Raw genomic sequence first — 57,671 nt, 5'->3', positions numbered from 1 at the left:
CAGCATGGATACGCTGGAGAGCGGCAGCGTCACCGCCGTGATCGGCCCGAACGCCGCGGGAAAGTCGACGCTCTTCAAGCGCATCGCCGATCTGATCTCCGGCCCCGGCCTCGTCACCTTGTCGCAGACCGAGCATGGTTCGCGCACCATCTGCTACATGCCGCAGGACACCGGCGCAAACGCGGTGCTGACGGTCTATGAATCGGTCCTCCTCTCGGCCAAGCAGGGCGGCGGCTGGAAGGTCCATGACGGCGAACTGGCCGAGATCGACGATATCCTCAAAGCGCTGCGCATCGAGGATCTTGCCTTCCGCGGCCTCGGCGAACTTTCCGGCGGACAACGCCAGCTCGTCTCGCTGGCCCAGGCGCTCGTGCGAAAGCCGGAAGTGCTCCTGATGGACGAGCCGACCTCCGCGCTCGACCTGCACCGGCAGGTCGAGGTTCTCGATTTCGTGTCCAGCCTCGCGCGCCGAAGGGGCATGATCGTTCTGATCGCGCTTCACGATCTCAACCATGCGCTCCGCTATTGCGAGAACACCATCGTCATTGCCGAGGGCGCGATGGCCGCGAGCGGCCCGAGCGACGAGGTAATCACGCCCGAAATGCTGCGCGACATCTACAAGGTCACCGCCCGCATCGAGACCTGCTCGAAAGGGCAGCCCTTCATCCTCGTCGACGGAACTGCCTGATCCTCGGCTCCGCTTGATGAACGAAACCCGCCGGCGCTACCGGCGGGTTCTAGCTTGAACGCCGCACCGCTACTCCATTTCAGAAGAGGAACGGCGCCCGGGTCAGTTCGGAGAGAATTTCGGGCCCATCCTTGCGCAGGATGACGATCTCCTCGAGCCGCATGCCGAACTTGCCGGGAAGATAGATCCCTGGCTCGATGGAGAACACCATGCCTTCCTCCAACACCGTCTCTTCGGTGGCTGTGATGTAGGGTGGCTCGTGCGTATCGAGGCCGAGCCCATGGCCGGTGCGGTGGACGAAATGGTCGCCATAACCCGCAGCCGCGATCACGTCGCGAGCGGCTTTGTCGACCGCGCTGGCGGGAGCGCCGGGTCGGGCGGCCGCCAGCGCGGCATCGACCGCCGCCTCGACGATGCCATGGATCCTCTGGAACGCGGTGCCGGGCCCACCGCTATGAGCGACACGCGTCATGTCGCTCGAATAGTCCTGGAAGCGACCGCCGATGTCGAGCAGCACCGCCTCGCCGGCTTTCAGCGCCGTGCCGCCGGTGTGGTGATGCGGGAAGGCTCCATTGGCGCCGAAACAGACGCTGGTGAACAAAGGCGCGGCCCCTTGCGACTTGAAGGCGTCTCTGATCGCCTCCGCCACTTCGAGCTCGGTGACGCCTGGCCGCAGCGCCTCGAAACCGGCCTGCATGGCACGATCATTGATGATGGCGCCGGCCTTGAGCACGCGATACTCGTCCTGGTCCTTCCGGGCACGCAGGAAGGAAACGGTCTCTCCGGTGAAGCTGCGCCGCGCGCCCGGCAGCGCGTCGAGCAGGAGAAGCGCGAAGTCGGCGCGCATGGTCTCGTCGAGAACGACGCCGACATTGCTTCGGTCGATCGCGCAGGCCTTCAGCAGCTCGTCGAGCGCTGCCTGCGGCCCTTCCGCGTCGGACCACGCGAACATCGGCAGATCGGTGTGCTTGCGTGAGCTGTCGACGTTCAGCGCCGGCATCAGGAACCCGGCATAGCCCTGCGTGACCAGGAGCATGACGGGCCGCTCGTCTCCGTGCGGAGAAAGCCCGGCCAGCCAGACCATCTGGCTCGAAGGTCCGATGGCGACGAGGTCAGTGCCCGTCACTTTCATACGGGCACGCAGTCCTGCGATACGGTCGGAATAGGAAACAGGCATGGCAAACCTCGAAGGCAGGAATCAAAACGAAGGAGCCGCCCGTCGGGGCGGCTCCAAGGTGCTTTTTGACAATCAGTCCTTCGTCACCAGACGATAGTAGACAAAGTCGGACGTCGCGCCATTGACGTAGCCGTCGACATTCTCGGCCATCGCGACCTGATAGGTCGCCTGGAACATGATGACGATCGGCGAATTCTCCTGCACCTTTTTCTGGAGATCGAGATAGGTCTCGTTGCGCTTCTCCGGGTCTGCCTCGGCGAGCGCGGCCATCGTCTCCTTATTCATCTCGTCCGGCACCGCCCATGCATTGCGCCAGGTGGTGGTCGCGGCGTAGGAGCCGTCGCTGTTGTCGGAATTATAGGCGAAGGCCTTGGCGTTCGAATGCGGGTCCATGAAGTCGGGACCCCAGTAGAGCAGCATCGCCTGGTGGCTGCGCTCGCGGTACTTGGTGATCACCTGGGCGGCGGTGCCGGGCAGGATCTCGAAATTGATCCCGGCATCGGCGAAGGTCGCCTGCAGCGACTGGGCCATGTCCGTGAACGGAGTGGAATTGATCACGTCGAGCGTGACGGTGATCGGTGTCTCGACGCCCGCCTCGCTGAGGATTTCCTTGGCCTTTTCCGGATCGTAGGAGAAGGGCGTATCCGTCAGCGCACCCGGGAAGCCCTTCGGCCAAAAGGCCTGATGGATTTCCATCTGGCCCTTGAGGAAGGTGTCGGTCATGCCTTTGTAGTCGACGAGATAGCGCGAGGCCTCCCACAGCGCCTCGGGCTGCAGCGCCTCGACCTTCTGGTTGAAGGACAGGAAGTGGACGGCCGCCTGCGGGAAGGTCTCGATCTTTATAGCGTCCCGCTTGATGCCGCCGATCTGGTCGGGCGTCAGATTGCGCGCGAGATCGACGTCTCCGGTTTCGAGCAGCAATTGCTGGGTAGCGGCTTCGGCGACATGACGGATGATCACCGAGGTGATCTCGGGCGCGCCCTTGAAATACTCGGCATTGGCTTCCAACCGAATGATCTCCGCCGGCCGATAGGCGGAGAGGCGGAACGGACCCGAGCCGGCCGAATTGGCGTTGAGCCAGGCGTTGCCCATGTCGCCGTTGGTCTCGTTCTCCATGGCCGTAACCTCGTCGACGATCGAGGCCGGGCGCGAGGCGAGAACGTTGAGCACGAAGGCGGACGAGAAGGCGCCTTCGTAGCGCACCGTCACCTTGTCGCCATCGGCGGTGACCATCTCCTCGATGTTCTCCGGGGTCCAGCCAAGCTGGGCCAGGATGAACGCCGGCGTGAGGTTGAGCGCGATCACGCGCTTGAAGGAGAAGACCACGTCTTCGGCGCGCACCGGATTGCCGGAATGGAAGGTCGCGCGCTCGCGCATGGTGAAGGTGATCGTCTTGTTGGCGTCGTCCGCTTCCCAGGCGCTCGCAAGGCCGGGTGCGAGCACGGTGGTATCCTCGGCGTCATATTGAACGAGGCGGTCATAGACGTTGGTGACGAGCTCGCCCGACGTGAACTCATAGGCCTGGGCGGGATCGATCGCGACGATGTCGTCGATGTTCTGGGCGACGACGAGCACACCGGCCGGGGTCGCGGCAAAACTCGAGACGGTTGCCGACGGCAGCACGAGCGCCGTCGCGAGCAAGGCAGCTCTAAAGAGCTTCATGAGTGTTTCTCCTTTGGTTTTACGGATGGGTTCGAAACGGCCCGCTTTCGCGCGGGCTTCTTTTGAGAGTCAGGCAGGACCTTTGAGGTCGCCACCGAACGGAACAGCACGAGCGATCCCGTCCACAAAAGCTTGGCGGACTCGTTCGTGTGATTCGACCAGGAGTGTGGCTGATTGCCGCGAAAATGCAGGCTGTCTCCGGCCGTCATCACCATTTCATGCCCGTCGAGCACCTGCGTGATCGCGCCTTCGAGGACAAATAGAATTTCCTCGCCTTCATGGCTGACGGTTTCCGACCTGTATCCCGGCGGCACGGTCATGATGAAGGAGGAAAGCATGTTGCCGGGAAATTCGGCGCTGAGCCGTTCATAGACGATCGACGAGCCGTCGATCGAGAAGCGCTTGCGCTCGTCGGAACGCGTGTGGGCATCCTCCGCGCTGGGCGCGGCGATGAAATAATCGACGCCGACGCCAAGCGCCCGGGCGATCTGCGCGAGCGTACCGAGCGACGGCGTCGCCTGATCGCGCTCCACTTGGCTGAGATAGCCCACGGATACCTCCGCGGCGCCGCCGAGTTCCTGCAGGGTCAGCCGCTGTTGCTTGCGGCGCGCGCGAATGAGCGCACCCACCTTGGGATGGCCTTCCTGCTCGGATCTGGCCGATCCGCCAACCGCCACGATATACCTCCATCAAAATTTTTTTGATATAAGCAAACTTTCTTGTATGTTCCAACAAAAATGTGTCGCAAAATACGCGGCCAAGATGCATGAACTCACCGATCTATTTGATTGATTTGCAAGGAGAATTACGCAGGTGTCGCTCGATACCCGGATTGGGCCGGAACCAACTTTATCCCCGCCTTCCGGCAGCGGAAGCCGGCGACTGAAGCGCGCGGTGAGCGCGGTTTTCTGGTTCTGCCTGACCCTCGCGCTGACCTTTCTCGGCCTGCTTGCGATCACCTTCTTCATCGGCCGTATCATTCCGATCGATCCCGTCCTGGCGGTCGTCGGGGATCGCGCATCGGCCCAGACTTACGAGGCGGCGCGCGTCGCCATGGGACTCGACCGGCCGCTGCCGGTGCAATTCCTCTCTTATGTCGGCGACATCCTCACCGGAAATTTCGGAACGTCCGTTTCGACCGGCCGGCCCGTGCTCTCCGATCTCGGCCGCGTGTTTCCCGCCACACTGGAGATGGCCACGCTCGGCATCATCATCGGCGTCGCTCTCGGCGTGCCGATGGGCGTCATCGCCGCCTCGCGGCAGGGAAGCTTCGTCGACCAGGGCATCCGGGTGCTCGGACTGCTCGGATATTCGGTGCCGGCCTTCTGGCTGGGCCTTGTCGGCCTCGCGCTCTTCTACGCACATCTGCGCTGGGTCGGCGGCCCGGGCCGGCTCGACATATTCTATGACGGGCTGGTGCCTTACGTGACCGGCATCATGCTGATCGACAGCCTGCTCGCCGGCGACTTCGACGTCTTCCGCAACGCGATCTGGCACCTGGTCCTGCCGGCCTCCGTGCTGGGCTTTTTCTCGCTCGCCTACATCGCGCGCATGACGCGATCCTTCATGCTCGACCAGTTGAGCCAGGAATTCGTCACCACTGCGCGCGTGAAGGGCGTGCCGGAGCGCGTCGTCATCTGGCGTCACGCCTTCTATCCGATCCGCATCCAGCTCATCACGGTGATCGCGCTTTCCTATGCCGGCCTGCTCGAAGGCTCCGTGATGATCGAGACGGTTTTCTCCTGGCCCGGCATCGGCAACTATCTCACCAGTGCGTTGCTCAATGCCGACATGAACGCGGTGCTCGGCGCCACGCTGGTCATCGGTGCCGTCTTCATCCTCATCAACAAGATTTCGGACGTACTCTACCGCGTCCTCGACCCGAGGGCCCGCTGATGGCTTCCGCGCGCAACTGGCTTCTGGCGGATTCGCCCTCGTCACGGCTGCAGGCCAATCTCGGCCGAACCTACCGCATATCAGCGGCGCTGCTGCGCAATCCGCTTACCGTGATCGGCGCCATCATCATCCTCGTCCTTGTCGTCACGGCCTTGTTCGCGCCGTGGATCGCGCCCTATTCCGCGACCGGCCAGAACCTTTCCAACCGGCTGCTGCCACCCGGCGCCGAACACTGGATGGGCACCGACGAACTCGGCCGCGACATCTTCTCGCGCGTGATCTACGGATCGCAGATCACGCTCACCATCGTGCTCCTGGTCGCCGTCATCGCCGCCCCGCTCGGACTTCTGATCGGCGCCGTCTCCGGCTATTTCGGCGGCTGGGTCGACCGCCTGCTGATGGGCGTCACCGACATCTTCCTGTCGCTGCCAAAGCTGATCCTAGCGCTCGCCTTCGTCGCCGCGCTGGGGCCTGGCATCAACAACGCCATCATCGCCATCGCGATCACCACCTGGCCGGCCTATGCGCGTATCGCGCGGGCCGAGACGCTGACCTTCCGCAATTCCGAATTCATCTCGGCCTTACAGCTTCAGGGCGCCTCGGCGGCGCGCGTCATCGTCCGCCACATCCTGCCGCTCTGCACCTCCTCCATGATCATTCGCGTGACGCTCGACATGGCCGGCATCATCCTGACGGCGGCGGGCCTCGGCTTCCTCGGGCTCGGCGCACAGCCGCCCCTGCCCGAGTGGGGGGCGATGATCTCGCGCGGACGCGCCTTCATTCTCGACCAGTGGTGGGTGGCGACGATGCCGGGTATCGCCATCATCGTCGTGAGCCTCGGCTTCTGCTTCCTCGGCGACGGGCTGCGCGACGTGCTCGACCCCAAGCAGGGAGACAAGTATTGAGCGCGCCGCTGCTGGAACTTGAAAACCTGCGGGTGTCGTTCCCGACCGCCCACGGCCGGGTCGAGGTGGTCAAGGGCATCTCCTTCACGCTCGGACGCGAGCGACTGGGCATCGTCGGCGAAAGCGGCTCGGGCAAGTCGATGACCGGACGCTCGATCCTGAAGCTCATCCGTTCGCCCGGCAAGGTCACCGCCGACCGGATGACGTTCGACGGCGTCGACCTGCTCGGCCAAAGCGAGAGGCAGATGCGTGCCATACGCGGCGCGCGCATCTCCATGGTGATGCAGGATCCGAAGTTCTCGCTCAATCCGGTGATGACCGTTGGCGACCAGATCGCCGAGGCGCTCAGGTTTCACGCCCGGCTTTCGAAAGGCGAAAGGAAGGCGCGCGTTCTGTCGATGCTCGAGGCGGTGCGCATCGACGACCCTGAACGGGTTTCCCGTCTCTACCCGCATGAAGTCTCCGGCGGCATGGGCCAACGCATCATGATCGCAATGATGCTGATCCCCGAGCCGGACCTGCTGATCGCCGACGAACCGACTTCGGCGCTCGACGTGTCGGTGCAGTCGCAGGTACTCGACATCATCGACGATCTCATCAGGACGAAGGGCATGGGGCTGATCTTCATCAGCCACGACCTCAACCTCGTCTCGCGCTATTGCGACCGGATATTGGTAATGAATTCGGGTCGGGTGGTCGAGGAGTGCGCGGCCAGCGAGCTTGCCGATGCGTCCCATCCCTATACCCGAGGTCTGCTTGCCGCCATGCCGCGCCTAGACGAAACCCGCGAGGAACTGCCCGTTCTCGACCGCGCATCCTGGGGCGGCACATGAGCGCGATCAGACTCGAAAATCTCGACATCTCCTACGGCGAGACCCGGATCACCCACGGCATCTCGCTCGATATCGCCGAGGGCGAGAGCTTTGCACTGGTCGGAGAGAGCGGTTCGGGTAAATCGACCGTCCTTCGCGCCATCGCCGGGCTTGCCCCGGAATGGACCGGCAGGATCGAGCTGCTGGGGCGCCCGCGCGGCCACGGCATAGACAAGGCCAAAGTGCGCGACTGTCAGATGGTGTTCCAGGATCCCTACGGCTCCATCCATCCGCGCAAGACGATCGACGCGACTCTGTCGGAGCCGCTCGCCATCCACGGCTTCGGCAATCGCGACGAGCGCGTGGAGGAAATGCTGAAGGCGGTGGGCCTCGACAGGAGGTTCCGTTTCCGCTTTCCGCACCAGCTTTCCGGTGGCCAGCGCCAGCGCGTGGCGATCGCAAGGGCGCTGATGCTGGAGCCGCGCATACTGCTGCTCGACGAACCGACGTCGGCGCTCGACGTTTCGGTGCAGGCGGAGATCCTCAATCTCCTGAAGCGACTGCGGCGCGAGCAGAACCTGACCTTCCTGCTGGTGACGCATAACCTGCCAGTCGTCTCCTTCCTCTGCGAACGGCTCGCCGTCATGCGGCAGGGAAGGATCGTCGAGGTCGCCAATGTCGACCAGCTCAAGAAAGGCGCGTTCGCGGAGCCCTACTCGCGCGAGCTCTTCACCGCCAGCGGCGGCGTCTGAAATACCAACCCAAGGACCGTCCTCAATGCTTCCCATCGACATCGACGCGGCGAACGCCGCCTTCGACGACGCCGTAACCAAGGCGCAGTCCGCCGACGAGGCTTATCTTGCCTTGCAGACGCTTGCCCGCACCATCGTCGGAGCCAAGCTCTTCACGGTGATGACGGTGGACATGGAGGCCGGGCTTGCCCGTCGCGCCTATACGAGCGATCCGGAAAACTATCCCGCTTCCGGCACCAAGCCGATCAGGTACAATGACTGGTTTGATATCGTCCACCGCGAGCGGCGCTATTTCGTCGCCAACACGATCGCGGATATCGCCAAGGTGTTTCCCGATTACGAGCTGATCGACTCGCTCGGCTGCCAGTCCGTCGTCAACATTCCCGTCGTACTCCGCGGCGTGCTCGTCGCCACCGTCAACATCCTCGATGTCGAGGGCCATTACACGCCGGAGCGCGTGTCGCTGATCGAGAGGCACATCTCGATCCCAGCCAAGCTCGCCTGCGCATTGGCGCGGAGTTGAAGCGGCACCAGCGGGTTTACGCGCCGGTTCCCAGATAGCTTTCCACCACTGCGGGATCGGCCGCCATCGAAGCGGCCGGGCCCGAGCGGCGGATCTCGCCCAGCTCCATCAGATGCGCCTCGTCGGCGATCTCGAGCGCGGCGCGCGCGTTCTGCTCCACCAGCAGGATGGAAACACCCGCCATTCTGAGCTCAGAGACGATGCCGAGGATTTCTGCGACGATGCGCGGCGCGAGACCCAGGCTCGGCTCGTCGAGCAGCAGCAGTCGCGGTCGGCTCATCAGAGCGCGCGCGAGGGCGAGCATCTGGCGCTCGCCGCCCGAAAGCGTCCCGGCCAACTGCTTGCGCCGCTCGGCGAGCCGCGGAAAGCGCTGATAGAGGTCGGCCAGCGTCTCGGCCCGTTCCACGCCGCTGCGCAAAAATCCGCCGAGTTCCATATTGTCCTCGACGCTCATCGTGGCGAAGAGCTCGCGCTTCTCCGACACCAGGCACATGCCGGCGGCGACCCGCGCCTCGACCGTGGCCGGGACGGCAGCGCCCTCGTAGAGGATCGTTCCCGTCGACGGCACGATGCCCATCGCCGCGTTGAGCAGTGTCGTCTTGCCCGCACCGTTCGCGCCGATCACGGTCACGATCTTGCCTCGCTCCATGCCGAACGAGACGCCGTGCAGCACCTCGGCCTTGCCATAGGAGACGCGGATGTCGCGCAGTTCGAGAAGCAGGCTCATGACACGCCTCCGAGATAAGCGGCCAGCACGGCCGGGTGCTGCCTGACGTCGGCGGGCTTGCCCTCGGCGATCAGCGTGCCGAAATCGAGCACGACGAGATGATCGACGAGCCCCATGACGAAGCTCATGTCGTGTTCGACCAGCAGCACGCCGACACCTTCGGCCCGCAATCTCTTCAGGAGGTCGGAAAGTTCCTGCTTCTCGCCGTGGCGCAGGCCCGCCGCCGGTTCGTCGAGCAGCAGCAGCGCCGGATCGAGCGAGAGCGCCCGCGCGATCTCCAGGATGCGTATCTGGCCAAGCGCCAGATCGCCTGCCGGCCGATCGCGATACGCGGCAAGACCGACCCTTTCGAGCTGTCGCTCCGCCTCCGCGAGCAGCACCGCCTCTTCCGCCCGATCAAGTCTCAGGAAGCAACGCGCCACGCCCGATGAGCCGCGCAGATGCGCGCCGAGGGCGACGTTTTCGAGGACCGTCATGTCGGGCAGGATCTTGGCGTGCTGGAAAGTGCGCGCGATGCCCTGCCGGGCCACCTGGCCTGGGCTGAGCGTTTCGAGCTTCCTGCCGCCATAGGCGATGCCGCCGCCGCTCAAGGGCGAGATCGCAGTGATGAGATTGAAGGTGGTGCTTTTGCCCGCGCCGTTCGGGCCGATCAGCCCGACGATCTCCCCCGCCTTGACCTCGAAGCTCACATCGTTGACGGCGACGAGGCCGCCGAAGGTCTTGCGTGCATGGTCGAGCCGCACCAATGGCGTGCCCGCCGCGGGCATCTCGCGCTTCTCGAGCCGCCGGTCCGTCTCCGCAAGCTTGCGCCGCGGTGATTTCGGGACGAGCCGCAGCACCAGCGACCACAGGCCGTCGCGGGTGAACTGCAGGATTGCGACGAGCAGGATGCCGAACACGATCATCTCGTAGTTCGCGGTCGAACCTATGAGGCTCGGCAAAAGACGCTGCAGAAGGTCCTTCAGGATCAGGACGAGGCTCGCGCCGAAGATCGCCCCCCAGACATGGCCAGCCCCGCCGACGACCGCCATCAGCAGATATTCGATGCCCATGTTGAGGCCGAACGGCGTGGGGTTCACCGACCGTTGCATGTGGGCATAGAGCCAGCCTGAAAGCGCCGCCAGCACGCCGGCGAAGATGAACACCGTCAGCTTGGCCCTGACAATGTCCACGCCGAACGCCTCGGCCGCCTGCGAGCCGCCGCGCAGCGCGCGGATTGCCCGGCCGACGCGCGAATCCAGCAGGTTGCGGGTACCGATCGCGGTGGCGATGACGAAACCCCAGATGATATAGAAGATCGAGCCGCTGCTCAGGAAGCGGTAGCCGCCCAATTCCAGCGGCGGAATGCCGGAAATGCCGTCATAGCGCCCGATTAGCTCGATCTGACCGAAAAGATAGTAGAGCGCCAGTCCCCAGGCGATGGTGCCGAGCGGCAGGAAATGCCCGGAAAGCCGCACCGTGATCAAGCCAAGCGGCAGCGCGACCGCACCGCCGACCAGCAGCGACAGCGGCAAGGTAAGCCATGGCGAGAAGCCGTAGGCCGTCGTCAGAACAGCCGTCGTGTAAGCGCCGAACCCGCAGAACGCGGCCTGGCCGAACGAAGTCAGCCCGCCGACGCCGGTGAGGAGCACGAGACCGATCGCCACCAGCGAGGCGAGCCCGATATTGTTCAGCAGCGTGATCCAGAACGGCGGCAACGGCAGAAGCGGGATCGCCGCGACAATGACAATGCCGACGATTCCGAGGATTTTCCGGTCGAGGGCCATCGATCAGTCCTCCTCGTGGTGATCGGTGGTGAGCGAGCGCCAGATGAGGACTGGAATGATCAGGGTGAAGACAATGATCTCCTTGAAATTGCTGGCAAAGAAGGAGGCGAAAGCCTCGACCAACCCGACCCCGAGCGCGGCAAGGGCGGTCACGGGGAAGCTGGCGAGGCCGCCGATGATGGCGGCCACGAAACCCTTGAGACCTATGAGGAAGCCGGTGTCGTAGTAGATCGTGGTTATTGGCGCGATCAGCACGCCGGAAACCGCGCCGATCGTGGCGGCGAGGATGAAGGCGGTGCCGCCGGTGAGTTGCGTGCGCACGCCGACCAACCTGGCGCCGAGCCGGTTGACGGCCGTCGCCCGCAGGGCCTTGCCGAGCAGTGTCTTTTCGAAAAAGACATAGAGCCCGACCATCGCGGCGATCGTGCAGCCGTAGATCCACAGCGCCTGCGCGGGGATCGGCAGAAAACCGAGCATGAAGCTGCCGCCGGACAACGGGCGCGCCCGCAAGCCCTCGGCGCCGAAGAAGACGAGCCCGAGCCCCATCATCGCGAGATGCACGCCGACCGACGTGATGAGAAGCACGAGCACCGAGGCATCGGCGAGCGGCCGGTAGGCGATCCGGTAAACGTAGAGCCCCATAGGCGCGACGATCGCCATGGTGAGCAACGCCTTCACCGCCGCGTTCAACTGCATGGGCGCGAGTATCCAGGTCGCGCCATAGATGGCGACCGGCAGGACGAGGTTGACCAGCACCGAGCGCGAAAACTCGCCGATGCGCGGGCGATGGCGCATGCTCCAGAGATCGAGCAGAAACGCGGCCAGGCCGAAGCAGAGAAGCAAGAGCGCGGTTCCCGGCATTCGCCCTGTGTCAAGCAATGCGAGCGTCAGAGCCCCATAGGCAACGAATTCGCCCTGCGGGATGAAGATCACACGCGTCACCGCGAAGACCAGTACGAGCGCCAGGCCGAGCAGCGCATAGATCGCGCCATTGGTCAGGCCGTCCTGGACCAGGAAGGCCAAAATCGTCGAATCCAAGATTTTTCCTCCCGCATCGCCACGGCCGGGGCAACCGGACGATATCGCAACTTGTAATGATCTATAACAATTTCACGCTCAAGAACAATCCCAATTTTCGAGCCCGGATGCGGCAGCGCATCATGCCCACCCGTCCCGGCCGACGCGAGGCAAATCGCCGCTGGTGCGCCATGGCGACGCATTCGGGTGCCGCGTAGCGAACCGAAAAATGGCCGTTGATAAAGCGCTCAAGACAAATAATTTCAAGGTACATAAGCATTCGGTAAATCATTAGCCGGAAACCGGAAGCACGATCAGCCTCACCCGCAATAACACTTCGAAAATATAATTGAGCGTGCCGGCGGCTATTCGGAACATATATCACCATTATCCTCAAGCTACGGGTATCACATCCGTATGTACGCTCGCCGACCGATGTCAATAAATACGAAATATCAGGAAATATACTTATGTTCGCTCCTGCATTCAAGAAGCCGATTTTTACGGTCGAAAAGGAGAATCCGGCCTGATGAAACGCTTCGACATCATCGACGGGATGCGGGGTTATTTCCTCGTCTTCATGCTCATCAACCATCTGGTGTTCGTCGGCGGCTATTGGCTTGTCGAGGTCAACCATCGACAATTTGCATTCGTGGAAGACGCGCAGGGATTCGTATTTCTTTCCGGGCTCCTCGTCGGGATGGTCTATGCGCGCAAGATGGTGAAGAACGGTTACTCGGATGGCCGCAACAAGATCTGGTCGCGGGCACTCGAACTCTACCGCTATGCGATGGGAGTTATCATCGCGATACTTCTCGCCCGGCTCGTTCTTCCCGATGGTTACGCGCTCTGGTGGAACTGGCTGGGCGACACGAGCCTTGCCGATCCGACGCGGCTGCTGGCGGTCGCCACCTTCGTGTTCCAGCCGACCTTCATGGACATCCTGCCGCAATACATCATCTACATGATCGTCTCCCCGATACTGATCTGGCTGTGCCTGAACGGGAAGTGGATGCATATCATGCTCGGCTCCGTGATCCTCTGGATGGCGGGGCAGCTCGGCCTTCATCGCATCCTCACCGAACCCTTGAACACGCTTGCGATGGGGCCTGACGAACAGGGCGTGCGCGTGAGCTTCAACCTGCTCGGCTGGCAGATCGTGTTCTTCTCCGCCCTCGTCGCGGGCGCATTGACGGCCGATCGCAGGATCGACTGGCACAAGATCTTCTCACCCGACAGGAACTTCGTTCCCCTGGCCGCGCTTGCCGTCTGCCTGTTTTTCTTGCCGCTGAGGATCCTGACCGCTCACGGCCTGATGCCTGATTTCATGATCGGCAAGTTCGCCGCCATGGAGGTGCGCGCCGATTTCGGTCCGGTCTACCTGATGAACTTCGCCGCCGCCGCCGTCGGCCTCGCCTGGCTGCTGATCGCCGGCCCGCGCCATCGCAGCCCAACCGTCCAAAAGCTGGCGGCTGCCGTTACCTGGGTGTTCTCGCTGCGGTTCCTGCAGCTTCTCGGCCGGCACTCCCTGCATGTTTATGTCTGGCATGTCGCGATCGTATACGCAGTCTACTACATCGACGGGCGGACGCCGGAATTCTCGCAGGCCACGAAGACGCTCGTCGCGATCGTTTCCATAGCGCTGCTTGCCCTGCCGGCGCTCTGGCGTGAGCGTGACCGCTACCTACCCGTGGCGGCATGGATGGCGCCGCCCGGAAGGTGAACCGCGGCGGGGCGGCACTCACGCAGCCTCGCCTTCATCCCCTCCCCGGTCTTCGAAAGCGCCATAGAGGTGGCGCTCCACTTCCGACGCGGCCTTGCGCAGGTGTTCCACATAGCCCGTCATCACGTCCTCGGTCAGCCGACTCGACGGGCCGAAAATCGAAAGTCCGCAGACCATCCTTCCCGAGCGTGAGAAAACCGGCACGGCGACGCCGTGGATGTCGGGCTCGCGCTCGCCGCGGTTGAACGAAACGCGCTCTTCGCGAATGCGCGCCAGTTGCGGCTCGAGTTGCGCCCTCGACACGGCGGTGGCCGGCGTCAGCTTTCGATATTCGACCTTGTCGAAAAAACGCTCCAACTGCGGCTTGGGCAGATGCGCGAGCCAGAGCTTGCCATGGGCCGTACCGTACGCCTCCAACCGGCTTCCTTTCCGCACGTCGACGAAGAGCGGCCTGTCCGAGGCCGCCTTGGCGATGCAAACGACCATCTCGCCATCGAATATGGTCGCCATAGAGCCTTCCTGAACTCGCTGCGTCAGTGCCTCCAGCACCGGCTGGACCACGCTGGCGAGATGGACATGATCCGAGGCGCGCGCACCGAGATCGGCGAGCGTGAAACCCAGCCGATAGCTGCCCTTCGACACCGCCACCAACGCACCGACCGATTCCAGCGTGCGCAGAAAACGATGCGCGGTAACCGCGTTCATCCGCAGCTTTTCCGCCAGCAGCGCCGCCGTGATCTCCTCCCGGCCTGGCTGGAAAAGCGCGAGGATCTGAAAAGCTCGCACGATCGAATTGTTTATCTGACTGACCATTTCCGGGACCTGAAGCGCGGAAAAACCGCCTCACTGTTCGCAATCGAGAGGCAGCTTGACAAGCTCCCGAGTTGCGGTCAAGTTTTTAGATATTACGATTTCAAATATAGTAATAAGGTGCCATGCTCCCTCCTGCAAATCCACACGAAGACAGCTCCTCGTCCCGAGACGGGAAAACGACCGATGTCACGATGACGGCGGGAGGCGCGCTTCTGGCGCGGCTGAAATCCGTGGGCGTGGATTACATTTTCGCGAATTCGGGCACCGACTTCCCTCCCATCATCGAAGGCCTGGCGGAGGCGTCGGCAAAAGACATCGAGTTGCCGAAGGCGATCGTGATTCCGCACGAATCGGCGGCAATGGGAATGGCGCACGGCTACTACCTGGCCACCGGCAAGGCGCAGGCCGTTATGGCGCACACGAATGTCGGGCTTGCCAATTGTGCGATGGGCGCGCTCAACGCGGCGGCCGAACAGGTTCCCGTGCTGCTCTTTTCCGGCCGGACCCCTACCACGGAAGAGGGGCGTCTCGGTTCCAGAACCGTCCCGATCGGCTGGGGGCAGGAGATGCGCGACCAGCATTCGCTGATCCGCGAGGCGTCGAAATGGGACTATGAGCTGCGCTTTCCCGAGCAGGTGCCCGAAATCGTCGACCGTGCTTATGCGATCGCCAATTCGACTCCGTCCGGCCCGGTCTATGTCAGCCTGCCGCGCGAGACGTTGTGCGAGAGCGTGAGCTATGCAGACCTCGCCGCACCGCTTTCCGTAAAGCCCGCCCGGGCAACCGTCTATCCGGACGCGCTCGCCCAGGCGGCAGAGTTGCTGGCGTCCGCCGAGCGACCGCTGATCATCGCGCAACGCGGTTGCGGCAGTGCCGAGGCGTTCGAGGCACTGGCGGAAATCGCTCGCGACTGGGCAATTCCGGTGGTCCAGTACTGGGCTGTCCAACTGGCGATGGCTTCGGACCACCCGATGTCGGCGGGAATGAACCCCTCCCCCTATATCGAGGAAGCCGACGTCATCCTCGTCATCGATTGCCTGGCACCATGGTCCCCGGCGGTGCACAAGCCGCGACGGGACTGCAAGGTGATACACCTCGGCGGCGATCCCCTCTACAGCCGCTTTCCAGTCCGCCATTTCCCCTCGCATTTGTCGCTCGTCACCGACGTGGCCGCCGGCCTGCTCGGCCTACGCAGCCTCCTTGCGCCGCTGCGAACCAATGCCTCGCCTTCGATCGAGGCACGCCGGCCGCTGATGGAGGAACGTGTCCGCCAGACGCGGGCGCGAACCCTCGAAGGGGCGGCCTCCGACGGCGGTCCGATAACGAAGGATCATGTCAGCCTGTGCCTCTCCGAAGCCATCCAGGGGCACGATGCGGTCGTCCTTTCGGAACTCGGGTGCCCGCTTGCCCCGCTGACGCTGAACCAACCCAATTCCTGGTACCAGGAGCCGCATTCGGGTGGGCTCGGATGGTCGTTTCCGGCGGCCCTCGGCATGTCGCTCGCCAACCGCGAACGCCTCGTAGTCGCGACGATGGGCGACGGCTCCTACCTGTTCTCGAACGCCCCGGCCTGCCACCAGATCGCCGAAGCGCTGGAATTGCCGATCCTGATCCTCATTCTCAACAACAGCGAATGGGGAGCGGTTCGCCACTCTGTGCTCGGCATCTATCCGGACGGCTATGCCGCGAAGGCAAATTCGATGCCGCTGACCTCGCTGTCGCCGACGCCCGACTTCGTCCGGATCGCCGAGGCCAGCCGCGCCTGGGCGGCGAGCGTCACGGACGCGGCGGATCTTCCCGCCGTGCTGCAGCGGGCCATCGACCATATCGAAACGAAGCGTACGCACGCGCTCGTCGAGATCCGCGTGAAGCCATGAAACCGGCACGAGAGCCGGAGGCTGCCACGCGCTGAAAACAGTGCGAGGAGGACGGTCATTTGTCACAGAAAGGGAGAGAGATGAAAATTCTAGCGAAGTCCGCGGTTTTGCTGATGTTGGGAACATGTGCCGCCTCGGCGCAGGACACCCCCGTCGAATTGCGGTTCTCGAGCTGGCTGCCCCCCGTGCACGGCGTGCACGAGGCATTCGAGGCATGGAGTAGCTCCATCAAGGAAAAGAGCGGTGGTTCGATCACCATGACGCTCTATCCCGCCGAGCAGCTCGGCCGCGCGAACGACCATTTCGACATGGCACGCGACGGCATCGCCGATCTCGTCTTCATCAATGTCGGCTATCAGGCCGGACGGTTCCCGATGGCGGAAGCCGTGCAGATTCCCTTCACCGTGGCAAATGGCGTCGGAGGCTCGAAGGCTTTCGATGGGTGGTATCGCGGCTACGCGGAACAGGAGATGTCCGATGTGAAGTTCTGCCTAGGCTTCGTTCACGAACCGGGCACGCTGCACTCGAAGACCGAGATCCGCACGCCCGACCAGATCAAGGGAATGAAGATTCGCTCGGCCAACTCATCCATGGCTAATTTCGTCGCGCGGCTGGGCGGAACGAACATCCGGGTCTCGGCACCCGAGAGCCGTTCGGCGCTGGAATCGGGTGTCGCGGATGCGGTGACCTTCCCCTGGGAATCGGCGATGATCTTCGGCCTCGACAAGGTCGTGAGCTATTCGATGGACGCTCCGCTCTATGTTTCCGGCTTCGCCTGGCTGATGAACAAGGACACCTACGGGCGCATGTCGGATACGCAGAAGGCGGTCATGGACGAGCACTGTTCCAATGCCTGGGCGGGAGAGATCGCCGGCACCTGGAGCAAGCATGAGAAGGCGGGCCATGAGGAGCTGAAGTCCAAGGAAGGCCACTCCGTCTATCAATTGACGCCCGATGAAGTCGCCGCCTGGAAGGAAGCCGCGGCCACGCTCCAGCAGAACTGGGTCAGCACTGCCGGCGCCGACGCGCAGGCCGCGTTCGAAAGCTTCGAAAAAGCCCTCGAAGCCGAAGGCGCGGACGTCAATTAGCCGAGCGCACCGGCTCACGCGGGTCGACCGGATGAGCTGACCCGCGCGGAGCCGTCGCTCAACACTGGGGAGATATTTCCATGAACCGCATTCTCTCGGCGATCGAGGCGGTCGCGGGGCTGACGCTTGCCGCCGTCGCCGTGCTCATCTTTCTCACCGCCGTCCTGCGCTACGCCTTCTCGGTGAATCTTCCCGACGGTTTCGATTTCGCACGCTATCTCCAGGGCATCGCGATCCTCTGGGGCATGACGGTCGCCACCTATCGCGCCGGCCACATCTCCGTGGACGTCGTGTGGGAGGTTTCGCGACCAGCCGTCCGGCGCGCCATCGACATATTCGCCGCAGTCCTGACGGCGGGTTTCTTCTGCGTCTTCGCCTGGGCGCTCTTCAATCGCCTGCCTTCCGTCATTGCGTCGGGAGAGGTTACGGCGGATCTGCGCGTCGTCGTTTGGCCCTTCTTCCTCACTGCGATTTGCGGCGTGGCCGCCACCGCCTTCGTCTCACTCATCGTTCTCCTGCGTGCATTCCAGCCCACCGCCGAGGTCAATCATGGATAAGGAACTGGTCGCATTCGGCGGCTTCGTCGCGCTTTTCATCATGATGTTCCTGCGCGTGCCGGTGGGCATCGCGATGGCGATCGTCGGTGTCGGCGGGTTCGGGCTGCTGACAAGCTGGTCGGCGGCGTTTCGGCTGCTCTCCCAATCGCCCTTCTCGACGGTGACGGACTTCAACCTATCGGTCGTGCCGATGTTCATCCTGATGGGCGCCCTCGCCTCGGGTTCAGGCATGTCACGCGATATCTTCGAGGCAAGCCGCAAATGGCTCGGTCATTGGCGCGGTGGCCTGGGGCTGGCGACGATCGTCACCTGTGGCGGCTTTGCAGCCATCAATGGCTCGTCGGTCGCCACGGCCGCGACGATGACCCAGGTCGCGCTGCCGGAACTCAGGAAAGCCGGCTACGGCGACAAGCTCTCGACCGGAATGATCGCGGCGGGTGGAACGCTCGGCATCATGATCCCGCCCTCGGTGATCTTCGTCCTCTACGGCATCATCACCAACATAGACGTCACCCGGCTCTTCATCGCCGGAATATTGCCGGGGCTCCTCGGCATCTTGATGTACGCGATAACGCTTCGCATCCTCGTGCGGCTGAAGCCCGGCGAAGTACCGCAGTTCGAACCCGCACCGTGGAGCGAGCGGTTTGCCAGTCTCCGATCCATCTGGCCCGCCCTCTTGCTGTTCCTGTTCGTGATCGGCGGCCTCTATGGCGGTCTCTTCACCATCACCGAGGCCGCCGGCATGGGCGCCATGGGCGCGCTCATCATCGGCGTGCTTCAGGGACGCCTGGGGCCGAAGCAGATTCTGGAATGCTTCATCCTGTCGCTGCGGACCAGCGCGGCGATCTTCCTCATCGTCATCGGCGCGTTCCTGTTCGGCTATTTCCTGACGATCACCCAGACGACGCAGAACATGGTCGCCTTCCTGGTCGACCTCCCCGTGGGGCCATATGGCGTGCTCTTTCTCGTCGTCATCGTCTACATCATCCTCGGGGCGTTGATGGATGAGCTGGCAATCATCCTGGTCACCATTCCCGTCGTCTTTCCCGCCATGATGCAGCTCGGTTTCGACCCGGTCTGGTTCGGCGTCGTCATCGTCATGACCTGCACGCTCGGGATGATCACCCCGCCGATCGGCATGAACGTCTTCGTCATAAATTCGCTGGCGCGCGATGTATCGCTCGGCACGATCTATCGCGGCGTCGCGCCTTTCATCCTGTCGGACCTGATCAGGCTCTTCCTGATCTGCGCGTTCCCGATCATCGCGCTTCTGCTGCCAAACACGATGTAGGCCGCAGCACGATCAGCACGAGCGCCGGCAATCTGGGATTGCCTGCGCTGCAGCGAGAAGGCCGAATTGTGGCGCGGCTTCAAATCTTGTGACGCTGGCTGCGGAAAGTGATCCCGACGGCGGGACTATTCGCCCGCCGGTCCTTGCGCTTGTGCAATGCAGCATTCTACCCTTTTCGCGGGCGGGCCTATTTCACCCGAAAGGTCGTAGATTGGCTCGAATCGACGAACTTGAAGGTATCCGCGGTCTTCTGGCTGTGTGGGTGGTCTTCGTCCACCTGCTTCCTGCGGCAGGGATTGAAGCAGGCAATCTCGGCGTCTTCGAACCGCTCTTCGGAGAGCTGATACGCGTGCAGATTTTCTGCATCATGAGCGGCTTCGTCATATTCATCATGATGTCACGCAGGCGCGAGGCCTATCTTCCCTATCTTTCAAGACGCCTGCTGAGAATCTATCCGGTCTATATCTTCGCCTTCGCCCTTTCGGTGGCCATGTCCGGCATTGCCTTCGAGGCCCTGCAGGCCGCCCAATTTCCCGGTCCGAAGAACGACGGGCGGATTGCGATCTACGAAGAGAGCTTCGCCCAATGGCCGGCGCATGTGCTGAGCCATCTGAGCCTGACGCATGGCATCGTCCCGCACCAATGGCTCCCCTCGGGGGCCTATGCCTTTCTGGGCCAGGCATGGAACATCTCGACCGAGTTCCAATTCTACGTCATCGCGCCATTGCTGTTCTGGCTGCTTCACGACGTGAGGTTGGCATTGCGGATCATGGCAGTCGCGGGACTGGCGGTCGTCTGGTATCTCGCGGCGCGGTGGCCCAACGAGGCAGCGCTGAGCCATTTTGCAATCTACTTCCTGACCGGCATCGCCAGCTACTATGCCTGGCGCCGATCCTGGAAGGATCAGATGCTTCTCAACAAAGCAACGATCCTTGCCGCCGCACTCGCCGTCGGCGCGCTCAGCATCGCGATAGGCATGTGGATATTCATCTTTGGCTCCGCGCTCTATGTGCGGGACCGTGCTGGGCAGGAAGGCGTCATCACGCGCGGCTTCAAGACGAAGCCGATGCTCTTCCTCGGAAGCATCTCCTATTCGCTCTACCTGCTGCACATGATTCCGCTCTACGGAACCATGTACCTGCTCAATGGGCTCGACCTGCCACGGTCGACCTATGCACTACTGCTCGGCTTCGGCACGTTCGGGCTCGCAATTCCGCTGTCGATGCTGGCCACGCGCTATGTCGAGGGCGCTTTCTACCAGTCGCGACGGCGACAGCACGCGCCGGTTGAGAAGAGGCCGGATTATGCATGGCGGAACAGATGAACGAATTCGGGGCCGCAACCTTTCGAAGGTTGCGGCCCCGCTTTCCGGTTCAGGCCGGCTCTCGGCCGCTCATTCCGCCGGTGCCGGCACCGTGTCCTCGCGCCGGACGACCGTTTCCGTCTTGCCCCGACCGAACAGCTTCATCACGAAGACGAAGAAAACCGGGACGAAGAAAATCGCGAGCACGGTGGCCGAGATCATGCCGCCGAGAACGCCGGTGCCGATGGCGTTCTGGCTGGCCGCGCTGGCTCCGCTGGCGATCGCCAGCGGAACGACACCGAGGGTGAAAGCCAGCGACGTCATCAGGATCGGCCGGAAGCGAAGCTGGGCCGCCTCGATCGTGGCGTCCAGCAACGGTTTGCCTTGTGCCCGCAAATCCTTCGCGAACTCGATGATCAGGATCGCGTTCTTCGCCGAAAGGCCGATGATGGTGATCAGTCCGACCTTGAAGTAGACGTCGTTCGGCATTCCCACCCACATCACCGCGACGACCGAGCCGATCACGCCGAGCGGAACGACAAGCATCACGGAAATCGGGATCGACCAGCTTTCATAGAGCGCAGCCAGGAGCAGGAACACGAACAGGATCGTCAGGCCGACGAGGAACGGCGCCTGAGAGCCGGATTGGATTTCCTGCAGCGACTGGCCGGTCCACTCGTAGCCGAAGCCCTGGGGCAGTTCCGATGCGAGCCGCTCCATCTCCTGGATCGCGGCGCCGGAGGAGAAGCCCGGAGCAGCCATGCCGGCGATGCGGATGGCAGGATAGCCATTGTAGCCGACCACCTGGGCGGGACCCATGCGCCAGTCGATCCTGGCGAAGGACGATAGTGGAACCATCCCGCCCTCGGCGTTGCGCACGTTGAGGCTAAGCAGGTCCTCGGTCTTCATCCTGCGCTCGGCTTCGGCCTGCACCGTCACGCGCTGCATGCGACCCGAGTTCGGGAAGTCGTTCACATAGGCCGAGCCGAGATTGGCCGAGATGGTCGAGTTGATATCGGCAAAGGTTACGCCGAACGTGTTGGCCTTCTCGCGGTCGACGATGAGGTTGACCTGCGCCGCATCCGGCATGCCCTCCACGCGGAGGCCCGCCAGGACAGGGTTTTCGGAGGCGGCGGTCATCAACTGCTGTCCGGCGGCGGCGAGAGCTTCCTGGCCGAGACCGGCACGATCCTGCAGGCGGAAGGTGAAACCACTGGAGGTGCCGAGACCCTGGATAGGCGGAGGCGACAGCGCGAAGGAAATCGCGTCCTTCAGCTGGAACAGTGCTCCGTTCGCTCGGCCGGCGATCGCGTCCGCCGAGTTCTGAGCGTCGCGCTCGCTCCAGTCCTTCAGCGTGATGAAGGCGAGACCCGCATTGTCGCCCGCTCCCGAGAAGCTGAAGCCCTTGATGAAGGCCGTCTGGTTCACGGCTTCCTCCTGCTCGAAGATGCCCGCGACCTGGCCGATGATCTGCTCGGTGCGATTGCTGCTCGCCTCGGGCGGTGCCTGTATGTCGACGATCAGGAAGCCCTGATCTTCGTTCGGAAGGAAGGAGGACGGAAGCTGGAGGAACGCCCAGCCGAGGCCGGCGAGCAGGGCCAGGTAAATGACCATGAACCGGCCGGCACGATGCACGATCCAGCCGACGCTCGACGTATAGCTACGGGTGGTCTTGTCGAAGCCACGATTGAACCAGCCGAAGAAACCCTTCCTTTCATGATGGCCCGCGGGGATCGGCTTCAGGAAGGTCGCGCAAAGCGCCGGTGTGAGCGACAGGGCGAGGAAGCCTGAGAACAGGATCGAAACCACCATCGTCAGGCTGAACTGCTGATAGATCACGCCGACCGCGCCGGGGAAGAAGGCCATCGGCACGAACACCGCCGTGAGCACGAGGGTGATGCCGACGATGGCGCCGGAAATCTGCGTCATCGCCTTGCGTGTCGCCTCCTTCGGGGGAAGTCCCTCCTCGGCCATGATGCGCTCCACGTTCTCGACCACGACGATGGCGTCGTCGACGAGAATGCCGATGGCGAGCACCATTGCGAACATGGTCAAGACGTTGATCGAGAAGCCGGTCGCCAGCATCACGGCGGTGGTGCCGAGAAGCGCGACGGGCACCACCAGCGTGGGAATGACCGTGTAACGGAACTTCTGCAGGAAAAGGAACATCACCGCGAAGACGAGCAGGATCGCCTCGAGGAGCGTGTGAAGCACCTTCTCGATCGAAACGGCGACGAAGGGCGACGTGTCGTAGGGGATCACATATTCAAACCCTTCGGGAAAGAATTGCGCCAGTTCCTCCATCTTCGCGCGCACGGCTGTCGAGGTCGCCATTGCATTGCCCGCAGGAGAAAGCTGGATGCCTATGCCCGCGCCGGGCTTGCCGTTGATCATCGTGGAGAAATTATAGCTCTCCGCGCCCACCTCGATGCGGGCGACGTCGGAGAGACGCACAGTCGAACCATCGGGATTGGCACGCAGGATGATCGATCCGAATTCCTCCGGCGTCGACAATTGTCCACGCACGAGCACCGTCGCGGAAATCTGCTGCGTCAATGGATTCGGCTCGGCGCCAATGCGGCCGGCAGCCACCTGCGCGTTCTGCGAACCGATGGCATTGGTGATATCGGCGGTGGAAAGGTTGAGCCCCACCATCTTGTCGGGGTCGATCCAGATGCGCATGGCCCGCTGGGAGGCGAACACCTGCGCACGGCCGACGCCGTCGATGCGGCGAAGCTCTCCGGCGACGTTACGGTTGAGGTAGTCGCCGAGGCCGACCGGATCGACCGAACCGTCCTCCGACACGAGCCCCACGAACATGAGAAAGCTGCTGCCGGCCTCCTCGATCTGCAGGCCCTGCTGGGCAACCACTTGCGGCAGGCGCGCTTCGACGCGGCGGACGGCGTTCTGCACGTCGACCGAGGCCTCCGCGGGATCGGTGCCCGGCTGGAACGTCGCGGTGATCTGCACCATCCCAGACGAATCGGAGGTGGATTCGAAATAGATCAGCCCGTTGACGCTGTTCAGCTCCTCCTCGATTGGACGCGTCACGCTCTGGTAGATGTCCTCAGGCGCAGCGCCTGGATAGGTCGTGGAAACCGTGATCTGCGGAGGAGCCACGTTCGGGTACTGCGCAACGGGCAACATGGGGATGGCCAGGGCACCGGCCAGCATGATGAAGATGGCGACGACCCATGCGAAGATGGGTCGTCCGATGAAGAATTGAGCCATTGGAAATTCTCAGCCTGCTGAAGCCTTGGTGTCTGAATCGGAGGCGGTGTCGCCGTCGTTCCCCTGCCCCCAGATTTCGGCCGCCACCGGCATGCCGGAACGGATCTTCTGGAAGCCCTCGACGACGACGCGCTCGCCGGCCTTCAAGCCTTCCTCGATGACGATGCGCTCGCCGACCGCCCGGCCGACGCTGACCGTGCGGAGCTCGGTCGTGCTCTCGCCGTTGATCACGAATATCTGCGACCGACCGTCAGCGGCGCGCTGTATCGCCTGCTGCGGAACCGCGACCGCGGCGCGTTCGATGCCCTGCTCGATCAGGACGCGCATGTACATGCCGGGCAGAAGATCACCCGTCGGATTGGGGATTTCGGCGCGCATCGTTACCTGGCCCGTGGTCTGATCGACGGCGGATTCGGAAAAGAGCAGACGGCCGTGCTGCGCATATTCGCTGCCGTCGTCCATCTTGATCCGCACGCTTGCCTCGTCCGGGCCCGGGCTGTCGAGAAGCCCCTTCGCCAGAGCCTGACGCAAACGCATCAGCTCGGTGGACGACTGCGTGAAGTCGACATAGACCGGGTCGATCTGCTGGATGGTCGCAAGGCTTTCCGTGCTGCCCACCAAGGCGCCCTCGGTGATGAGCGCCCGCCCGATGCGGCCGCTGATCGGTGCCTTGACCTCGGTGTATTCGAGATTGAGCTGCGCCGAAGCAAGGCCCGCCTGAGCGACCGCGACGTCCGCGTCGGCCTGGGCGAGCGCCGCCACGGCGTCATCCTGCTGCTGCACGGAGGAGATGTTGCGGGCGCGGAGCTCCTTCTGCCGGTCCGCCTGCTGGCGGGCCTGCACCTGAGCGGCCTGAGCGCGCTGCAACGTCGCCTTGGCGCTGTCCACCTGCACCCGGAACACCGAGGGATCGATGCGATAGAGCACGTCGCCCTGGTTGACGATGCTGCCCTGCTCGAAAACGCGCTCGACAACGATGCCCGAGACACGCGGACGGACCTCGGCGATGCGGGTCGGCGCGATGCGCCCCGGAAGCTCGTTGGTGATCGGAAGCTTTTCGGCCGCGACCTCGACGATGCTCACCACCGGCGGCGGCATCTGCGGCGCGGCGGAGGCTGCGGACTGATCGGATTCACCACACGCCGAAACGAGCGACACGAGAGCCAGAACGGCGACGGTTTTAAGAGCGATATGTTTCATGGCGGACATCCAAAAGGTAAATTTGGGGGACAAAGTCTCGATCGCCGGCAGTGGCCGTCGGCAGAAAATGCGCTGTCGGCGTCGTTGATTTTAAGTGTCGGGGCCTTCGCGCGACGGAGGCTTCAACGGCATTTTGGCAAGCATCTCGATCTCCCGCAGGATCTCGTTGCGCTCATTCTCGGGCCACGAATGAACGCCGATGAACTCGAGCAGCTTCAGCCCCTCCACCGCGAGAAAAGCCAGGAGAGCGCTGCGCGGATTTTCGGAAGTCTCGAGGATGGTCTCAATGTCCTGACGGCAAAGCTCCTGGAATCCGCTCGTCAGTTCGGTGTCCTGCGACAGGGCGGAGCAGAGATTGACTCCGACGGATCTCGTCTCGTCGGAAATGACGCTAGCCGCCGCCTTGATATGCCCGAGAATACAAGCATTCTGCACGCAGCCGAGAGCTTCGATGATCAATTTGAGCCTGTCGCGCTCAGCCGAAGCGCGCCGCTCGATCACCGCTTTGATCAGGGCCTGCTTGGTCTTGTAATCGTAGATTACGCTCGCCTTGCTGATGCCGGCCTCGAGCGCCACGGCATCGAGCGTGAGCTTCGCGGCGCCGTCGCGAAGCACGACGGCTTCGGCGGCGTCAAGAATCTCGTCCTGATTTATCACCCGCGGGCGGGACATTTTTGCTCACGCTAATTAATTTCCGAACAGTTGGTTATTAATTTTGCAGCGCAGCAAAGTCAATGCTAAATACCGTCCGAAAGCGGATGACAAGTTCGTGAACTGTCACCTCCTGCCACGCCCTGTCAGCAGCGGGTCGCTCGCATAGGGGGAGCTGGCTCGGGCTAGACGATGCCACCACCGCCGGCGGAAACGGCAGGCCGCTCGCCGGCCATCCTGGCACGATAGCCACTGGCGCGATAAGCCGCCACGGGATCCACCGCACCACCTGCCATCATGCGCGCCATGGCCAGGATTGGCTCGACATCGGTACGAAACGCGGCTTTCAACGTCTGCGTCGCCATCAACGCATCGTTCGTTGCCTGAAAGCCCTCCAGCGCACCACGATCCACCAGGAGAGCCTGCGCATAGGCGCGCTGCACCTCCATCGCCGAGACCATCAGGCTCTCGATCGGATCGGTGACGTTATGGCTCTGGTCCAGCATATGCGCCGGCGAGAACCCTTTCGCCCCGTCGAGCCCGGCATCGACCAGTTCGTTGAAGACGAGGAACAGGCGATAGGGATCGATCGCGCCCGCGTCGAGATCGTCATCGCCATATTTGGAATCGTTGAAATGGAAACCGCCCAGCTTGCCGAACTGGATCAGCCGCGCGACGATCATCTCGATGTTCACATTGGGCGCGTGGTGGCCCAGATCGACGAGGCAAAATGCCTTCTGGCCCAACTCCTGCGCGATCAGATAATTGGTGCCCCAATCCTGCACGACGGTGGAATAGAAGGCCGGCTCGTACATCTTGTGCTCGGTAAAGAGCCGCCAGTCCGTCGGCAGCGCCGCATAGACATCCTTCATCGCCGATAGATAACGTTCGAACGCCCTGGTGAAATTTGACTGTCCGGGGAAGTTCGAGCCGTCGCCGATCCACACCGTCAGTGCCTTCGACCCGATCGCCTTGCCGATCTCGATGCATTCGAGATTGTGCTCGACCGCCTGGCGGCGCGTCGCCGGATCGGTGTGCGAGAGCGAGCCGAACTTGTAGGAAAGCGGCTGGCCGGGTGCGTCCGAGAATGTGTTGGAGTTCATGGCGTCGAAACCCAGCCCGAAGCGATACGCCGTCTCCTTCAGTCTGGCGGGGTCGGCCTTGTCCCACGGAATGTGCAACGAAACCGACGGCGTCGCCCGCGTCAGCTCGTTGATGACGGCGCAGTCCTGCAACTTGTCGAAGATATCGCGCGGCTCGCCCACACCGGGAAAGCGCGCGAAGCGTGTACCGCCCGTGCCGACACCCCAGGAGGGAACGGCAACGGTGAACGCGGCGACCTTCTGGAGAACGGCATCGATCGCGATACCGCGCCTGTAGAGCCGCTCGCCAAGCGCATCGTAGTCGCGGCGCAGGGACGCTTTCTCCGCTGCGTTGTGACGCTCGACGAGATTCGATGCAATCACATGTTCGGCCAACTCATTTCCTCCCCGGTTTGCCACGACGTTTCTATCTACCGCGTGAACGCCTGAGCGTTGCCGGCGTCGACGTTGACGATGTTGCCGGTCGACTTCGCCGACATGTCGGAAGCGAAGAAATATATCGCCTCCGCGATATCTTCGGGAAATACCGAACGCTTCAGCATCGAGCGTTCGCGATAATGCGCCTCCAGATCGTCGACGGACATATTATAGGCGGCAGCGCGCTGCTCCTTCCACTCGCCGGCCCATATCCTGGAGCCGCGCAGCACGGCGTCGGGATTAACGACGTTGACGCGGATCTGCTCGCCGGCGCCTTCGAGCGCCAGGCAGCGGGCGAGATGGATCTCCGCCGCCTTCGCCGTACAGTAGGCCGATGCGTTCGGCGAGGCCGCAAGTCCGTTCTTCGAGGCCACGAAGACGACGTTGCCGCCGAGTTTCTGGTGGCGAAACAGCCTGAAGGCCTCGCGCGAGACCAGAAAATACCCGGTTGCGAGGATATCCATGTTGCGGTTCCACAACGCGAGCGTGGTTTCCTCGATCGGCGCCGAGGACGCAAGCCCGGCATTGGAAACGAGAATGTCCAGGCCGCCGAATTCGACGCAGGCTTCGGCGAAGCCGTTCGCAACGCGCTGCTCATCAGTCACGTCGAGCACCACCTGCCGGACGAAATCGCGACCGTGGTCCGAGGTCAGGGCAGCGTCGACGGCGCGCAGCGACTCCACGTCGATATCGGCCAGGACCACGCAGGCGCCTTCACGAAGCAGCTTTTCCGCCGTCGCCCGGCCGATGCCGCCGGCGCCGCCCGTGACCAACGCCACGCGGCCGGCCAACGGCTTTCGCTTGGGCATACGCTGGAGCTTGGCTTCCTCGAGCAGCCAGTATTCGATGTCGAACGCCTCCTGCTCAGGCAGGCCGACATAAGTCGAAACCGCAGAGGCGCCACGCATCACATTGATGGCGTTGACGTAGAACTCCGCGGAGATGCGTGCCGTCGCCTTGTCCCTGGCAAAAGTGATCATGCCGACGCCCGGCACCAGATAGACGACCGCGTTGGGATCGCGCATCGCCGGACTGTCGGCATGTCGGCAACGCTCATAATAGGCGACGTAGCTGTTGCGGTAGCGCTCGACGGCAGCGGGAAGACCCGCCAGCGTCTTCTCCGCATCCGGCCTGGTCGGATCGAAATCGACCACGAGTGGCCTTATCTTGGTGCGCAGAAAATGATCGGGACAGCTCGTGCCGAGCGAGGCGAGCGCCTCCATCTCCTTCGAGCAGACGAATTCCAGGACCGCGTCGGAATCGTCGAAATGGCCGACCTTGAGTTCCGAATCGGAAATCATGCCGCGGATCGACGGCATTAGCCGGGCGGCGATCGCATGGCGTTCCTCGGCCGCGAGCGGCGCATGCTTCTCCCCGCCGAGGGCCGGCTTGCCGCGGGTCTGTTCATCGAACCATTCGATCGCACGATTGATGGTACGGATCGTCGTCTCGTAGCACTCGCGCGCGGTATCCGCCCAAGTGAAAAGACCATGGCTTTCGAGCACCACGCCTTTCGCCTGCGGATTTTCCTTGCAAAACCTCGCCAGCCAAAGGCCGAGTTCGAAGCCCGGCCGCTTCCAAGGCAGCCAGCCGATCTCACCGCCGAAAATCTCGGCGGTGAGCGCCTTGCTGTCCTTCGAGGCGGCAATCGCGATGACCGCGTCGGGATGCATGTGGTCGACATGCTTGTGCGACACGAAGGCGTGCAGCGGCGTATCGATCGACGCGGCACGCGGATTGAGATCGAAGGTGCAGTGCGGCAGATAGCCGACCATCTCGTCTTCGTGCTCGAGGCCGCGATAGAGGCCCTTGAGCGCGGCAAGCTTGTCCATGTAGAGGGTAGCGAAGCCGTCGAGCCGGATGGTGCCGACGTCGCCGCCGGAGCCCTTCACCCACAGCACTTCTGTCGCCTCGCCGGTGAGCGGATCCTTCTCCATGACCTTGGCCGAGGTATTGCCGCCGCCATAATTGGTGATCCGCTTGTCCGAACCCAGCAGGTTGGAGCGATAGAGCAGGCGCTCGGGCTCGCTCATCGATGTTGCCTTCGCATCGTCCCAAAGATTGGCGAGACGCGAGGCGGCACTGGTTTCGAGCATGATTGGACCTCCCGGTGCGCGAAAATGCGACGCGTGACCTTGTCGAATCTCCACGGAGAACGAACGGATGTCAATCAAAAACGATCATCATCAATCATATTGCGCCGCACAACGAAAAATTATGATCGAAAATGATTGACACTGCGCTTTTGCGATGACGTAATGACAGCCAGGGAGAAGTCATGCACGAAAAAGAACGTCACCGGATCATTCTGTCGGCCGTACAGGAAAAGCCTGTCGCCACCGTGCAGGAATTGGTCGAACTCACCTCTTCGTCCGAGGCGACGATCAGGCGTGACATCGCGGCACTCCACGTGCAGAAGCGGCTGCGGCGCGTGCGCGGCGGCGCCGAGGCGATCACCCCGCCGCAATTCGTCGGCCTTGCCGGCCGCCCCTTCTCCGTCAACGAGACCATGCACGCCGCGCAGAAGCGCGCGATAGCGCGCGCGGCGGTCGCGCTTTGCGCCGATGGCGAGCCGATCATCATCAACGGCGGTACAACCACCTTCCAGATGGTGCACTTCCTGACCAACCGCAGGATGCCGATCTTCACCAATTCGTTTCCGATCGCCGAGCACCTGCTCAAGCATTCCAAGAATACGGTGATGCTGTCCGGCGGCACGATCTACCGCGAGCAGAACATCATCCTCTCGCCGTTCGAGAACGACGTGACGCGCAATTTCTACGCACGACGCATGTTCATGGGTGCGCAAGGGCTCGGCCCTCTCGGCCTGATGGAGGGAGATCCCCTGTTGATCCAGGCCGAGCAGAAGCTGATCGACCAGGCTGACGAACTGATCGTTCTCGCCGACTCGTCGAAATTCCGGCAGCGCTCGAGCCTGATCCTGTGTGGGCTGTCGCGCATTGCGACCGTCATCACCGACGAGGACATTGAGGACCGCGAGGCCAAGATGCTGGAAACGGCGGGGATCAACTTGATCGTCGTCGATGCCGTCCAGTCGAAACCGGAGGAATCTTCGCTGCCGGCGTGAGGAAGGCGGCGCTGATCATTGATGCATTCACGGGAGGAAATTCGATGTCTGTACTGAAGAAACTGTTCGCGGCAGCGGCGATCACGGCCGCGATCTTCGCCGCACCCGCATATGCCCAGGACAACGTAAAGATCGCGCTCGTCGTCAAATCGCTCGGAAACGGCTTTTTCGACGCAGCGAACAAGGGCGCACAGGAGGCAGCGTCTGAAATCGGCGGGGTGGAGGTAATCTACACCGGTCCGACCTCGGCGACGGCCGAGGGCCAGATCGAGATCGTCAATTCGCTGATCGCCCAGCAGGTCGATGCGATCGCCATCTCCGCCAACGATCCTGACGCGCTCGTGCCCGCGCTGAAGCGCGCGATGGACCGTGGCATCACCGTGATCTCCTGGGATTCCGGCGTTGCGCCGGAAGGCCGCCAGCTCCATCTGAACCCGTCCGACACCGACCTCATCGGCGAGACGATCATCAAGCTCGCCGCCGACCGTCTGCCGGACGGCGGCGATGTGGCGATCCTGTCGGCTTCCTCGACGGCGACCAACCAGAACGCCTGGATCGAGGCAGCCAAGAAGGCGTTGCCGGAGAAGTTCCCCAAGATCAATCTCGTCACGGTCGTCTATGGCGATGACGATTCGGTGAAAAGCACCAACGAGGCGCGCGGCCTGATCGCCTCCCATCCGGATCTCGACGCGATCATCGCGCCGACGACGGTGGGCGTCGTCGCCGCGGCGCAGGTGGTCACCGATCAGAACCTCATCGGCAAGATCAACGTCACCGGTCTCGCTTTGCCGTCGGAGTTCAAGCAGTTCATCGACAACGGCGCCTCGCAGGCAGTCGCGCTGTGGAACCCGATCGACCTCGGCTATTCGGCGGTCTACCTGTCGCATGCGCTTGCAACGGAAAAAGCCAAGGCCGAACCGGGCGCGAAGCTCTCGATCGGACGTGTCGGCGAGGTGACGCTGGACGACACCAATGCCGCCGCGATGGCTGCTCCCTTCCAGTTCGACAAGTCGAACATCGAAGAGTTCTCCAAGATCTACTGACCCTGGTTGCCGGCGGCCGCCCACCCTGCCGCCGGCTTATCTGCCCGGCAATCGCAGAGCCGAAAATGATGCACACCACCATCCGAAGAGAGCAATTGCCAGAAGAGACCAGGCAGGCTTCGCCTCGCTTTTCCTTGTCGGGCATCAGCAAGAGCTTTCCCGGCGTACGCGCGCTCAACAAGGTGGCGCTTTCCCTCTATCCCGGGCAAGTCACCGCCTTGATCGGCGAAAACGGCGCCGGCAAGTCGACTCTGGTCAAGATCATGACCGGCATCTATCAGCCGGACGAGGGCGAGATCGCGATCGACGGCGAGGGCGTGAGCCTGCCGGCCGCGCATTCCGCCTTCGTGCACGGCATCAGCGCGATCCATCAGGAAACGGTGCTGTTCGACGATTTGAGCGTGGCGGAAAACATATTTCTCGGCCACGCGCCGCGCACCCGTTTCGGCCTCATCGACTGGTCACGGATGCGGCGCGATGCCCGCGAGGTGCTCGAAGCAATGGGCGCATCACATATCGATCCCGATACGCGCCTGCGCGAGCTCGGCATCGCCAACAAGCATCTCGTGGCCGTCGGACGCGCCATGTCGATCGATGCGCGTATCGTCATCATGGACGAACCGACGGCTGCCCTTTCCGCCAAGGAGATCGAGGAGCTCTTCCTGCTGATCGAATTCCTGAAGAGCCAAGACAAGGCAATCCTGTTCATCAGCCACAAATTCGATGAGATCTACCGCATCGCCGACCGCTATACCGTCTTCCGCGACGGCGAGATGGTCGGCGAAGGCATGCTCGCAGGCACCAGCCAAAACGAGATCGTCAAGATGATGGTCGGCCGCGCCGTCGACCACATCTTCCCCGAGCGGCACCCGACGATCGGCGCGCCCCTGCTCTCCGTTTCCACCCTGTCGCATCCGACCGAGTTCGACGACATCTCCTTCGAACTGCGCAAGGGCGAGATCCTGGGCTTCTACGGTCTGGTCGGTGCCGGACGCAGCGAACTGATGCAGGCAATCGCCGGCATGACACGCACCAGCAAAGGCACCATTTCGCTCGACGGCAAGGCGATCGCTTCGAGATCGGCCGCCGACACGGTGGCAGCCGGCATCGCCTATGTGCCGGAAGAACGCGGCCGGCAGGGCGTCGTCATCGGCCTGCCGATCTTCCAGAACGTTTCGCTGCCCTCACTCAAACGGACCTCGGAATTCGGCGTGCTGAAGCTTGCAAGCGAGTTCCAGCTCGCACGCCGCTACACCGAACGGCTCGACCTGCGCGCCTCCTCGCTCAGCCAGGACGTCGGCACGCTTTCGGGCGGCAATCAGCAGAAGGTCGTGATCGCGAAATGGCTGGCGACCAGGCCGAAGGTGATCATTCTCGACGAGCCGACCAAGGGCATAGACATCGGCTCCAAGGCCGCCGTGCACGGCTTCATGGCGGAACTCGTGGCCGAAGGGCTCTCCGTGATCATGGTTTCGTCGGAACTGCCGGAAATCCTCGGCATGTCGGACCGCGTGGTCGTCATGCGCGAGGGACGGATCGTTTCCATCCGGGAGAACAAGGGGCTCGACGCCGAGACGCTCGTGCGGCTGGCGGCTGGGATTGCGGCATGAGACCGATGAACGGCGCGTTTCATTACCTCCATACCCGGCCGCTGCGGCGGCCAGCCCTCCCCGGCGGGCAGAGAAATTCCGGCTGCGGTGTCGGCTCTCACCTCTTCCGTGTGGAGAGGTGGCAAGCGCGGCAAGCCGGTAAGGGGGAACAATGAATTCGCTGCCGAACAGAATCCTGAAGCACCGCGAGATCTGGCTCGCCGCCGCCATCGCGCTGCTTGTCGGATTGATCGCGATGCGCTTTCCCGCCTTCGCCCGCCTCGGCAATCTCCTGACCGTTTTCAACGATACCTCGATCCTGATCATACTGGCGCTCGGCCAGATGGTGGTGATCCTGACCCGCTCAATCGATCTTTCGATGGCGTCCAACCTCGCCTTCACCGGGATGTTGGTGGCAATGACCAATGCGGCATTTCCGGCGATCCCCGTTCCGGTGCTCATTCTCACGGCAATGTTCGTCGGCGCGGCGCTCGGCGCCTTCAACGGTATCCTGGTCTGGAAGCTGGGCATTCCGCCGATCGTCGTGACGCTCGGCACGCTGACCGTGTTCCGCGGCGCAACCTTCGTTCTCTCGGGCGGCGCATGGGTGAACGCCGACAGGATGAGTCCCGCCTTCATCGCGCTCCAGCGCAGCGCCTTTCTCGGGCTGCCGATTCTATCCTGGTTCGCGATCTGCGCGATCGCGCTCTTCTATGTAATCATGACGCGAACGCCCTTCGGTCGCTCCGTCTATGCCGTCGGCGTCAATCCGACCGCCTCCGTCTATGCCGGCATCGATGTCGGGCGAACCAAATTCCTCGCCTTCTGCATTTCAGGACTGGTCGCCGGCCTCTGCGGCTATCTTTGGGTCTCGCGCTACGTGATCGCCTCCACCGAGGTCGCCAACGGCTACGAGCTTTCGATCATCGCCGCCTGCGTCATCGGCGGCGTTTCGATCGCCGGAGGCCTGGGCAGCGTCGCCGGCGCGGTGCTGGGCGCGCTCTTTCTCGGCATCATCGGCAGCGCGCTTCCCGTCGTGAACGTCTCGCCTTTCTGGCAGATGGCGATTTCGGGCGGCGCGATCATATTGGCCGTCGTCCTCAACGCGCGCGGCGAGCGGCGGCAAGGCCGCATCATCCTGAAGAAAGCGGCGGCCGCATGAGCACCACGGAACTTGCGCACAATCGCCATATCCCCGATCGGCTGGACAATCCCCTGCGCTCGGCGCTCTTCAGTTGGGAAACGCTGCTGATATTGGTGGCGGTCGCGATCTTCGCTCTCAACAGCCTCGCCTCGCCCTATTTCCTAAATGCCTGGTCGCTCTCGGATCTGACCTTCAATTTCGTCGAAAAAGGACTGATCGCGCTCGCCATGGCGCTCTTGATCATCGCCGGCGAGATCGATCTTTCGGTTGCCGCCATCATCGCGCTTTCCTCCACCATCATGGGCATGGCGGTGCAGGCGGGCGTCGACACGCCCGGGCTGGTGCTGATCGGGCTCGGCGTGGGCCTTGCCTGCGGCGCCTTCAACGGACTGCTGGTCACGAAACTAGGCCTCCCGTCGATCGTGGTGACCATCGGCACGATGAGCCTCTTCCGCGGGATCGCCTACATCATCCTGGGTGACCAGGCCTACCGCGGATATCCGGCAAGCTTCGCCTTCTTCGGGCAGGGTTATGTCTGGTGGGTGATCTCGTTCGAGATCGTGCTCTTCGTTATAATGGCGCTCCTGTTCTGGTTCCTGCTGCATCGCACCAGCTTCGGCCGGATGGTCTTCGCCATCGGCAACAATCCGGTCGCCGCCACCTTCTCCGGCGTGCGCGTGGAGCGCATCAAGTTCATCCTGTTCTGCCTGACCGGGCTGATGGCCGGCGTCGCCTCCGTGCTGCTTACCTCCCGGCTGGGCTCGACCCGGCCGTCAATCGCCCAAGGCTACGAGCTCGAAGTCATCACGATGGTCGTGCTTGGCGGCGTCTCGATCCTCGGCGGTTCCGGCTCAATCGCCGGCGTCGTCCTTGCGGCGATCATCATGGGGCTGGTCACCTTCGGGCTCGGCCTGCTCAATGTGCCGGGGATCGTCATGTCGATCTTCATCGGCCTGCTTCTCATCACGGTCATCGCGCTGCCGATCCTTTGGCGCAGGTTAAGGGAAAGGCAGGGCGCCTGATGCCGGAGAAATACGCGTTCAGGATGAAGCTCAATCCCGGCATGCGGGAGGAGTACAAGCGCCGCCACGACCAGATCTGGCCGGAACTCGTCGCCCTGCTCAGGCAAGCGGGGATTTCCGACTATTCAATCCATCTCGACGCCGAGACCGACACACTCTTCGGCGTGCTCTGGCGCACCGACGGCCACGGCATGGACGATTTGCCGAACGATCCGGTCATAAAGCGCTGGTGGGCGCACATGGCGGACATCATGGAAACCGGTGCCGACAACGAACCGGTCGCCATGCCGCTCGAAACCCTCTTCCACATGCGATGACGGCGGCAGGAATGCGCAAGGTCGCGGTCATCGATATCGGCAAGACGAACGCCAAGGTCGTGCTCGTCGATCTCGAAACGCTGACCGAGATCGACGCCCGCAGGATCGCCAATCGGCCGGTGAGCGAGGCCCCCTACCCGCATCACGACGTCGAACGGCTCTGGACCTTCATCCTCGACGGCCTCGCCTGCTTCGCGCGCGAGCATAAGGTCGATGCGATCTCCACGACCACGCACGGCGCGACCGCCGCACTGCTGTGCTCCGACGGCTCGCTGGCACTTCCCGTGCTCGACTACGAGCATGACGGGCCGGACCGGCTTCGCGGCGACTACGAGGCGCGCAGCGCGGACTTCGAGGAGACCGGATCGCCGCCGCTACCGCAGGGCCTCAATCTCGGCGCGCAGCTCTTCTGGCTGGAACGGTCTTTTCCGGAAGCGTTTTCCGAGACGTCCTCAATCCTCACCTATCCTCAATATTGGGGTCATCGCCTGACCGGCGTCGCGGCCAGCGAGGTCACCTCGCTCGGCTGCCATACGGATCTTTGGGCGCCGGCGCGCAGCGACTATTCCTCGCTGGTCGACCGCATGGGCTGGCGCGCCCGTTTCGCGCCGATCCGCCCGGCACGGTCGGCGCTCGGACCCATCCTGCCTCAGCTCGCCGCAACGACCGGGCTCGATCCCGAAACACCCGTATTTTGCGGCATTCACGATTCAAACGCTTCCCTGCTGCCGCATCTCCTGACGCGGCCGCAACCCTTTTCAGTCGTCTCGACCGGCACATGGGTTGTCTCCATGGCGATGGGTGGCGAGAACGTGCAGCTCGATTGCAAACGCGACACGCTGGTCAACGTCAGCGCGCTCGGGGCGCCGGTACCGTCCGCGCGTTTCATGGGCGGCCGGGAATATGAGATGCTCACCGCCGGTCTCGACGAAGAATGGAGCGAGCGCGATGTGGAGGCCGTGCTGGCACGCGGCGTCGCGATCCTGCCATCGGTGCTGAGGGGTTGCGGTCCGTTTCCGAGCATCGAAGCAAGCTGGACCGTCGAGACCGCCATGCCGGGAGAGCGCATCGTTGCCGCCTCCTTCTATCTGGCGATGATGACCGCGACTTGCCTCGAACTGATCGGAGCGCGCGGCGACATCGTCATCGAGGGGCCTTTAGCCTCCAATACGCTGTTCCTGCGCATGCTGAACGCCGCGACGAGACGGCCGGTCGTCGCGCAATCTTCGCAGGCCACGGGTGCGAGCATCGGAGCGGCCCTGCTGGCGACGGAACCGACAAAAAGCCTAGTACCCCTTGGGGAGCGCTCCACTGCCGCCCAAGCATCCTGGATCGAATATGCGGCCATTTGGAACGCCGCAACCCACGAACGCACACTGCATCCCCTTCGCAGCGCGTGACAGACACGGCGAAACCCGCTTGAGCTTTCGCCTTCCGCAGAGATTGGCGGCAACGGCTGCGCGTAAAATCCCTGCTTCCTTACCGAGGGGAGTGCCCGACGTCAGGGGCCCCGATTGCAGGCCTTCGCATTCTCCACCCCCTTAGCGTCGCCCCGCCTTTACATTTCTTTACATTTGCCCCGAACGCGTGAAACCTCGCCTTGCTAGCTTTCCTCCGCTGCAGAGATGCTGCGGTGTGAAAGGAGATAATCCATGGAAAACGAGGACAAGGATCTGGCGAGCCAGACCGCCACCGAGCCCGCTTCGAAAGGATGGGGGCGCCGCGCCGCGATCGGCGGGCTCGCAGCCGTCGCGGTTGTCGGTGCCGGCGGTCTTGTAGTCGCGCGCGGCGACGATTTCGGCATGGGTCGTTTCGGCATGGGCGGCCACATGATGCAGGCGCACATGGGAGGCGGCGGCTTTATGGGACACCGGATTGGCTCAGTGCTCGACGAACTCGACGCGACGTCCGAGCAGGAAGACAAGCTTTGGGAAATCATCGACAAGGCACGCGACGAGATCGGCCCCACTTTCCGGGACTTCCGCGAGACGCGTGAGGAGGTTATCAAACTCCTCGGCGCGCCGACCATCGACCATGCCGCCGCCGAGAAACTGCGCAGCGAACGTATCGCGGCCATCGACGAGGCTTCGCGCAAGATGACGACCGCGCTCCTCGACGCGGCCGAAGTGCTGACACCAGAGCAGCGCGCCAAGCTTGCCGAGCATTTGAATGAGCGGCGCGGGCGCGGCCGGTGGTAAGATCGAGGCGGCCAGACGGCTGAACGGAGTGCAAGAATGGCAGGACGGGTCTTGATTGTTGACGACGACACGCGCCTGTCCGCCATGCTTGCCGACTATCTCTCCGCGAACGGCTACACCGTCCATACCGCGCCGACGGCCACGGCAGGTCTCGCCGACCTCCACCGTCATGCGCCGGACATCGTGATCCTCGACATCATGCTGCCGGATCTCGACGGCTTCGAGACCTGCCGGCGCATGCGTGTGGTCTCGGATGTACCGATCCTGATGCTCACCGCCAAAGGCGAGGAGACAGACCGCATCGTCGGGCTGGAGCTCGGAGCGGACGACTATCTGCCCAAACCTTTTAATCCGCGCGAGCTGCTGGCCCGGCTGAAGGCGATCCTGCGTCGTCGCAATGGTGGCGCGGCGATCTCACGCGTCCTGCGCTTCGGACTGCTGGAGATCGATCCGGGATCACGCTCGGCCAGGATCGATGGCCGCGAATGCGCGCTGACCAGCTACCAGTTCGACTTGCTCGTGACGCTTGCCGAAAATGCCGGCCGCACGCTGTCACGCGAACGGTTGATGGACGCGGTCAAGGGCGCGGAGCTGGATGCGTTCGATCGTTCCATTGACGTCCACGTCTCGCGCATCAGGGCAGCCATCGAGACCGACCCAAGGCATCCGAAGCGTATCGTTACCGTCCGCGGCGCGGGCTACGTCTTCGCCCGTTTCCAAGACGACGAGAGATAAAGCGTTGCGCAGCCGACTGTTCCTGAAGATCTACCTGACGCTGCTCGCCAGCCTTGGCGCCGTCGCCATCGCCAGCGCTGCGTTCGTGTGGCTGGGGCAAGGCGAGGAGGAGTCGGGCTGGCAGAGCCAACGCGCCCGGTTCGTCGCAGCGCTTATTCCGCCCGACATGGACCAGAAATCGGTCGAGGCGACGCTGGATCGGCTGTCGCGGGCCTTCGACGCCGACATAGCGGTGTATGATCCGCATGGCGGATTGATTGCCAGCGCCGGCCAACCGCTCCCGCATGATGTTCTCGCCCGCCCCTGGCGCCATGGCAAAGGCAAACTTCACACGATGGTCACGGAACTGCCCGACGGCCGCGCGGTGGCCGCGCGCATGGCGTGGCCTTTCCGTCCGTCGGGCCGCAATCCGCTCGCCTACCTTGCCCTGATCGCCGGCGTCGTCGGGCTCGCCGCCTATCCGGTGGTGCGTCACCTGACCCGCAGGCTGGAGCAGCTGCGCGTTGGCGTGGACGCCTGGGGGAGAGGCGATTTCGTGGCCCGCGTGCCGGCGAAAGGCAGCGACGAGGTCGCGACGGTCGCGAAGAGCTTCAACAAGGCCGCCGATCATGTCGAGCGACTGATCAAGTCGCACCGCGCACTGCTCGCCAATGCCAGTCATGAATTGCGCTCGCCTCTCGCGCGTCTGCGCATGGCAATCGACCTCTACGAGGAGGCGCCGGACGAACGCCGCAAGGAGGAGATTATCCGCAATCTCGCCGAACTGGACATGCTGGTCGAGGAGATCCTGTTGGCGAGCAGGCTGGACAATGTCGAGACGCTCGATGAGATCGAGCCGGTTGACCTCCTGGCGCTGGCTTCGGAAGAAGGGGCACGCAACGGTGTCGAGGTTTCCGGCACGCCCGTCACGGTAATGGGCGATGCGCGCCTGCTCGGAAGGCTGGCTCGCAATCTCATGCAGAACGCGCTGCGCCACGGCGGCCCGCCTGTCTCATGCACTGTCGCACGGGCAGACGGCAGGGTGGAATTGACGGTTCGCGACCACGGCTCGGGCATCCCCAACGGCGAGAGCGCCCGCGTTTTCGAGCCGTTCTACCGTCCTTCGGGGCGGGGGGAAGCCGCCGGCGGCTGGGGCCTGGGACTGGCCCTGGTGCGCCAGATCGCCGAGCGTCACGGCGGCGCTGTCCGCTACGAATCCCCGCCGGACGGCGGTGCCTGTTTCGTCGTGACGCTTCCTGTGAAACGGTCGTCCGAAAGATAGGCAGAGCTGGTCGGCTCGACGACCGCTCGATCGCGCTCTTCCCCTGCAATCTTCACGCTCACTTCAGCCGCATCCAGCGCCGCCCGGAGGTCCTCGGGCGGAGCATGGTCGACCACGATTTCATGCACATGCGCGAGCGAGCAGACCTGCACGAGCCCCTTCTGGCCGAATTTGGAGGCGTCCGTGACCACCACCCGGCGGCGCCCTCGACCCAGCACCGCTTGGCCAAACTGCGCCTCTTCCAATTCGTAGTCCATCACACCTGTGACCGCGCTTATCCCACCAGCCGAGATGATCGCGTGGTCCACGCTGAAGCGATTGATGAACTCGATCGCCGAGAAGCCCAGTGCGGCGCCGCTGTCGCTGCGCAGCTCCCCGCCCGCCATGTAAACCTTGTTGCCGTTGACGGTGGCGAGCGTGCGCGCGATGTCGGAAGAATTCGTAACCACGATCAATTGTCGGTGCCCGAGCAGGGCACGGGCGAGAAAACTGGTCGTGGTGCCCGTGTCGAGCATGATCGATTCACCGTCGCGGATGGACGAGGCGGCGAGCCTTGCGATCGCTTCCTTGGCAGGTCTGTTCTCACGCATCCGCCTCTCGAAGGGCGCTTCACCCACCACCGAAGGCAGGCCAATCGCGCCGTGCATGCGAATGATTTCGCCGCGATCCGCCAGTGGCTTGATGTCCCGGCGCACGGTCTCCAACGAAACGCCCAAGCGGGCCGCCAGAGCGCTGACGCTGATCGTGCCGTCCTCCTTCAAGAGGCTCAGTATCTGCCCATGGCGAGGAGAGGGATTCATGCTTGTTCCGTTTCTTTGACCGTTTTCTTGGAATTATGCCCGTTATTTTGTCTTAATGGCATACAATTTTGTCAAAAAAATTCAATAAACCACAAAATCCGATTGACTCGATCCGTGAACGCATCGATCCTCGCCTTTCAAAGAGCAGCCGAAGAGTTGCGGAAAGGGAACGATGGCGGAAGGGATGAGGAACCCTCCCGACAGCAGGGCCAGGATCGCGGCGCTGCCAATCTGGAAGGGTACGATAGAGATCGAGCCGCTCTTGGGTGGCATAAGCAATGAAAGCTGGCTCGTGGCCGATGGGCGCGGGCGCCATGTGGTTCGTTTCGGCAAGGATTACCCCTTCCACCACGTCTTCCGCGACCGTGAGGTTATGACGGCACGCGCGGCCGTGGAAGCCGGATTCGCCCCTGAGTTGGAATATACCGCGCCCGGCATGATGGTCTCGCGCTACCTCGGCGCCAAGACCTATGACGGCAACGATGTGCGGGCGAACATAGTCTCCGTTGCGCGGCTGATCCGCGCCTTCCACAACGAGATGCCGCGACAGGTGTCCGGACCGGGCTTCATGTTCTGGCCATTTCATGTGATCCGCGACTATGCGCGCACGCTACGCGAAGGCGGGAGCCGGATGGAGCCGCACCTGCCGGCATATCTTGATCTTGCCGATGAACTTGAGACGGCACAGATTCCACTCCCCATCGTCTTCGGCCACAACGATCTTCTTCCGGCGAACCTGCTCGACGACGGCGAGCGTCTTTGGCTCATCGATTTCGAATATGCGGGCTTCTCCACCGCGATGTTCGATCTGGCCGGGCTTTCCTCCAACGCAGGTTTCTCCGCCGAAGAATCGGAAACCCTGCTCGCCTGTTATTTCGGCCGATCGCCCGATCTGCCGACGCGACGGGCGCTGGCGGCCATGCAATGCACCTCGCTCCTGCGCGAAGCCATGTGGAGCATGGTGTCCGAGATTCATCTCGATGCGCCCGGCACGGATTACGAGGCCTACACGCAGGACAATCTCGCACGGCTCGAAACCGCACTCGACACCTATTTCACAGAATACGGACGCCACAACCGATGAACCAAGCGCTTCCCCTCCATGCCAAGGTCGTCGTCATTGGCGGCGGCATCATCGGCTGCTCGACCGCCTATCACCTAGCGCGCGACCACAAGGCCGACGTGGTCCTTCTGGAGCAGGGCCGGCTGACCTCCGGGTCCACCTGGCACGCGGCGGGACTCGTCGGCCAGCTTCGCTCCTCCGCGTCGATCACGCGCGTGCTGAAATACTCCGTCGAGCTCTACAAGCACCTGCATGAGGAAACGGGGCTGGAGACTGGCTGGAAAATGACCGGCTGCCTCAGGCTCGCAACCAACGAGGATCGCTGGACCGAGTTTCGCCGGCTCGCAACCACGGCACAGAGCTTCGGAATGGAGATGCATCTCGTATCCCCCGAAGAGGTGAAGCGCATGTGGCCGCTGATGGACACGTCCGACCTCGTCGGCGCATCCTGGCTGCCAACAGATGGGCAGGCGAACCCCGCCGACATAACCAACTCACTCGCCAAGGGCGCGCGCATGCACGGCGCCAAGCTCTTGGAAGGCGTACGGGTGACCGGATTTGTGATGGAGGGCAACCGTATCGCGGCGGTGGAAACCAACAGGGGTCGCATCGCCTGCGAGACGGTCGTGAACTGTGCCGGACAATGGGCGCGGCAGGTCGGCGCCATGGCGGGCGTTTCGGTACCGCTGCAGCCGGTCAAGCACCAATATATCGTGACGGAGAAGATCGAGGGCTTGAGCCCGGACGCACCGACCATCCGGGATCCGGACCGGCGCACCTATTTCAAGGAAGAGGTGGGCGGCCTGGTCATGGGCGGCTACGAGCCGAACCCGCAGCCCTGGCATACGGGCCTTCCAGGAGGCGACGTGCCGGAGAGCTGGGAGTTCCAGCTTTTTGACGACGATTTCGAGCATTTCGAGCAACACATGACACAGGCCATGGCTCGTGTGCCCGCGCTGGCCACGGCCGGCGTCAAGCAGATGGTGAACGGACCGGAGAGCTTTACGCCGGACGGCAATTTTATTCTCGGCCTGGCTCCGGAATGCGCCAACATGTTCGTGGGCGCGGGCTTCAACGCCTTCGGCATCGCCTCCGGTGGCGGAGCAGGCTGGGTGCTGGCGGAGTGGGTGGTCAATGGCGAAGCGCCGCTGGATCTTTGGGTGGTCGATATCCGCCGCTTCTCCGCCCTCCACCGAGATCGGGATTGGGTATGTGGGCGCACGCTCGAGGCATATGGCAAACACTACACCGTCGCCTTCCCGCACGAGGAATATGAGAGCGGCCGTCCGCGCATCGTCTCGCCGCTTTATGAACGCCTGAAGACGCGGCGTGCCGTGTTCGGCTCCAAGCTCGGCTGGGAGCGGCCCAACTGGTTTGCGCCAAAGGGCATGGAACCGGCTGATACCTATTCCATGGGTCGGCCGAACTGGTTCGAGGCGGTGGGCGAGGAGCACGCCCATGTCCGCGACAAGGTAGGCATTTTCGACCAGTCCTCGTTCGCCAAATTCGAACTTTTCGGGCGTGACGCGGCCGCGGCGCTCGACTTGATCTGCGCCAATGACGTGACCAGGTCGGCGGGCCGCCTCACCTATACGCAGATGCTAAACACGCGCGGCGGCATCGAGTGCGACCTTACCGTGGCGCGGCTTTCCGAGGACCGGTTCTACATCGTCACGGGCACCGGCTTCCGTACCCACGACTTTGGCTGGATCGCCGACCATATCCGTGCGGGTGCGGATGCCCGCCTGACCGACGTGACGGAAGCATACGGCACGCTCTCGCTGATGGGGCCGAAAGCTCGCGACGTGCTCGCTGCCGTCACGCATGCGGATATCGGCAATTCAGCCTTCCCCTTTGGCCATGTGCGGGAGATCGGGATCGCCGGCCATGCCGTGCGGGCGCTGCGCGTCACCTATGTGGGCGAGCTCGGCTGGGAGCTGCACGTGCCGCTTTCGGGTACGGGCAACGTGTTCGACGCGCTGATGGATGCAGGCCGGCGCCACGACATCCGACCTGTCGGGTATCGCGCGCTGGAGTCTCTCAGGCTCGAAAAAGCCTATCGCGCCTGGGGTGCCGACATCACGCCGAACGACAATCCCTTCGAGGCGGGCCTCGGCTGGGCTGTGAAGCTTCGCAAGACGACGCCGTTCATCGGTCGTGAAGCTTGCGAGAAGACGATCTCGCGCCCGTTTGAAAAGCGGTTGGCAGGCTTCACGATGGAAGACCCGTCTGTCGTACTCCTCGGACGCGAAACCATTCTGCGCAATGGTGAGCCGGTCGGCTATCTCACCAGCGGCGGCTTTGGCTACACGATCGCGAAACCTGTCGGCTACGGCTATGTGCGCAACAGCGCGGGCGTCGACGGGGAGTTCCTGAAATCAGGAAAATACGAGCTTGTCGTGGCAAACGAGCGCTTCGCCGCCACGATCCACATGGCACCGCTTTACGACCCGCACGCAGAACGGGTGAAGAACTGATCGAGAAACCCGGGCAGCCCAACCGATGAGCGCGCGGGATTCATGCAGCGAGGGGAACGTAAATGGCACAGATCGGAACGTTCATCATCTACATCATCATGGCCTGCGCGGTGGCCGGCGCCATCGCCTCGATCCGTGATCCCGAATCCGGACTCGGCAAGGAATTCATCGAGGGTATCCATGCCATCGGCCCGATCTTCATTCCGGTGGCCGGTATCATGGCCTCGATACCCTATCTTTCGGAATTCATCCGCCTGGCTGTCGGCCCGCTTTTCGCGATGGTGGGGGCCGACCCGTCCATCGCCGCCACGACCGTCATCGCGGTGGACATGGGTGGCTATCAACTCGCGCACGCCCTGGCGGGTACACGCGATGCCTGGATCGTCGCCATGGTCGTCGGCTACATGGCGGGCGCCACGATCATCTTCTCGATCCCGGTGGGCCTGGCCATGCTGGCAAAGCCAGACCACAAATACATGGCATTGGGCATCATGTCAGGCATTCTCAGCGTGCCGATCGGCGTTTTCGTCGCTTGCGCGCTGATCGCTCTTTCCGGCCTCGAAGTGCGCCCCGATATCTCGACCAGCGGGGAAGCCACCCACCAGGTGATGCTCACGATCGGGGAGATCCTGCGCAATCTCCTGCCGCTCATCGTCTTTTGCGTGGCGATCGCGCTCGGCCTGCGCTTCGTGCCCGACGCCATGATCACAGGGTTCCTGTGGTTCGGCCGCATCATGTATGCCGGCATCACCCTGGTGCTGGTCTTCTCGATCGTCGAATACTTCACCAGCATGTTCAGCACCGTGTTCGGCAGCTGGGGTTTCGATCCCATCATCGCGGACGAAGCCGATCAGTTCCGCGCGCTCGAGATCGCCGGCTATATCGGCATCATGCTGGCGGGCGCCTTCCCGATGGTCTATCTCCTCACCAAATATCTGGAAGGACCGATGCGGGCGATAGGTTCTCGCATCGGGGTATCGCCAGAAGGCGCAGCGGGCCTGCTGGCCGCCATAGCCAACATCATCGCCATGTACCGTTTGATCGGAAAGATGCAGCCCAAGGACAAGGTCCTGGCCATCGCCTTTGCCGTTTGTGCGGCTTTCACCTTCGGTGATCATCTGGCCTTCGCGGCCAATTTTCAACCGAGCATGATCCTCCCTCTGCTTATCGGCAAGCTGCTCGGAGGCTCGGCAGGCTTCATGCTGGCGAAATGGCTATCCGTTCCGAAGGCCGAGGAACTGGCAGCGATCGACGTAGCCACGGCCGCGCCCTTACCTGCGGAGTAGCCCGAAATCCTGGTGCGGCGCTCGGCCGAACTTCGAATTCGCTCGTGGCCTCTACGAGCCTTCGATCGCGACGATCGCCTCGATCTCGACGGTGATGTTGTCGGGCAACGACCCGAAACCGACGGCGGAGCGTGCATGAAGTCCCGCCTCGCCGAAGACGTCGATCAGAAGATCGGAGCAGCCGTTGATGACCTTGGGGTGGGCGCCGAAATCCGGCACCGCGTTCACCATTCCGAGAAGCTTGACGACGCGCCGCACACGGCCGAGGTCGCCCAGTGCGTCGTGCATTACCGCAAGCAGGTTGAGCCCGGTCAGCCGCGCGTCGTCATAGGCGCGCTCCATGCCGACATCGCCGCCAACCTTGCCGGTGCGCAACGTACCGTCTGCTTCTCGTGGCCCCTGCCCGGAAAGATATAACAGCCCCCCTTCGATGACGTAGGGAATGTAGGTCGCAATCGGCGTCGGAGCTGGTGGAAGCACGAGGCCTTGCGCCTCAAGCCGGGCATAGGGGGTCATCTGGGTGAAACCTTTCAACTGGCAAGTTCCGCCTGCCTTATGCAGGCAACGCTGTGTCCGGGGCCGACCTCCTCGCTCGCAGGCACAGCCTCGGCACAGGCTTCGATGGCGTGTGGACAGCGCGTGCGGAAGACGCAGCCCGAGGGCGGATCGAGCGGGCTCGGTATGTCGCCCTGCAGGATGACCCGATCGCGCTTCACGGTGGGATCGGGGACGGGAGCGGTCGCGAGCAGCGCGCGCGTGTAAGGATGGCGCGGCGCCGCGTAAACCGCCTGCGACGGCCCCTTCTCCATGATGCGGCCCAGGTAGAGAACCACGATCTGGTCACACAAATATTCGACGACCGTCAGATCGTGCGAAATGAAGACCATCGTCAAGCCGAGATCACGCTGGATCTGCTGGATGAGGTTCAGCACCTGCGCCTGTACGGAAACGTCGAGCGCGGAGACGGGCTCATCGGCGATGATGAGTTCGGGCTCGACGGCAAGAGCCCGCGCGATACCGATGCGCTGGCGCTGTCCACCGGAAAATTCGTTCGGATAGCGGCGCGCATGCTCCGCGGACAGGCCAACCCGGACAAGCAGCTCCTCGATTCTGGCCTTGCGCTCCTTGCCTCTGGCCAATCCATGGGTATCGATCGCCTCGCCAATGATCTCGCCGACACGCATGCGCGGATTGAGGCTCGAATAAGGGTCCTGGAAGATGATCTGCATACGCCGGCGGTAGGCGCGCATTTCCTTCTCCGACAAGCCGAACAGGTCGACGCCGTCGAAGATTGCCTCCCCCGATGTCGGCTCGACCAGGCGCAGGATGGCGCGGCCCGCCGTCGTCTTGCCGGAGCCGGATTCCCCGACAATCCCAAGAATCTCGCCTCGGCGCACCTCGAACGACACGCCGTCGACCGCCTTGACCGGGCCGCTCTTGGTAGAGAACCGCTTTTCAAGGCCGCGCACGGCAAGCAGAACCTCGGAATTGTCTTTCTGGACATGCAGGGTGGAGTTCACAGAAGCTCGTACCTCCGACAACGCGTCAAGTGATCCCCGGAAGCCGATTGAAGCAGGGGCGGTTCAGCCTCGCAAGCTGGCTCCGCAAGCAGGCAACGAGGAGCGAAGGAGCACCCTCGCGGCAAGGACAGGACGCTTGGCACGCTGCCGGGGATCGGATCGAGCAGGCGACGGGTTCCATCAGCCGAGCGGTCGCGCTTGGGGTCGGGAATGCAGGCAAGCAGACCCTTGGTGTAAGGGTGTCGTGGCCGCGCAAACAGCTCCGTGACCCGCGCCTGCTCGACGACGCGGCCCGCATACATCACCGCAACTTCATGAGCTATCTCAGCCACGACACCGAGATTATGCGTAACAAACAGGATGCTCATGCCGATCTCGCGCTGAAGTCGGCGCATCAGGTCGAGAATCTGCGCCTGAATGGTCACATCAAGCGCCGTGGTGGGTTCGTCTGCAATCAGCAAGGCCGGCCGGCAAGCCAGCGCGAGCGCGATCATCACGCGCTGTCGCATGCCACCCGACATCTCGTGCGGGTACTGGTCGAGACGCTTTGCCGCTGCGGGAATCTCGACGAGCTCCAGCATCTCGAGAGCACGCGCCCGTGCCTCGCCGCGCGTGACGGGCTCGTGCAGCCGCACCATCTCCATGATCTGGTCACCGACGGTGAAGAGCGGGTTGAGCGAAGTCATCGGTTCCTGGAAGATCATGGCGATCTCCCTGCCCCGTATGCCCCTCATCCGCCTGTCGCCAAGCGCCGCCAGATCGACCACCGACCCGTCGCGCATGCGATAGAGAATGCGACCGCCAACGATGCGGCCGGGATGCGACAGCAGGCGCATGATCGACAGGCTGGTCACCGACTTGCCCGATCCGGACTCGCCGACCACGGCGAGCGTTTGGCCGCGTCTGACCGTCAGCGTGACACCGTCGACCGATTTCGCGGCACGCGCGCCCATCACGAAATGCGTGCGCAGATCCTCGGCCCTGAGGACGACGTCATCGGCGAGTTGCGCGGCCTCTTGCCGGTATGAGGCGGAAACCAGCATGTCAGAGGTCCTTTCGCAACCTGGGATCAAGCAGATCGCGCAAACCATCACCGACGAGCTGGAGCGACAGCACCGTAAGCACGATCGCGATGCCAGGAAAGATCGTCATCCAGTCGGCCTGACCCACATATTGGCGCCCGGAGGCTATCATCGTGCCCCAAGTGGGAATCTCGGGGCTGACACCGACGCCGAGGAAGGATAGCCCCGCTTCCGCGAGCATCGCATAGGCGAAGATGAAGGTCGCCTGCACGAGGATGGGCGAGACGAGATTGCGCAGGACATGCCGTGTCATGATCCGCCAGGTCGGCACGCCGAGCGCGCGGGCGGCTTCCACATAGGGCAGTTCGCGTATGACGAGCGTGGAGGCGCGCACGATACGCGCCAGGCGCGGCGCATAGACGATGCCGAGTGCGACGATCACCGTGGCGAGCGAAGGGCCGAGCGCGGCAACCAGTGCAATCGCCAGCAGGATGTCGGGAAATGCCATCATTGCATCGACCAGGCGCGAGACGACGGCGTCTGCCTTGCGGAAAAAGCCGGCGACGATCCCGAGCGTGATCCCCACCACGCAGGCGAAGACGGTGGCCGCCGCGCCCACGAGCAACGACAGCTGTCCCGCATAAATTGTCCGGCTGAATATATCCCGACCGAATTCATCCGTACCGAAGAACCATTCGAGTCCCGGCGGCTGAAGCCGGTTGACGATGGATAGGCGGCTCGGCGAATGCGGTGCCACCCACGGCGCGAGCACCGCCAGCAGTGCGATGACGACGAGGATGAGGAGACCGATGGCGAGCGTCTTGCGCTGGATGATCAGCGTTGTCAGCCGCGGCGCGGCATATGCGTCCGTGGCAGCCATCAGTAGCGCACCCGTGGATCGATCATCAGGTAGAGCATGTCGATGCCGAAGTTTATGAGAACATAGATCGCGGCGATCACCAGAAGCGCACCCTGAATCACCGGGTAGTCACGCCTGAGCACAGCGGACACCACGAGATTGCCGACGCCGGGCAAGCTGAACACCGTTTCGGTGACAACCGCGCCGGAAACGAGCAGCGCCGCCGTCAGCCCAAGTACCGTCAAGACTGGAATCAACGCGTTCTTGAATGCGTGCTTGAGGACGACACGGAACTCGCTCATGCCCTTGGAACGCGCGGTACGCACGTAATCGTCGTTCAGCACGTCGAGCATGGACGCTCGCGTGAAACGGGTGATCAGCGCGGAGGAGACCACACCGAGCGCGAAGGCAGGCAGGACGAGATGACTGAGCCTCGTGGCAAACGACGCATCCGGCCCGCCATAACCTGCCACAGGGAACCAGCCCAGACGGACCGCAAAGACCTGGATCAGGATCAGGCCGAGCCAGAAGCTGGGAATGCTGGCGGCAAGCATCGTCAGCGTCGTCACGGATTGGTCGAAAAAGCTGCCGCGGCGATATGCGGCAAGGATGCCAACGGGCAGCGCGATCGCGCTGGCGATCAAAATGGAGAACAACGTCAGGAAAAAGGTCGGCTCGGCTCGATCCAGCAAAGCGCTGGCCACTGGCATGTCGAGGAATATCGATTGGCCGAGGTCACCCCGCAGGAGTTGGCCCAGAAAGAAGAGATACTGCATGACAAGGGGCTGGTCGATGCCCAGCCTGCCACGCAGCGCCTCGATGTCCGCGGGTGTCGCGTCGGGCCCCAGCATAACAGCGGCCGGATCGCCCGGAGCGACGCGCACGATGACGAAGACGATCGTGACCACGACAAACATGACGCTCAGCATGCCGAGAAGCCGTTGCAGAACGTATCGAGTCATCGATCGTCTCCTGTCCGTCATTTTACCAAGAGCCGGGGGTCGTCGGCGACGTCCCCCGGTTCTTGCCGTGTCAACTTACTGCGCGATATGCGCGTTCCAGAAATAGGGCCACGCCGTCGGCGTGAACCCTTCAAGACGCGGCGACTTGGCAGCGAGAGCGCTGAAATCGCCGACCTTGTAGAAGGGCGCTTCGTCGTAGATCAGCTTCTGGAACTCGGACCACACGGCCTGCCGCTTCTCCAGGTCCATCTCGGTGTTGAGCGCGCTGAACAGACGTTCCTTCTCCTCGCTCGCCCACCAGCCGGGATAGGAAGCAGGCAGCGGCGCGATGAGCGCCGGGTCGGGCAGGAAGGGGCTGTGAGTGATGAAGATGTCCCACAATCCAGGTTCGGCGCGGCGCTGCACCAGCGTCGCCCAGTCGAAGACGCCCAGATCGACGGTGAAGCCGGCCAGTTTCAGATATTCGGCGGCGACCTGCGCCATCTTGTAGTGAAACTCATACTGGCGGCTGGTGAGGATTCGTATCGGCGAGCCGTCATACCCGGCCTCCTCGGCCAGGGTCTTGGCAGTTTCCGGATTGCCCTGATTGTAGGCCTCCAACCCCTCCCCGTTACGCCAAGGATAACCCTCAGGATACATCGCCCCGTCGACGGAGTAGAATTCCGGCTTGCCGAAGGCGGCGGCAAGCATGTCCTCGGAGTTGAGCGCGGCCTGGATGGCCTTGCGCACTCCATGGTTGGTCATGACGCCTTCCTTGTTGTTCATGATGAACATCGGCCAGCCGAAGGAATTGAGAACCAGCGGCTCGGTGTTGCCCTGCCCTTCCAATCGATCATAGGCTTCCACCGGCAACAGATCGGCATAGTCGTACTGGCCGGCGATCGCCCCTTCGACGCGGGTATTGGCATCGGGCACCGGCACGAACCGGATTTCATCGAGATATTGCTTGCGCGCGCCGCCGAAGCCGTCGGGCTCGCCCTCGCGCGCGGCATAGTCCTCGAAGCGGACGAGCTGGAGATACTGATCGACCCGGCGTTCCTTGATCATGTACGGTCCGGTGCCGACATATTCGCTGAGCGTGTCGGCGATCTTCTCGGAAGGCAGAATGACGGCCGCCGAATTGTTGAACGCCAGCAGCGCGTTCAGCGAGGCGACGGGTTCAGTGAGCGAGATGCGGACGGTGAAGTCGTCCACGGCCTCGAGCTTGTCGAGCTTGTCGGCGACGAGCTGACCACGGGACGCCACCTCGAACCAGCGCTCCAGCGAGGCGACCACGTCCTGCGAGGTCATGTCGCTCCCGTCATGAAAGGTCACACCCTGCCGTAGCTTGATCGTATGGACCTTGCCGTCCTCGGAAACCTCCGGCAACCCGTCGGCAAGCAGGGGCGTTACGTTCCAATTGGCATCGAACGTATAGAGCGTCTCGAAGAAATGCTGGGTGACCATGCCGAGCAGATCGCCGGTGGCGATCATCGGATCGAGCGTGTTCAATTCGCCGATCGTCGCCACGTTGATGACGCCGCCACGCTCCTGCGCGAAGGCGGCGGTAAATCCTCCGACCAGGATGGCGGCGCCTGCAAGCGCCACGGCGGTAATCTTCTTCAGCATGATCTCTTCCCCTTTTTGGTTGCGGTGATTTCCTGCCGGCTCAAGCCCCGGCAGCCAGCGTCTCGACGACCTTGACAAGCTCGCCGACCACTGCCTGAGTGATGCGTTCGCCCTTTTCCGCGCTAGCCAGCGACGGATCGCCGACAACACCGGTTCCACCCGACATGGCATGCATTGTGCGAAACAGCGCCCCGCGACTCGCACGGATCATGTCGGCGTTCGCCCAATCGAAGGTCGCCGAATAGGACATGGTGCCGATCTTCCCGGTGCGCACATCGTCGGGCGCGGCGGCCAGCATCAGCGAAGTCTCGAACTCGCAGGCGTGATTGACGCCTGCAAAGTCGCTCTCACGGATTTTCTCCAGTTCCGGCGCCGCCAGCCTCCACCACGTCAGCAGGGCTATCCGGCAATCGCGATGACGAGCCCCGAAAGTTTCGAGCAGGACCTGACCGATCGCCTGGTTCCCGCCGTGACTGTTGAACAGGACGAGATTGCGGAAACCGTGCCTGACCACGCTCTCCAGAATATCCCCGACATAAGCGAGGAATGTATCGTGGCGCACGCTGAGCGTGCCCGCGAACTCCATATGATGTTCGGAGCAACAGACCTTGACGGCGGGCAGGATGAGAACCCTGTCGCCCAGCCGCTCTTCCGCCCGATCGAGGAAATGGCCGCCGATCGCGACATCGGTGTCGATGGCCAGATGCGGGCCGTGCTGCTCGACGGCGGCAATATTGAGGACGACCGGCGTGGATCGGTCGATCCCGGCGAACTCCTCGGTTGTGAGCTTGTCCCAGCGCATCTGCGATCCCGTCAGGAGATGACACGTTCGCCGACGCGGAAGCGGGCGAGCGCCGTCTCATCGAGCTTCACGCCCAGGCCCGGCCCTTCCGCCGGCACCCGGACATGGGGCGGTTCGAATGCCAGCGGCGTCTCGAGCAGGTCATGCGAGCGGATCATCCGTCCGAAGATATCGCCGGGCCAGACGCAGCTCCTGGCTGCCGCCGACTGATGGACATACATGGCCTCGAGAATGCCGAGGTCGACCTCCGAACCGTGCCAACAGTAGAGCCCAGCGGTCGCCGCTATGTGATCGAGCGCCTGGAAGCCCGCGAGGCCACCATTGAAATTGAATCCATCGACCGCATTGTGGGCGAGAGCGTTGATCGCCTCATAGGGACGCTGCCCTTGATAGACGTAGGGCAGCGAGACGTGCAGCACGATCGGTATCGAAGAGAAGCGGCGCAACTCGGCGAAGTCCAGCATCATCCAGCGCGGCAGAGGATCTTCCAGAAGCAGCACGTTGCCGACCGTCTCGAGCTCGCGGATGATGCGGCGCGCATTGCCGGAATTCTCCCAGCGCTGGTTCGGGTCGAAGATGACCTTCATGCCAGGCGCGTGCTCCTTGATCTGCGCACACCAGCCGGCGACGTCGTCCTCGAGGTCACATTTGAACTTGATGACGTCGTAGCCCTGTTCGCGATAGCGGCGCACCCAGGGGCCGACCTCGTCCATGGTGCGGTGGCTCGACCACGCGCTGACCGCTACGTGATCACGGACCGCGCCGCCCAGCAGATTGTGCATCGGAACACCGAGCGATTTCGCAAAGGCATCCCAGATCGCGCATTCGAAGCCGTCATATTCGCGGCAAAGCGGCAACGGCAGTTGCTGCAGCGGAAAGTCGGTTATCTTGCTGCCCAACAGGTTCGCGCAAATCGCCTCGATGCGAGGCCATTCGTGGTCGCGATAGAACTCGCCCAGGCCAACCGTTCCATCCGCCAGCGTCATACGCAGGATCAGCTTCGGCAACTCATCGAACTGCACGCTCCAGCTCGCCTTTCCGCCAACGGGCAGCATGTGCAGCGGCTTGGCGAGCGTATCGGAATTGATGACACCCGGATGGGCGGGAACGACCACCTCGTCAAAGCGGAACGATACGATGGTCTTATCTGCAATCGGCATTCTGGCGATCCATGAAAGGGAGGCTATATCGCCAGAATGTAGTTTTCCTACTTACCTGTCAACCACCGGGAGCGTGGGTCCATGGCCTTTTCAGACCCGCCAATCGACCGGTTTCAGTCACAAACACAGCTAAAAATCGAAAGAAGGTAGCAATTTCCAGAGGATCGCAGCGCGATTCGACATTAGCGTCATGTCTGATCCTGTGGCCAGCGCCACGAAAAATGTAGGAAAAGTACCTAATCTCCAACCGGCTGGCTGTCGGTATTGCCATGTAGGGAGACGAGGTTGGAGCGAGCGCGCCACAGCTTCTTTGCAACCGCGTTGCGGCGCCACGCGCCCACCAGCGTCGCGAGGCAGTCAAGGACGAAGAGCTGGCCGTAGCGGCCTCGGTTGGGCATGTAGAAGAATTTTTCCTCATCGAAGGCGACCAGCGGCACCACCACGTTTGCCTTGGCGGCCAAGGGACTCGTCGGGTCGGTCACCGCGACCACGGAGGCCCCCAGTTCCACCGCGATCTCCGCGCTGTCGACCAGCGAACGGGGCTTACCGGTCACAGAAAAGATCAGCAGCACATCCTGGGGATCCGCGGTGGAGGCGATCACCCTGTGCTTGTAGGAATCCGCTGTCGCCGAGACCGCGATGTCCAGGCGGAAGAACCGGTTCTCCGCCTCAAGCGCAACATTCGCGGAGCTGCCCCCGACGCCGAAGCAGAAGATGCGGCGACCGCGATGGATGAGTTCCGCGGCCTTTTCGAGCGCCGCGGGATCACGTTGCGCGAAGGCGCTGGCAAGCGCCTGGCTGGTGGCCTCGTAGACCTGGTCGGCCACCTCGCGCCCGGTTTCGGCGGGACTTGTGCGTTCGGCGGCAATGTACATGCGCCCTATCGCATAATCCTGCGCGAGGCGTATCTTGAAGTCGGAAAATCCGTCGCATCCCATGCGACGGGAAAAGCGAATGACGGTCGGTTCGCTGACCTTCGCGCGTGATGCCAGTTCCTTGATCGAAATCCGAGTGGCGGCCTCGATGTCTTCGAGGACGGCGTCGGCCACAGCACGGTCGGCCCGATTGAGTTGCTGCCGCTCCATGCGCAGGCGGTCTATCAGGCTTGCTTGATGTCTCATGGAGATCCCGAGCGGCTTCTTCATCGGGCAGGCCCGAGCATGTGCCTGTTTGATTGTGGAGATTGATGATCGACCAGTCAACCTCGTCGAATCGAGCCGCTGGCCGGTGCCAGGAAGTACCTAGAAACGGTCGATACCGCATCACCTTACATGAGCCGCCTGGTTGCGATGGCGGCTTTAGGCCCAATGGTGACAGCATAAACTTCCATGGATTAAAGTTGGAGCGGGCCGGGCGAACCGGAGTTGCCATAGTATGACGAACAAGTTGAAAGCTGGCCTTGTTGCCGCGGCCATCGCCGCAATCATTGGACTAGCCGTTTCTTATGGGCTGATAAGCAGGGAAACCGGCGATGCGATTAAAACCCAGACTGACCAGATCCTGGACCAGGAAAACACGACCAATCAACCGCCCGCCACCGGTAATACCGACGCTCAGCCATCCGCACAGGACAACGTCTCGCCTTCGGCACCGGCGGATACCGGCACGCCACCTCCGGCGACAACTGCTCCGGAAGCGAGCCAGCCGTCAGAGTAAAGAGCTGCGCGACTTGAACTGTCAGATCAATCGTTCTTGAGAAATAGCTTGGCGGGCCTTGCCGGGAGCGGAATGGCGACCTGGAAAGCACGATGCGTTCACGATCCTTCGCCATGCAAGCCGCACGGTCGCTTTGGTAGGTCGTGCAGGCTGTATAACAGCTATACGGTCCATGATCCGCCGCTTACCGTCTGACGTGCCATCCGATCATCCCTCTGGCAATCACTGCGCATTCATGCATCGAGCTCCCCGCCGCGTCCGTGTACTTCGCCGGGATGAAACTTCGTAACTGTCGCATGAAGATATAAGTAAGTTCGTTTTGCAAGAATTGGTCAGTATTCAATAGAATTGATCGGTAGATTATCGATTGACATAAAGTTAAATTGGCCGTGGATTCGATGCGGCACTGACAAATCCCCCCTCAAGGCGATCTGGTTCGCCTGACCGGGATGTAGAGTCTGGAGAGGATCGGCCGAAGCGATGTCGTGAAAGGCAGCGCTCCGGCCGGTCATGCAACGCTTTCCCGCCGCATCGGACAGCGGTCGGCCGTGCTGATGGTCGGCTCATATCGGGCGGGGGTGAGCATGACCTATCGAAACGACTGCTGGAGCTCTGTCGCTGTCGGGCAAAGGGTCTGTCGGGCGGCTTCGCCCTTATGCCGGCTCGTGTTCTTCCTCACTCTTCTGTTTGCCGGCCTTGGCTTTTCCACTTCGGCATATGCACAGGCAGTCATCACGTGGGATGATCGCGGAGACACGTTTGTCAGTGCTTATGACCTGACAAATAGCAGAAACGTACCTTATGGCAGTTCCGTCGAGGTCGGCACTCTCGTAGAGTTCAACATCGCCGTATTCGCGGGCGTGACCCTTGGGGGGCCTCCGAGCGGTTGCCCCGTTTCCCATTACTCTCCGGCTGACACCTGGCGTGGTACCATCACCGAAACCTGCCATCTCGCCTTCAGCCTCCCGCGAATTTCCGTACAGCCTCCAGATTCGACGGAAGCCGTTGTCGGGCAAAGCTACAGTGGGGCTATCATGGCATGGGGAGGCAGCAGCCCATACACTTATACGCTGGAGTCCGGAAGTCTGCCGAGCGGCATCACCCTCGCCAGTGACGGCACGGTTTCAGGAATCCCTGGGGAAGGCGGGAGCTTCCCTGTCACGGTTCGTGCGACAAACGAGTATGGACACTACAACACAGGTTCATTCACGCTGACGGTCAGCGGCTCGACCGCCGCTCCCGAGATTACCAGCATCTCGCCGAATACCGGCCCCGCCGAAGGCGGCACAAGCGTGACTATCAGCGGCACGAACTTTACCGGCGCAACCGCCGTCAACTTCGGCGGAGAGCCGGTCTTCAGCTTCGTGGTCGACAGCGCCACGCAAATCACCGCCAACACGTCGCCGCATGCGCAAGGTCCGGTCGACGTGGAGGTGGTCGCGCCCGGCGGTAGCGTCACGGCACCGGGCGCCTTCACCTATGACGCTCCCGTGGAGCTATTCCTGTCGATCGATGACGTGACTGTTGTCGAGGGTGATTCCGGGGCCACACCGGCCACCTTCACCATACAATTGAACCAGCCTCTGCCGCAGTTCAGATCGGTGACCTTCGATGTCGCGACGGCGGATGGCACCGCGATTGCCGGTATCGACTACCAGGCAGTTAGCAGTCCCGGCCTCAGCATGGGCCAGAGTAACACGGCTTTGAGTTTCACCGTGCCGGTGAACGGCGACACGCTCGCTGAGCCGGACAAGTCCTTCTTCGTCAACATCACCAACGTCACCGGCGCGACGGTGGCAAGAGCCCAGGGTGTCGGCACGATCCAGGATGACGATGCAGCGGGACCGACGATCACGTCGATTTCGCCGAACGCCGGCGCGCCCGGCACGATCGTCACCATCACGGGCAGCGGTTTGACCGGAGCCTCCAGCGTTCATTTCGACGGTGTTGTCTCCATCGCCGTCACCCCCGTTGATGACAACACGGTTCTCGCGGAGGTGCCGGCGCATCCGGGCGGCGTCGTCGATGTCGAGGTTTATGCCGATGCGGGTGTCGCCACTGCGGCCGCAGCGTTTACAATCGACAATTCGCGGCCAACGGCAAATCCCGTCTCTGCCACGGTAGCCTACGGCAGCAGCAACAACCCGATCACGTTGAACATAACCGGCGTGCCGGCCAGCTCGGTCGCCGTGGGCACGGCTCCCGCGAACGGCACTGCTACCGCCACTGGCATGTCGATCACCTATACTCCGGCCCCCGGCTATGCCGGCACCGACAGCTTCACCTATACCGCCACCAATGCCGGGGGTACGTCCTCGCCGGCGACGGTGACGATCACCGTATCCCCTCCGATGATCGCCTACGCACCGACCAACCCACCCGCTGGCGTCGTGGGTGTCCCCTACAGCCAGTCGATTGCGGGCGGCGCGAGCGGTGGCGCAAGTCCCTATACCTATGCCCAGCCTTCGGGAACGATGGTGCCCGGGCTAACGCTGGCAGCGGACGGCACCCTGAACGGCACGCCCACCACGGCAGGGACATTCACGTTCAGAGTTGTCGCAACCGACAGTTCGAGCGGGGCAGGCCCGTTCAGTTCGCCGCCGGCTGACGTGTCGGTGACGATTGGGCAAGACGCACCGACGATCACCGGCATTTCGCCGGATACCGGCCCGATGGCAGGCGGCACGTCGGTAACGATCACCGGCACGGACCTGACCGGCGCGACGGCCGTGACCTTCGGCGCCGTGCCGGCGGCGATCGATACCGTCACTGCGACGCAGATCACGGCGGTGACACCTGCCGGATCGGCTGGTGCCGCCGATGTCATGGTGACAACGCCGGGCGGCAGCGCGACGCTGAACGACGGCTTCACCTACACGG

49 protein-coding genes (1 of these 49 running past the window's edge) are annotated in these 57,671 nt (G+C 62.9%); 27 read left to right on the top strand and 22 right to left on the bottom strand.

The annotated features are described in order from the left end of the window. Positions 1-688, top strand: the 3' portion of a protein-coding gene (locus XW59_RS16320; RefSeq protein WP_047146600.1) for an ABC transporter ATP-binding protein. The gene continues 65 nt to the left of window position 1, outside the view; only the last 688 of its 753 coding nucleotides appear in the window; its start codon lies off the left edge, out of view; it ends in the stop codon at positions 686-688. Between the two features lie 79 nt (positions 689-767). On the opposite strand, the gene XW59_RS16315 is transcribed toward XW59_RS16320, so the two are convergent. The 3 genes from XW59_RS16315 to XW59_RS16305 form a co-directional block, all read right to left on the bottom strand. Further along, positions 768-1,865 carry a M24 family metallopeptidase gene (locus XW59_RS16315; protein ID WP_047146601.1) on the bottom strand — a complete coding sequence of 366 codons (1,098 nt, stop codon included), beginning with the start codon at positions 1,863-1,865 and terminating at the stop codon, positions 768-770. A gap of 72 nt (positions 1,866-1,937) precedes the next feature. Continuing rightward, a complete protein-coding gene (locus XW59_RS16310) occupies positions 1,938-3,527 on the bottom strand; it encodes an ABC transporter substrate-binding protein (protein WP_047146602.1) in 1,590 nt (529 codons plus the stop codon). Beyond that, a complete protein-coding gene (locus XW59_RS16305) occupies positions 3,524-4,204 on the bottom strand; it encodes an XRE family transcriptional regulator (protein ID WP_047146603.1) in 681 nt (226 codons plus the stop codon). The genes XW59_RS16310 and XW59_RS16305 overlap by 4 nt, the downstream gene beginning before the upstream one ends. A gap of 205 nt (positions 4,205-4,409) precedes the next feature. Here XW59_RS16305 and XW59_RS16300 point away from each other — a divergent pair, with 205 nt between their 5' ends. Genes XW59_RS16300 through XW59_RS16280 form a run of 5 tightly spaced genes read left to right on the top strand, consistent with a single transcriptional unit; the run spans position 4,410 to position 8,415 of the window. Next, positions 4,410-5,423, top strand: coding sequence for an ABC transporter permease (locus XW59_RS16300; RefSeq protein ID WP_047146680.1), 1,014 nt, complete (start codon positions 4,410-4,412; stop codon positions 5,421-5,423). Then, positions 5,423-6,328, top strand: a complete 906-nt coding sequence (locus XW59_RS16295) for an ABC transporter permease (protein ID WP_047146604.1) — start codon at positions 5,423-5,425, stop codon at positions 6,326-6,328. The genes XW59_RS16300 and XW59_RS16295 overlap by 1 nt, the downstream gene beginning before the upstream one ends. Next, positions 6,325-7,161: an ABC transporter ATP-binding protein gene (locus XW59_RS16290; RefSeq protein WP_047146605.1), complete on the top strand. Its 837-nt coding sequence runs from the start codon at positions 6,325-6,327 to the stop codon at positions 7,159-7,161. The genes XW59_RS16295 and XW59_RS16290 overlap by 4 nt, the downstream gene beginning before the upstream one ends. Beyond that, complete coding sequence (locus XW59_RS16285; protein WP_047146606.1) at positions 7,158-7,892, top strand: ABC transporter ATP-binding protein; 735 nt, start codon at positions 7,158-7,160, stop codon at positions 7,890-7,892. Before XW59_RS16290 ends, XW59_RS16285 begins: the two co-directional genes overlap by 4 nt. Before the next feature lie 25 nt (positions 7,893-7,917). Then, entirely contained in the window at positions 7,918-8,415 is a 498-nt protein-coding gene (locus XW59_RS16280) for a hypothetical protein (protein ID WP_047146607.1), read from the top strand. Between the two features lie 16 nt (positions 8,416-8,431). Here XW59_RS16280 and XW59_RS16275 read toward each other — a convergent pair whose 3' ends face one another. From XW59_RS16275 to XW59_RS16265, 3 genes are read right to left on the bottom strand one after another with little or no spacing between them, the layout of a single operon-like run. Next, positions 8,432-9,142, bottom strand: coding sequence for an ABC transporter ATP-binding protein (locus XW59_RS16275; RefSeq protein ID WP_047146608.1), 711 nt, complete (start codon positions 9,140-9,142; stop codon positions 8,432-8,434). Beyond that, positions 9,139-10,908: a branched-chain amino acid ABC transporter ATP-binding protein/permease gene (locus XW59_RS16270; protein ID WP_047146609.1), complete on the bottom strand. Its 1,770-nt coding sequence runs from the start codon at positions 10,906-10,908 to the stop codon at positions 9,139-9,141. The genes XW59_RS16275 and XW59_RS16270 overlap by 4 nt, the downstream gene beginning before the upstream one ends. Positions 10,909-10,911: 3 nt before the next feature. Beyond that, positions 10,912-11,946: a branched-chain amino acid ABC transporter permease gene (locus XW59_RS16265; protein WP_047146610.1), complete on the bottom strand. Its 1,035-nt coding sequence runs from the start codon at positions 11,944-11,946 to the stop codon at positions 10,912-10,914. Between the two features lie 508 nt (positions 11,947-12,454). Between XW59_RS16265 and opgC the strand changes: the two genes are divergently transcribed. Next, complete coding sequence (opgC, locus tag XW59_RS16260; RefSeq protein ID WP_047146611.1) at positions 12,455-13,648, top strand: OpgC domain-containing protein; 1,194 nt, start codon at positions 12,455-12,457, stop codon at positions 13,646-13,648. A gap of 18 nt (positions 13,649-13,666) precedes the next feature. Here opgC and XW59_RS16255 read toward each other — a convergent pair whose 3' ends face one another. Beyond that, positions 13,667-14,461 (bottom strand): IclR family transcriptional regulator, encoded by a 795-nt coding sequence (locus XW59_RS16255; protein ID WP_047146612.1) that lies wholly within the window; start codon positions 14,459-14,461, stop codon positions 13,667-13,669. A gap of 191 nt (positions 14,462-14,652) precedes the next feature. Between XW59_RS16255 and XW59_RS16250 the strand changes: the two genes are divergently transcribed. From XW59_RS16250 to XW59_RS16230, 5 genes are all read left to right on the top strand, one after another. Beyond that, positions 14,653-16,338, top strand: coding sequence for a thiamine pyrophosphate-requiring protein (locus tag XW59_RS16250; protein WP_047146613.1), 1,686 nt, complete (start codon positions 14,653-14,655; stop codon positions 16,336-16,338). Positions 16,339-16,418: 80 nt separating this feature from the next. Further along, positions 16,419-17,426, top strand: coding sequence for a TRAP transporter substrate-binding protein (locus XW59_RS16245; protein ID WP_047146614.1), 1,008 nt, complete (start codon positions 16,419-16,421; stop codon positions 17,424-17,426). Between the two features lie 80 nt (positions 17,427-17,506). After that, positions 17,507-17,983 (top strand): TRAP transporter small permease, encoded by a 477-nt coding sequence (locus XW59_RS16240; protein ID WP_047146615.1) that lies wholly within the window; start codon positions 17,507-17,509, stop codon positions 17,981-17,983. After that, positions 17,976-19,274: a TRAP transporter large permease gene (locus XW59_RS16235; protein WP_137327042.1), complete on the top strand. Its 1,299-nt coding sequence runs from the start codon at positions 17,976-17,978 to the stop codon at positions 19,272-19,274. The genes XW59_RS16240 and XW59_RS16235 overlap by 8 nt, the downstream gene beginning before the upstream one ends. A 211-nt stretch (positions 19,275-19,485) precedes the next feature. Continuing rightward, positions 19,486-20,598 (top strand): acyltransferase, encoded by a 1,113-nt coding sequence (locus tag XW59_RS16230; protein ID WP_047146617.1) that lies wholly within the window; start codon positions 19,486-19,488, stop codon positions 20,596-20,598. Positions 20,599-20,667: 69 nt separating this feature from the next. Here the strand turns inward: XW59_RS16230 and XW59_RS16225 are convergent, their stop codons facing one another. The 5 genes from XW59_RS16225 to XW59_RS16205 form a co-directional block, all read right to left on the bottom strand. Next, positions 20,668-23,808 (bottom strand): efflux RND transporter permease subunit, encoded by a 3,141-nt coding sequence (locus XW59_RS16225; RefSeq protein WP_047146618.1) that lies wholly within the window; start codon positions 23,806-23,808, stop codon positions 20,668-20,670. A gap of 9 nt (positions 23,809-23,817) precedes the next feature. Further along, on the bottom strand, positions 23,818-25,008 hold the full coding sequence (locus XW59_RS16220) for an efflux RND transporter periplasmic adaptor subunit (protein ID WP_047146681.1): 1,191 nt from the start codon (positions 25,006-25,008) through the stop codon (positions 23,818-23,820). A 90-nt stretch (positions 25,009-25,098) separates the two neighbouring features. Then, complete coding sequence (locus tag XW59_RS16215; protein WP_047146619.1) at positions 25,099-25,680, bottom strand: TetR/AcrR family transcriptional regulator; 582 nt, start codon at positions 25,678-25,680, stop codon at positions 25,099-25,101. A 164-nt stretch (positions 25,681-25,844) separates the two neighbouring features. Next, positions 25,845-27,137, bottom strand: a complete 1,293-nt coding sequence (rhaI, locus tag XW59_RS16210) for an L-rhamnose catabolism isomerase (protein WP_047146620.1) — start codon at positions 27,135-27,137, stop codon at positions 25,845-25,847. Positions 27,138-27,172: 35 nt separating this feature from the next. Next, entirely contained in the window at positions 27,173-29,275 is a 2,103-nt protein-coding gene (locus XW59_RS16205; protein ID WP_047146621.1) for a bifunctional rhamnulose-1-phosphate aldolase/short-chain dehydrogenase, read from the bottom strand. A gap of 182 nt (positions 29,276-29,457) precedes the next feature. Here XW59_RS16205 and XW59_RS16200 point away from each other — a divergent pair, with 182 nt between their 5' ends. The 10 genes from XW59_RS16200 (at position 29,458) to XW59_RS16155 (ending at position 39,576) form a co-directional block, all read left to right on the top strand. Then, positions 29,458-30,267 (top strand): DeoR/GlpR family DNA-binding transcription regulator, encoded by an 810-nt coding sequence (locus tag XW59_RS16200; protein WP_047146622.1) that lies wholly within the window; start codon positions 29,458-29,460, stop codon positions 30,265-30,267. 44 nt (positions 30,268-30,311) lie between these two features. After that, complete coding sequence (rhaS, locus tag XW59_RS16195; RefSeq protein WP_047146682.1) at positions 30,312-31,310, top strand: rhamnose ABC transporter substrate-binding protein; 999 nt, start codon at positions 30,312-30,314, stop codon at positions 31,308-31,310. 95 nt (positions 31,311-31,405) lie between these two features. Next, positions 31,406-32,920, top strand: a complete 1,515-nt coding sequence (locus tag XW59_RS16190) for a sugar ABC transporter ATP-binding protein (protein ID WP_246666115.1) — start codon at positions 31,406-31,408, stop codon at positions 32,918-32,920. 151 nt (positions 32,921-33,071) lie between these two features. Beyond that, positions 33,072-34,061 (top strand): ABC transporter permease, encoded by a 990-nt coding sequence (locus tag XW59_RS16185; RefSeq protein WP_047146623.1) that lies wholly within the window; start codon positions 33,072-33,074, stop codon positions 34,059-34,061. Next, positions 34,058-35,065 (top strand): ABC transporter permease, encoded by a 1,008-nt coding sequence (locus XW59_RS16180; RefSeq protein WP_047146624.1) that lies wholly within the window; start codon positions 34,058-34,060, stop codon positions 35,063-35,065. Before XW59_RS16185 ends, XW59_RS16180 begins: the two co-directional genes overlap by 4 nt. Continuing rightward, positions 35,065-35,382, top strand: a complete 318-nt coding sequence (gene rhaM / locus XW59_RS16175) for an L-rhamnose mutarotase (protein ID WP_047146625.1) — start codon at positions 35,065-35,067, stop codon at positions 35,380-35,382. The genes XW59_RS16180 and rhaM overlap by 1 nt, the downstream gene beginning before the upstream one ends. A gap of 11 nt (positions 35,383-35,393) precedes the next feature. Then, positions 35,394-36,782 carry an FGGY-family carbohydrate kinase gene (locus XW59_RS16170; RefSeq protein WP_047146626.1) on the top strand — a complete coding sequence of 463 codons (1,389 nt, stop codon included), beginning with the start codon at positions 35,394-35,396 and terminating at the stop codon, positions 36,780-36,782. 252 nt (positions 36,783-37,034) lie between these two features. Beyond that, the gene (locus XW59_RS16165) at positions 37,035-37,580 is read left to right on the top strand and encodes a Spy/CpxP family protein refolding chaperone (RefSeq protein ID WP_047146627.1); all 546 of its coding nucleotides are present in this window, start codon (positions 37,035-37,037) and stop codon (positions 37,578-37,580) included. A 36-nt stretch (positions 37,581-37,616) separates the two neighbouring features. Beyond that, entirely contained in the window at positions 37,617-38,315 is a 699-nt protein-coding gene (locus tag XW59_RS16160; RefSeq protein ID WP_047146628.1) for a response regulator transcription factor, read from the top strand. Between the two features lie 4 nt (positions 38,316-38,319). Further along, entirely contained in the window at positions 38,320-39,576 is a 1,257-nt protein-coding gene (locus XW59_RS16155) for a HAMP domain-containing sensor histidine kinase (protein WP_047146629.1), read from the top strand. On the opposite strand, the gene XW59_RS16150 is transcribed toward XW59_RS16155, so the two are convergent. Continuing rightward, entirely contained in the window at positions 39,504-40,376 is an 873-nt protein-coding gene (locus XW59_RS16150; protein WP_082137647.1) for a DeoR/GlpR family DNA-binding transcription regulator, read from the bottom strand. The genes XW59_RS16155 and XW59_RS16150 overlap by 73 nt on opposite strands. Before the next feature lie 172 nt (positions 40,377-40,548). On the opposite strand from XW59_RS16150, the gene XW59_RS29650 reads away from it, so the two are divergent. The 3 genes from XW59_RS29650 (at position 40,549) to eutH (ending at position 45,202) form a co-directional block, all read left to right on the top strand. Beyond that, a complete protein-coding gene (locus XW59_RS29650; protein WP_082137648.1) occupies positions 40,549-41,460 on the top strand; it encodes a phosphotransferase in 912 nt (303 codons plus the stop codon). Beyond that, positions 41,457-43,916 carry an FAD-dependent oxidoreductase gene (locus XW59_RS16140; protein WP_047146630.1) on the top strand — a complete coding sequence of 820 codons (2,460 nt, stop codon included), beginning with the start codon at positions 41,457-41,459 and terminating at the stop codon, positions 43,914-43,916. The genes XW59_RS29650 and XW59_RS16140 overlap by 4 nt, the downstream gene beginning before the upstream one ends. A 62-nt stretch (positions 43,917-43,978) precedes the next feature. Continuing rightward, positions 43,979-45,202, top strand: a complete 1,224-nt coding sequence (gene eutH / locus XW59_RS16135; RefSeq protein ID WP_047146631.1) for an ethanolamine utilization protein EutH — start codon at positions 43,979-43,981, stop codon at positions 45,200-45,202. A 51-nt stretch (positions 45,203-45,253) separates the two neighbouring features. Here eutH and XW59_RS16130 read toward each other — a convergent pair whose 3' ends face one another. The 9 genes from XW59_RS16130 to XW59_RS16090 form a co-directional block, all read right to left on the bottom strand. Beyond that, a complete protein-coding gene (locus tag XW59_RS16130; protein WP_047146632.1) occupies positions 45,254-45,718 on the bottom strand; it encodes a RidA family protein in 465 nt (154 codons plus the stop codon). A gap of 14 nt (positions 45,719-45,732) precedes the next feature. Next, positions 45,733-46,722, bottom strand: a complete 990-nt coding sequence (locus XW59_RS16125) for an oligopeptide/dipeptide ABC transporter ATP-binding protein (RefSeq protein WP_246666114.1) — start codon at positions 46,720-46,722, stop codon at positions 45,733-45,735. Next, entirely contained in the window at positions 46,719-47,765 is a 1,047-nt protein-coding gene (locus tag XW59_RS16120) for an ABC transporter ATP-binding protein (protein WP_047146633.1), read from the bottom strand. The genes XW59_RS16125 and XW59_RS16120 overlap by 4 nt, the downstream gene beginning before the upstream one ends. A gap of 1 nt (position 47,766) precedes the next feature. Next, a complete protein-coding gene (locus tag XW59_RS16115) occupies positions 47,767-48,624 on the bottom strand; it encodes an ABC transporter permease (RefSeq protein ID WP_047146634.1) in 858 nt (285 codons plus the stop codon). Next, on the bottom strand, positions 48,624-49,565 hold the full coding sequence (locus tag XW59_RS16110) for an ABC transporter permease (RefSeq protein ID WP_047146635.1): 942 nt from the start codon (positions 49,563-49,565) through the stop codon (positions 48,624-48,626). The genes XW59_RS16115 and XW59_RS16110 overlap by 1 nt, the downstream gene beginning before the upstream one ends. Positions 49,566-49,640: 75 nt before the next feature. Continuing rightward, on the bottom strand, positions 49,641-51,173 hold the full coding sequence (locus XW59_RS16105) for an ABC transporter substrate-binding protein (RefSeq protein WP_052958216.1): 1,533 nt from the start codon (positions 51,171-51,173) through the stop codon (positions 49,641-49,643). A 40-nt stretch (positions 51,174-51,213) separates the two neighbouring features. Further along, positions 51,214-51,975: a creatininase family protein gene (locus XW59_RS16100; RefSeq protein WP_047146636.1), complete on the bottom strand. Its 762-nt coding sequence runs from the start codon at positions 51,973-51,975 to the stop codon at positions 51,214-51,216. A gap of 11 nt (positions 51,976-51,986) precedes the next feature. Continuing rightward, complete coding sequence (locus XW59_RS16095) at positions 51,987-53,135, bottom strand: enolase C-terminal domain-like protein (RefSeq protein ID WP_047146637.1); 1,149 nt, start codon at positions 53,133-53,135, stop codon at positions 51,987-51,989. Between the two features lie 236 nt (positions 53,136-53,371). Beyond that, on the bottom strand, positions 53,372-54,256 hold the full coding sequence (locus tag XW59_RS16090; RefSeq protein ID WP_047146688.1) for a MurR/RpiR family transcriptional regulator: 885 nt from the start codon (positions 54,254-54,256) through the stop codon (positions 53,372-53,374). Positions 54,257-54,509: 253 nt separating this feature from the next. Between XW59_RS16090 and XW59_RS16085 the strand changes: the two genes are divergently transcribed. Further along, on the top strand, positions 54,510-54,791 hold the full coding sequence (locus tag XW59_RS16085) for a hypothetical protein (protein ID WP_047146638.1): 282 nt from the start codon (positions 54,510-54,512) through the stop codon (positions 54,789-54,791). Between the two features lie 584 nt (positions 54,792-55,375). Then, on the top strand, positions 55,376-57,671 hold a 2,296-nt coding region (locus XW59_RS16080; protein WP_170990166.1), incomplete at its 3' end, for an IPT/TIG domain-containing protein.

The sequence above is a fragment of the Aquamicrobium sp. LC103 genome (assembly GCF_001014615.2).
Classification (GTDB): Bacteria; Pseudomonadota; Alphaproteobacteria; order Rhizobiales; family Rhizobiaceae; genus LBCQ02.
This window is presented reverse-complemented; position numbering and strand designations above follow the sequence as displayed.

Excerpts from the sequence above, each read along its gene's own strand:
- XW59_RS16315 (WP_047146601.1), bottom strand. The coding sequence starts at position 1,865 with ATGCCTGTTTCCTATTCCGACCGTATCGCAGGACTGCGTGCCCGTATG.
- XW59_RS16310 (WP_047146602.1), bottom strand. The coding sequence starts at position 3,527 with ATGAAGCTCTTTAGAGCTGCCTTGCTCGCGACGGCGCTCGTGCTGCCG.
- XW59_RS16295 (WP_047146604.1), top strand. The coding sequence starts at position 5,423 with ATGGCTTCCGCGCGCAACTGGCTTCTGGCGGATTCGCCCTCGTCACGG.
- XW59_RS16285 (WP_047146606.1), top strand. The coding sequence starts at position 7,158 with ATGAGCGCGATCAGACTCGAAAATCTCGACATCTCCTACGGCGAGACC.
- XW59_RS16280 (WP_047146607.1), top strand. The coding sequence starts at position 7,918 with ATGCTTCCCATCGACATCGACGCGGCGAACGCCGCCTTCGACGACGCC.
- XW59_RS16275 (WP_047146608.1), bottom strand. The coding sequence starts at position 9,142 with ATGAGCCTGCTTCTCGAACTGCGCGACATCCGCGTCTCCTATGGCAAG.
- XW59_RS16270 (WP_047146609.1), bottom strand. The coding sequence starts at position 10,908 with ATGGCCCTCGACCGGAAAATCCTCGGAATCGTCGGCATTGTCATTGTC.
- opgC (WP_047146611.1), top strand. The coding sequence starts at position 12,455 with ATGAAACGCTTCGACATCATCGACGGGATGCGGGGTTATTTCCTCGTC.
- XW59_RS16255 (WP_047146612.1), bottom strand. The coding sequence starts at position 14,461 with ATGGTCAGTCAGATAAACAATTCGATCGTGCGAGCTTTTCAGATCCTC.
- XW59_RS16250 (WP_047146613.1), top strand. The coding sequence starts at position 14,653 with ATGACGGCGGGAGGCGCGCTTCTGGCGCGGCTGAAATCCGTGGGCGTG.
- XW59_RS16245 (WP_047146614.1), top strand. The coding sequence starts at position 16,419 with ATGAAAATTCTAGCGAAGTCCGCGGTTTTGCTGATGTTGGGAACATGT.
- XW59_RS16240 (WP_047146615.1), top strand. The coding sequence starts at position 17,507 with ATGAACCGCATTCTCTCGGCGATCGAGGCGGTCGCGGGGCTGACGCTT.
- XW59_RS16235 (WP_137327042.1), top strand. The coding sequence starts at position 17,976 with ATGGATAAGGAACTGGTCGCATTCGGCGGCTTCGTCGCGCTTTTCATC.
- XW59_RS16225 (WP_047146618.1), bottom strand. The coding sequence starts at position 23,808 with ATGGCTCAATTCTTCATCGGACGACCCATCTTCGCATGGGTCGTCGCC.
- XW59_RS16220 (WP_047146681.1), bottom strand. The coding sequence starts at position 25,008 with ATGAAACATATCGCTCTTAAAACCGTCGCCGTTCTGGCTCTCGTGTCG.
- XW59_RS16215 (WP_047146619.1), bottom strand. The coding sequence starts at position 25,680 with ATGTCCCGCCCGCGGGTGATAAATCAGGACGAGATTCTTGACGCCGCC.
- XW59_RS16205 (WP_047146621.1), bottom strand. The coding sequence starts at position 29,275 with ATGCTCGAAACCAGTGCCGCCTCGCGTCTCGCCAATCTTTGGGACGAT.
- XW59_RS16200 (WP_047146622.1), top strand. The coding sequence starts at position 29,458 with ATGCACGAAAAAGAACGTCACCGGATCATTCTGTCGGCCGTACAGGAA.
- rhaS (WP_047146682.1), top strand. The coding sequence starts at position 30,312 with ATGTCTGTACTGAAGAAACTGTTCGCGGCAGCGGCGATCACGGCCGCG.
- XW59_RS16185 (WP_047146623.1), top strand. The coding sequence starts at position 33,072 with ATGAATTCGCTGCCGAACAGAATCCTGAAGCACCGCGAGATCTGGCTC.
- XW59_RS16180 (WP_047146624.1), top strand. The coding sequence starts at position 34,058 with ATGAGCACCACGGAACTTGCGCACAATCGCCATATCCCCGATCGGCTG.
- rhaM (WP_047146625.1), top strand. The coding sequence starts at position 35,065 with ATGCCGGAGAAATACGCGTTCAGGATGAAGCTCAATCCCGGCATGCGG.
- XW59_RS16170 (WP_047146626.1), top strand. The coding sequence starts at position 35,394 with ATGCGCAAGGTCGCGGTCATCGATATCGGCAAGACGAACGCCAAGGTC.
- XW59_RS16165 (WP_047146627.1), top strand. The coding sequence starts at position 37,035 with ATGGAAAACGAGGACAAGGATCTGGCGAGCCAGACCGCCACCGAGCCC.
- XW59_RS16160 (WP_047146628.1), top strand. The coding sequence starts at position 37,617 with ATGGCAGGACGGGTCTTGATTGTTGACGACGACACGCGCCTGTCCGCC.
- XW59_RS16150 (WP_082137647.1), bottom strand. The coding sequence starts at position 40,376 with ATGAATCCCTCTCCTCGCCATGGGCAGATACTGAGCCTCTTGAAGGAG.
- XW59_RS29650 (WP_082137648.1), top strand. The coding sequence starts at position 40,549 with ATGGCGGAAGGGATGAGGAACCCTCCCGACAGCAGGGCCAGGATCGCG.
- XW59_RS16140 (WP_047146630.1), top strand. The coding sequence starts at position 41,457 with ATGAACCAAGCGCTTCCCCTCCATGCCAAGGTCGTCGTCATTGGCGGC.
- eutH (WP_047146631.1), top strand. The coding sequence starts at position 43,979 with ATGGCACAGATCGGAACGTTCATCATCTACATCATCATGGCCTGCGCG.
- XW59_RS16130 (WP_047146632.1), bottom strand. The coding sequence starts at position 45,718 with ATGACCCCCTATGCCCGGCTTGAGGCGCAAGGCCTCGTGCTTCCACCA.
- XW59_RS16120 (WP_047146633.1), bottom strand. The coding sequence starts at position 47,765 with ATGCTGGTTTCCGCCTCATACCGGCAAGAGGCCGCGCAACTCGCCGAT.
- XW59_RS16115 (WP_047146634.1), bottom strand. The coding sequence starts at position 48,624 with ATGGCTGCCACGGACGCATATGCCGCGCCGCGGCTGACAACGCTGATC.
- XW59_RS16110 (WP_047146635.1), bottom strand. The coding sequence starts at position 49,565 with ATGACTCGATACGTTCTGCAACGGCTTCTCGGCATGCTGAGCGTCATG.
- XW59_RS16105 (WP_052958216.1), bottom strand. The coding sequence starts at position 51,173 with ATGCTGAAGAAGATTACCGCCGTGGCGCTTGCAGGCGCCGCCATCCTG.
- XW59_RS16100 (WP_047146636.1), bottom strand. The coding sequence starts at position 51,975 with ATGCGCTGGGACAAGCTCACAACCGAGGAGTTCGCCGGGATCGACCGA.
- XW59_RS16095 (WP_047146637.1), bottom strand. The coding sequence starts at position 53,135 with ATGCCGATTGCAGATAAGACCATCGTATCGTTCCGCTTTGACGAGGTG.
- XW59_RS16090 (WP_047146688.1), bottom strand. The coding sequence starts at position 54,256 with ATGAGACATCAAGCAAGCCTGATAGACCGCCTGCGCATGGAGCGGCAG.
- XW59_RS16085 (WP_047146638.1), top strand. The coding sequence starts at position 54,510 with ATGACGAACAAGTTGAAAGCTGGCCTTGTTGCCGCGGCCATCGCCGCA.